Source organism: Rhizobium sp. 05L429 (assembly GCF_056397645.1).
The window spans coordinates 1-53,908 of sequence record NZ_JBFTNV010000011.1; the positions used below are offsets into that span (position 1 = coordinate 1).

60 protein-coding genes and 1 pseudogene (1 of these 61 cut by a window edge) are annotated in these 53,908 nt (G+C 60.3%); 34 read left to right on the plus strand and 27 right to left on the minus strand.

Annotated features, from left to right (window positions below; translation table 11 throughout):
* The 5 genes and pseudogenes from AC1DNW_RS13450 to AC1DNW_RS13470 form a co-directional block, all read left to right on the plus strand.
* Positions 1-129, plus strand: a pseudogene (locus tag AC1DNW_RS13450) (IS5/IS1182 family transposase); the annotation flags it as partial.
* 165 nt (positions 130-294) lie between these two features.
* Positions 295-2,220, plus strand: a complete 1,926-nt coding sequence (locus AC1DNW_RS13455) for an SGNH/GDSL hydrolase family protein (protein ID WP_113312208.1) — start codon at positions 295-297, stop codon at positions 2,218-2,220.
* 309 nt (positions 2,221-2,529) lie between these two features.
* Entirely contained in the window at positions 2,530-3,231 is a 702-nt protein-coding gene (locus AC1DNW_RS13460) for a class I SAM-dependent methyltransferase (protein WP_477853156.1), read from the plus strand.
* A gap of 215 nt (positions 3,232-3,446) precedes the next feature.
* On the plus strand, positions 3,447-5,384 hold the full coding sequence (locus AC1DNW_RS13465) for a hypothetical protein (RefSeq protein WP_113312207.1): 1,938 nt from the start codon (positions 3,447-3,449) through the stop codon (positions 5,382-5,384).
* Between the two features lie 248 nt (positions 5,385-5,632).
* Positions 5,633-5,842 (plus strand): hypothetical protein, encoded by a 210-nt coding sequence (locus AC1DNW_RS13470; protein WP_113335753.1) that lies wholly within the window; start codon positions 5,633-5,635, stop codon positions 5,840-5,842.
* A gap of 54 nt (positions 5,843-5,896) precedes the next feature.
* On the opposite strand, the gene AC1DNW_RS13475 is transcribed toward AC1DNW_RS13470, so the two are convergent.
* From AC1DNW_RS13475 to AC1DNW_RS13490, 4 genes are all read right to left on the minus strand, one after another.
* On the minus strand, positions 5,897-6,403 hold the full coding sequence (locus AC1DNW_RS13475; protein WP_113297107.1) for a hypothetical protein: 507 nt from the start codon (positions 6,401-6,403) through the stop codon (positions 5,897-5,899).
* 55 nt (positions 6,404-6,458) lie between these two features.
* Entirely contained in the window at positions 6,459-6,788 is a 330-nt protein-coding gene (locus tag AC1DNW_RS13480) for a hypothetical protein (protein WP_477853158.1), read from the minus strand.
* Positions 6,785-6,964, minus strand: coding sequence for a hypothetical protein (locus AC1DNW_RS13485; RefSeq protein ID WP_477853160.1), 180 nt, complete (start codon positions 6,962-6,964; stop codon positions 6,785-6,787). Before AC1DNW_RS13485 ends, AC1DNW_RS13480 begins: the two co-directional genes overlap by 4 nt.
* Positions 6,965-7,093: 129 nt before the next feature.
* Positions 7,094-7,354: a KTSC domain-containing protein gene (locus AC1DNW_RS13490; RefSeq protein ID WP_113312206.1), complete on the minus strand. Its 261-nt coding sequence runs from the start codon at positions 7,352-7,354 to the stop codon at positions 7,094-7,096.
* A gap of 350 nt (positions 7,355-7,704) precedes the next feature.
* On the opposite strand from AC1DNW_RS13490, the gene AC1DNW_RS13495 reads away from it, so the two are divergent.
* From AC1DNW_RS13495 to AC1DNW_RS13505, 3 genes are all read left to right on the plus strand, one after another.
* Entirely contained in the window at positions 7,705-8,835 is a 1,131-nt protein-coding gene (locus AC1DNW_RS13495; RefSeq protein WP_113312205.1) for an acyltransferase family protein, read from the plus strand.
* 168 nt (positions 8,836-9,003) lie between these two features.
* Complete coding sequence (locus AC1DNW_RS13500) at positions 9,004-9,705, plus strand: GntR family transcriptional regulator (RefSeq protein WP_113312204.1); 702 nt, start codon at positions 9,004-9,006, stop codon at positions 9,703-9,705.
* On the plus strand, positions 9,705-10,397 hold the full coding sequence (locus AC1DNW_RS13505) for a GntR family transcriptional regulator (RefSeq protein ID WP_113312203.1): 693 nt from the start codon (positions 9,705-9,707) through the stop codon (positions 10,395-10,397). The genes AC1DNW_RS13500 and AC1DNW_RS13505 overlap by 1 nt, the downstream gene beginning before the upstream one ends.
* 301 nt (positions 10,398-10,698) lie before the next feature.
* Here the strand turns inward: AC1DNW_RS13505 and AC1DNW_RS13510 are convergent, their stop codons facing one another.
* A complete protein-coding gene (locus tag AC1DNW_RS13510) occupies positions 10,699-12,606 on the minus strand; it encodes a bifunctional sugar phosphate isomerase/epimerase/4-hydroxyphenylpyruvate dioxygenase family protein (protein WP_477853162.1) in 1,908 nt (635 codons plus the stop codon).
* Positions 12,607-12,854: 248 nt separating this feature from the next.
* Between AC1DNW_RS13510 and AC1DNW_RS13515 the strand changes: the two genes are divergently transcribed.
* The 7 genes from AC1DNW_RS13515 to AC1DNW_RS13545 all read left to right on the plus strand — a co-directional run bounded on the left by AC1DNW_RS13515 (position 12,855) and on the right by AC1DNW_RS13545 (position 18,313).
* On the plus strand, positions 12,855-13,685 hold the full coding sequence (locus AC1DNW_RS13515) for a transporter substrate-binding domain-containing protein (protein ID WP_113296989.1): 831 nt from the start codon (positions 12,855-12,857) through the stop codon (positions 13,683-13,685).
* Positions 13,686-13,796: 111 nt separating this feature from the next.
* Positions 13,797-14,249, plus strand: coding sequence for a type II 3-dehydroquinate dehydratase (aroQ, locus tag AC1DNW_RS13520; protein WP_113310894.1), 453 nt, complete (start codon positions 13,797-13,799; stop codon positions 14,247-14,249).
* Positions 14,246-14,914 carry an amino acid ABC transporter permease gene (locus AC1DNW_RS13525; RefSeq protein ID WP_113310895.1) on the plus strand — a complete coding sequence of 223 codons (669 nt, stop codon included), beginning with the start codon at positions 14,246-14,248 and terminating at the stop codon, positions 14,912-14,914. The genes aroQ and AC1DNW_RS13525 overlap by 4 nt, the downstream gene beginning before the upstream one ends.
* A gap of 7 nt (positions 14,915-14,921) precedes the next feature.
* Positions 14,922-15,566 (plus strand): amino acid ABC transporter permease, encoded by a 645-nt coding sequence (locus AC1DNW_RS13530; RefSeq protein ID WP_113296992.1) that lies wholly within the window; start codon positions 14,922-14,924, stop codon positions 15,564-15,566.
* Between the two features lie 112 nt (positions 15,567-15,678).
* Entirely contained in the window at positions 15,679-16,407 is a 729-nt protein-coding gene (locus AC1DNW_RS13535; RefSeq protein ID WP_113297108.1) for an amino acid ABC transporter ATP-binding protein, read from the plus strand.
* A 29-nt stretch (positions 16,408-16,436) separates the two neighbouring features.
* Positions 16,437-17,489 (plus strand): Gfo/Idh/MocA family protein, encoded by a 1,053-nt coding sequence (locus AC1DNW_RS13540; RefSeq protein WP_113310896.1) that lies wholly within the window; start codon positions 16,437-16,439, stop codon positions 17,487-17,489.
* Entirely contained in the window at positions 17,486-18,313 is an 828-nt protein-coding gene (locus tag AC1DNW_RS13545) for a shikimate dehydrogenase (RefSeq protein ID WP_113310897.1), read from the plus strand. Before AC1DNW_RS13540 ends, AC1DNW_RS13545 begins: the two co-directional genes overlap by 4 nt.
* 38 nt (positions 18,314-18,351) lie before the next feature.
* Here the strand turns inward: AC1DNW_RS13545 and AC1DNW_RS13550 are convergent, their stop codons facing one another.
* Together AC1DNW_RS13550 and AC1DNW_RS13555 are read right to left on the minus strand one after the other, a co-directional pair.
* Positions 18,352-19,044, minus strand: coding sequence for a hypothetical protein (locus AC1DNW_RS13550; RefSeq protein ID WP_113310898.1), 693 nt, complete (start codon positions 19,042-19,044; stop codon positions 18,352-18,354).
* A 594-nt stretch (positions 19,045-19,638) separates the two neighbouring features.
* A complete protein-coding gene (locus AC1DNW_RS13555; RefSeq protein WP_162748589.1) occupies positions 19,639-20,196 on the minus strand; it encodes a hypothetical protein in 558 nt (185 codons plus the stop codon).
* 1,071 nt (positions 20,197-21,267) lie between these two features.
* Here AC1DNW_RS13555 and AC1DNW_RS13560 point away from each other — a divergent pair.
* A complete protein-coding gene (locus tag AC1DNW_RS13560) occupies positions 21,268-21,687 on the plus strand; it encodes a hypothetical protein (RefSeq protein WP_113310901.1) in 420 nt (139 codons plus the stop codon).
* Between the two features lie 424 nt (positions 21,688-22,111).
* Here AC1DNW_RS13560 and AC1DNW_RS13565 read toward each other — a convergent pair whose 3' ends face one another.
* The gene (locus AC1DNW_RS13565) at positions 22,112-22,447 is read right to left on the minus strand and encodes a hypothetical protein (RefSeq protein WP_007823108.1); all 336 of its coding nucleotides are present in this window, start codon (positions 22,445-22,447) and stop codon (positions 22,112-22,114) included.
* A gap of 1,158 nt (positions 22,448-23,605) precedes the next feature.
* Here AC1DNW_RS13565 and AC1DNW_RS13570 point away from each other — a divergent pair.
* A complete protein-coding gene (locus AC1DNW_RS13570; RefSeq protein ID WP_113310902.1) occupies positions 23,606-25,555 on the plus strand; it encodes an adenylate/guanylate cyclase domain-containing protein in 1,950 nt (649 codons plus the stop codon).
* A gap of 403 nt (positions 25,556-25,958) precedes the next feature.
* Here AC1DNW_RS13570 and AC1DNW_RS13575 read toward each other — a convergent pair whose 3' ends face one another.
* The 4 genes from AC1DNW_RS13575 to AC1DNW_RS13590 form a co-directional block, all read right to left on the minus strand.
* Positions 25,959-26,489: an AAA family ATPase gene (locus tag AC1DNW_RS13575; protein ID WP_113310903.1), complete on the minus strand. Its 531-nt coding sequence runs from the start codon at positions 26,487-26,489 to the stop codon at positions 25,959-25,961.
* A gap of 407 nt (positions 26,490-26,896) precedes the next feature.
* Positions 26,897-27,163 carry a hypothetical protein gene (locus AC1DNW_RS13580; protein ID WP_113310904.1) on the minus strand — a complete coding sequence of 89 codons (267 nt, stop codon included), beginning with the start codon at positions 27,161-27,163 and terminating at the stop codon, positions 26,897-26,899.
* Between the two features lie 133 nt (positions 27,164-27,296).
* Positions 27,297-27,695 carry a DUF1236 domain-containing protein gene (locus AC1DNW_RS13585; RefSeq protein WP_113310905.1) on the minus strand — a complete coding sequence of 133 codons (399 nt, stop codon included), beginning with the start codon at positions 27,693-27,695 and terminating at the stop codon, positions 27,297-27,299.
* 384 nt (positions 27,696-28,079) lie between these two features.
* Entirely contained in the window at positions 28,080-28,502 is a 423-nt protein-coding gene (locus AC1DNW_RS13590) for a DUF2314 domain-containing protein (protein WP_477853167.1), read from the minus strand.
* A gap of 47 nt (positions 28,503-28,549) precedes the next feature.
* Here AC1DNW_RS13590 and AC1DNW_RS13595 point away from each other — a divergent pair, with 47 nt between their 5' ends.
* Both AC1DNW_RS13595 and AC1DNW_RS13600 read left to right on the plus strand, forming a co-directional pair.
* Positions 28,550-28,870: a hypothetical protein gene (locus tag AC1DNW_RS13595; protein WP_113310907.1), complete on the plus strand. Its 321-nt coding sequence runs from the start codon at positions 28,550-28,552 to the stop codon at positions 28,868-28,870.
* A gap of 27 nt (positions 28,871-28,897) precedes the next feature.
* Positions 28,898-29,203 carry a hypothetical protein gene (locus AC1DNW_RS13600; protein WP_113310908.1) on the plus strand — a complete coding sequence of 102 codons (306 nt, stop codon included), beginning with the start codon at positions 28,898-28,900 and terminating at the stop codon, positions 29,201-29,203.
* Between the two features lie 130 nt (positions 29,204-29,333).
* On the opposite strand, the gene AC1DNW_RS13605 is transcribed toward AC1DNW_RS13600, so the two are convergent.
* Positions 29,334-30,740, minus strand: coding sequence for an adenylate/guanylate cyclase domain-containing protein (locus AC1DNW_RS13605; protein WP_113310909.1), 1,407 nt, complete (start codon positions 30,738-30,740; stop codon positions 29,334-29,336).
* 303 nt (positions 30,741-31,043) lie between these two features.
* Between AC1DNW_RS13605 and AC1DNW_RS13610 the strand changes: the two genes are divergently transcribed.
* The gene (locus AC1DNW_RS13610; protein WP_477853169.1) at positions 31,044-31,232 is read left to right on the plus strand and encodes a hypothetical protein; all 189 of its coding nucleotides are present in this window, start codon (positions 31,044-31,046) and stop codon (positions 31,230-31,232) included.
* A 31-nt stretch (positions 31,233-31,263) separates the two neighbouring features.
* Positions 31,264-31,770 carry a hypothetical protein gene (locus AC1DNW_RS13615; protein ID WP_113310911.1) on the plus strand — a complete coding sequence of 169 codons (507 nt, stop codon included), beginning with the start codon at positions 31,264-31,266 and terminating at the stop codon, positions 31,768-31,770.
* Between the two features lie 38 nt (positions 31,771-31,808).
* Here AC1DNW_RS13615 and AC1DNW_RS13620 read toward each other — a convergent pair whose 3' ends face one another.
* The 5 genes from AC1DNW_RS13620 to AC1DNW_RS13640 form a co-directional block, all read right to left on the minus strand.
* A complete protein-coding gene (locus tag AC1DNW_RS13620) occupies positions 31,809-32,264 on the minus strand; it encodes a DUF4952 domain-containing protein (protein WP_113310912.1) in 456 nt (151 codons plus the stop codon).
* Between the two features lie 87 nt (positions 32,265-32,351).
* Positions 32,352-32,873 carry a cytochrome P460 family protein gene (locus AC1DNW_RS13625; RefSeq protein ID WP_113310913.1) on the minus strand — a complete coding sequence of 174 codons (522 nt, stop codon included), beginning with the start codon at positions 32,871-32,873 and terminating at the stop codon, positions 32,352-32,354.
* A gap of 257 nt (positions 32,874-33,130) precedes the next feature.
* On the minus strand, positions 33,131-33,568 hold the full coding sequence (locus AC1DNW_RS13630; protein WP_113310914.1) for a VOC family protein: 438 nt from the start codon (positions 33,566-33,568) through the stop codon (positions 33,131-33,133).
* Positions 33,569-33,661: 93 nt separating this feature from the next.
* The gene (locus tag AC1DNW_RS13635) at positions 33,662-34,336 is read right to left on the minus strand and encodes a VIT1/CCC1 transporter family protein (protein WP_113310915.1); all 675 of its coding nucleotides are present in this window, start codon (positions 34,334-34,336) and stop codon (positions 33,662-33,664) included.
* A gap of 247 nt (positions 34,337-34,583) precedes the next feature.
* Positions 34,584-35,027, minus strand: a complete 444-nt coding sequence (locus tag AC1DNW_RS13640) for an SRPBCC family protein (RefSeq protein WP_477853172.1) — start codon at positions 35,025-35,027, stop codon at positions 34,584-34,586.
* A 231-nt stretch (positions 35,028-35,258) separates the two neighbouring features.
* Between AC1DNW_RS13640 and AC1DNW_RS13645 the strand changes: the two genes are divergently transcribed.
* Positions 35,259-35,462 carry a hypothetical protein gene (locus AC1DNW_RS13645; protein ID WP_477853174.1) on the plus strand — a complete coding sequence of 68 codons (204 nt, stop codon included), beginning with the start codon at positions 35,259-35,261 and terminating at the stop codon, positions 35,460-35,462.
* Between the two features lie 43 nt (positions 35,463-35,505).
* Positions 35,506-35,838: an HNH endonuclease signature motif containing protein gene (locus tag AC1DNW_RS13650; RefSeq protein ID WP_113310917.1), complete on the plus strand. Its 333-nt coding sequence runs from the start codon at positions 35,506-35,508 to the stop codon at positions 35,836-35,838.
* 125 nt (positions 35,839-35,963) lie between these two features.
* Here the strand turns inward: AC1DNW_RS13650 and AC1DNW_RS13655 are convergent, their stop codons facing one another.
* The 3 genes from AC1DNW_RS13655 to AC1DNW_RS13665 form a co-directional block, all read right to left on the minus strand.
* On the minus strand, positions 35,964-36,782 hold the full coding sequence (locus tag AC1DNW_RS13655; RefSeq protein WP_477853175.1) for an arginase family protein: 819 nt from the start codon (positions 36,780-36,782) through the stop codon (positions 35,964-35,966).
* A 339-nt stretch (positions 36,783-37,121) separates the two neighbouring features.
* A complete protein-coding gene (locus tag AC1DNW_RS13660; protein WP_113310920.1) occupies positions 37,122-37,448 on the minus strand; it encodes a hypothetical protein in 327 nt (108 codons plus the stop codon).
* 138 nt (positions 37,449-37,586) lie between these two features.
* A complete protein-coding gene (locus tag AC1DNW_RS13665) occupies positions 37,587-38,345 on the minus strand; it encodes an SDR family oxidoreductase (RefSeq protein WP_113297022.1) in 759 nt (252 codons plus the stop codon).
* 288 nt (positions 38,346-38,633) lie between these two features.
* On the opposite strand from AC1DNW_RS13665, the gene AC1DNW_RS13670 reads away from it, so the two are divergent.
* Positions 38,634-39,341, plus strand: coding sequence for a hypothetical protein (locus AC1DNW_RS13670; RefSeq protein WP_162748590.1), 708 nt, complete (start codon positions 38,634-38,636; stop codon positions 39,339-39,341).
* 215 nt (positions 39,342-39,556) lie between these two features.
* On the opposite strand, the gene AC1DNW_RS13675 is transcribed toward AC1DNW_RS13670, so the two are convergent.
* Positions 39,557-39,988, minus strand: coding sequence for a GNAT family N-acetyltransferase (locus AC1DNW_RS13675; RefSeq protein WP_113310923.1), 432 nt, complete (start codon positions 39,986-39,988; stop codon positions 39,557-39,559).
* A gap of 444 nt (positions 39,989-40,432) precedes the next feature.
* Here AC1DNW_RS13675 and AC1DNW_RS13680 point away from each other — a divergent pair, with 444 nt between their 5' ends.
* Positions 40,433-41,515 carry a MerR family transcriptional regulator gene (locus AC1DNW_RS13680; RefSeq protein WP_113310925.1) on the plus strand — a complete coding sequence of 361 codons (1,083 nt, stop codon included), beginning with the start codon at positions 40,433-40,435 and terminating at the stop codon, positions 41,513-41,515.
* A gap of 460 nt (positions 41,516-41,975) precedes the next feature.
* On the opposite strand, the gene AC1DNW_RS13685 is transcribed toward AC1DNW_RS13680, so the two are convergent.
* Together AC1DNW_RS13685 and AC1DNW_RS13690 are read right to left on the minus strand one after the other, a co-directional pair.
* Positions 41,976-42,146: a hypothetical protein gene (locus tag AC1DNW_RS13685; protein WP_477834813.1), complete on the minus strand. Its 171-nt coding sequence runs from the start codon at positions 42,144-42,146 to the stop codon at positions 41,976-41,978.
* Positions 42,147-42,268: 122 nt separating this feature from the next.
* A complete protein-coding gene (locus tag AC1DNW_RS13690) occupies positions 42,269-42,478 on the minus strand; it encodes a cold-shock protein (RefSeq protein ID WP_113297027.1) in 210 nt (69 codons plus the stop codon).
* A 305-nt stretch (positions 42,479-42,783) separates the two neighbouring features.
* Between AC1DNW_RS13690 and AC1DNW_RS13695 the strand changes: the two genes are divergently transcribed.
* From AC1DNW_RS13695 to AC1DNW_RS13705, 3 genes are all read left to right on the plus strand, one after another.
* A complete protein-coding gene (locus AC1DNW_RS13695) occupies positions 42,784-43,110 on the plus strand; it encodes a hypothetical protein (protein ID WP_113297028.1) in 327 nt (108 codons plus the stop codon).
* Complete coding sequence (locus AC1DNW_RS13700) at positions 43,107-43,385, plus strand: BON domain-containing protein (RefSeq protein ID WP_113310926.1); 279 nt, start codon at positions 43,107-43,109, stop codon at positions 43,383-43,385. Before AC1DNW_RS13695 ends, AC1DNW_RS13700 begins: the two co-directional genes overlap by 4 nt.
* Before the next feature lie 149 nt (positions 43,386-43,534).
* Positions 43,535-43,822: a hypothetical protein gene (locus AC1DNW_RS13705; RefSeq protein ID WP_113310927.1), complete on the plus strand. Its 288-nt coding sequence runs from the start codon at positions 43,535-43,537 to the stop codon at positions 43,820-43,822.
* 86 nt (positions 43,823-43,908) lie between these two features.
* Here the strand turns inward: AC1DNW_RS13705 and AC1DNW_RS13710 are convergent, their stop codons facing one another.
* A complete protein-coding gene (locus tag AC1DNW_RS13710) occupies positions 43,909-44,844 on the minus strand; it encodes an AraC family transcriptional regulator (protein WP_113310928.1) in 936 nt (311 codons plus the stop codon).
* 106 nt (positions 44,845-44,950) lie between these two features.
* On the opposite strand from AC1DNW_RS13710, the gene AC1DNW_RS13715 reads away from it, so the two are divergent.
* Positions 44,951-45,319, plus strand: a complete 369-nt coding sequence (locus AC1DNW_RS13715) for a nuclear transport factor 2 family protein (protein ID WP_113310929.1) — start codon at positions 44,951-44,953, stop codon at positions 45,317-45,319.
* Positions 45,320-45,694: 375 nt separating this feature from the next.
* Here the strand turns inward: AC1DNW_RS13715 and AC1DNW_RS13720 are convergent, their stop codons facing one another.
* Entirely contained in the window at positions 45,695-45,970 is a 276-nt protein-coding gene (locus AC1DNW_RS13720) for a DUF4242 domain-containing protein (RefSeq protein ID WP_113310930.1), read from the minus strand.
* A gap of 152 nt (positions 45,971-46,122) precedes the next feature.
* Between AC1DNW_RS13720 and AC1DNW_RS13725 the strand changes: the two genes are divergently transcribed.
* Positions 46,123-48,735: a helix-turn-helix transcriptional regulator gene (locus AC1DNW_RS13725; protein WP_113310931.1), complete on the plus strand. Its 2,613-nt coding sequence runs from the start codon at positions 46,123-46,125 to the stop codon at positions 48,733-48,735.
* Positions 48,736-49,069: 334 nt separating this feature from the next.
* Entirely contained in the window at positions 49,070-50,014 is a 945-nt protein-coding gene (locus AC1DNW_RS13730) for a DUF3616 domain-containing protein (protein ID WP_113310932.1), read from the plus strand.
* A 283-nt stretch (positions 50,015-50,297) separates the two neighbouring features.
* On the opposite strand, the gene AC1DNW_RS13735 is transcribed toward AC1DNW_RS13730, so the two are convergent.
* Positions 50,298-51,191, minus strand: coding sequence for a LysR family transcriptional regulator (locus tag AC1DNW_RS13735; RefSeq protein ID WP_113310933.1), 894 nt, complete (start codon positions 51,189-51,191; stop codon positions 50,298-50,300).
* Between the two features lie 124 nt (positions 51,192-51,315).
* Between AC1DNW_RS13735 and AC1DNW_RS13740 the strand changes: the two genes are divergently transcribed.
* The 3 genes from AC1DNW_RS13740 to AC1DNW_RS13750 form a co-directional block, all read left to right on the plus strand.
* Entirely contained in the window at positions 51,316-52,260 is a 945-nt protein-coding gene (locus AC1DNW_RS13740; protein ID WP_113310934.1) for an AEC family transporter, read from the plus strand.
* A gap of 297 nt (positions 52,261-52,557) precedes the next feature.
* Entirely contained in the window at positions 52,558-53,355 is a 798-nt protein-coding gene (locus AC1DNW_RS13745; protein WP_113310935.1) for a methyltransferase domain-containing protein, read from the plus strand.
* Positions 53,356-53,508: 153 nt separating this feature from the next.
* Positions 53,509-53,908: the 5' portion of a hypothetical protein gene (locus AC1DNW_RS13750; protein ID WP_113310936.1), read on the plus strand. Its footprint extends 164 nt past the window's final position; only the first 400 of its 564 coding nucleotides appear in the window; the start codon lies at positions 53,509-53,511; its stop codon lies off the right edge, out of view.

A 53,908-nucleotide genomic window follows, 5' to 3' on the forward strand; every position in this document is an offset into this window, starting at 1 on the left:
AGAAATATCATCGAACGTGCTTTCTGTCGCCTCAAGGACTGGAGGCGTGTCGCAACTCGATATGACAAGCTCATGCTCAACTTCGCGGCAACTTGCTACATCGCCGCCATCGTCATTTGGTGGGCCTGATTGAGTCTGGAGCCTAGAGCGCTGTGCGTCCATTCGGACGCACAAAGGACGCTCTAGCTTTTTGAATCTGCGCATCGGGCTTTCCGAAAATCGATTCAGATTTTCGGGCCGATGCTGTAGCGGCTTCGGCCGCTGTTTTTTCACGCGAGCGAGAAAGACGCGCCGATGGCGAAACTCTATAATATGCAGCGCGTCCAGGGCGTGGTGATCGTGCCCGACGGCACGCACATGTTCAACAACCGCCCTGTCATCGGCATCCGCGATGTCGGCGACACCACCCTGTTCGTCGACAACAAGCCAGTCCCGGGTGTCGAGATCGTCACCAATGGCGCGACCGTCTATAACGACCTGCCCGTGCTCGGCGCAGTCCGGATATCGGATGGGCGCAGCCTCTACGGCAATGCGCCTGTTATTTCGGTCAAGGGTGGTGGGGCACCGGGTTCCCTATCGGATGTTTTCCTGACCGGGACGCCGATGAACACGCTCGAGATCACCGTCCAGCCCGCCACCTATAATGTCGTCCCCGCGAGCATCAGCCGGCAGATGCAGGTTTCCGACGACGGATCGACCGGATGGGTGGATATCGGCAGTCCGTTCAGTGGAACAAAATTCACCTTGGGAACGCTGACGGGGAAATACCTGCGCGTGATCGAGACCGCGATGGCCGAGAGCACGGCGATTGCGACAACCAGCGCAGCCATGGGGCCGGTCGTGGCCTTTGTCGCGCTGCCAAGCATCCCGCTCGCAGCCGGCGCCCTGCTGGGCGCAACGGGTGATAGCTACATCGCCTACAACAACATCGATTTCAGCGCCAACATCCCCGACACCGCAGCCGGCCGCGCCGGCTTCAACATCGGTATCGGCCTGATCGAGTGGGTCAAACGTCTCGACCCCCGCTTCCGGGCCGATCAGTGGTTTGATCCGACGTCACCGCTGGCGCTGAACACCTCGGGCTTCAACAACGCGAAATCGGCCGATCATCTTGCCTTTTCAGGCGCCGGCTTTCTGGGCGGGATCGTCCCCCGTCTCGACGCCTTCCTGCTTGGCGATTTCAAGGCCATGATCTTCGAAGGCGGCTCGAATGCCATATCATCGGGCGATGACGGCCAGTCCTCGCTCCGGTATCTGATCACCAAGTTCGACGAGGGTCTGTCGAAAATCCGCAAGGCCGGCAAACTCGCCATCGTCGTAAAGGTGCCATATCGCGGGGATTGGCCTGCAGGCGACGACCGCCATGCCAGGCGTATCGCGTTCAACGCATGGATCGCCACCCAATCCACCCGCGATGGTATCGTGGCTGTCGTCGATCTCGACACGGTGCTCGCGCCTGGCGGCGTCCCCGATACGACCATGTATCTAGACGACAAGATACACCAGAGCCCGAAGGGCGCCCGCGCCATTGGCGAGGATATCCTCCTTCCGGTCATTCGAAGCCTCTTCTCTGCCGGAACCTTCATCGACCTCAACCCGGCCAACAATAACCTTGCTCCGACCGGCATATCGCAGCTCAATGGCGGCATTGCCGGGACATGGGCCAATACCAGCGCGAACCGAACCGGCACCGGACAGGTCGCAACCGGGGTCGCGATCAGCGTCCTGCGCAATGTCTCGGCCGTGGCTTCGCTCGTGGACATCGGTGGAGGCTATAAGGCCCAGCGCATCGACTACACCCCGCTTCAGGTCGATATCGGGGCCTACTTCGAGCTTCTCGCGCAGTCCATTTCCGTGCCGTTCACCCTCGATCAGACGAAATGGTATCGCGCAATGTGCGAGCTTCAGGCGTTCGACGGCACGCCGGCTTTCATCGAATTGCGGTCCATAACCCGCCAGGGCACGACAAACCGCTCAAGCGGTTTCAGTGGCTATCGGCTCTCCTCAGACACTTTCGTTCTCGGCAACGGGCGCCCCGGAACGTACAGGCTCATCTCCGAACCGTTCCGATGGGATGCGGCCTGGGGAACCGCCGACCGTGTCGGCATCGAGATCCGCATTACCGGCGACCGCACCGCACCGCCATCGGCCATTCAGTTTTCGAAGATCAAGGTCATGGAAGACGTCGATCCTGTTGCGCTATGGGGGTTCGGCGCATAGCACCACCTCTTCGTCTCTTGAACGGAAAAAGGCCTCGCTGACGCGCGAGGCCCCCCAATCCGGGCAGAATACTCATAGGCAATACCAGTATTGTTTGAAGTTGCGGTAGATCGCAACCTGCTAATTTTTACGTGTATGAAATGAGGATAAAAGCCGCCGCTGACGCGCCGCTATTCGCTGGCCGATCCAGGCGGATCGTGCCAGCTCGCGCGCGCAAACCGCGCAAAACCGATTGACCAGCAGCCTGCGGGTGCTACCGTGGCGTCCATCGGGTCGCTGGAGTGCATGAACGGATCGCTGGAGGATGTGATGAACTCTTCGAGAATCTGGCTTGGACGACACAACGAGGAATTCGCCAGGAGCTTGCCCGCAGGGTCGATCGTGCTTGATGCTGGAGCGGGAAGCCAGCCCTACAGGCACCTTTTCGGCCATTGCATCTACGAGGCCGCCGACTTCGAAATGGTCGACAAGGAATATGCGAAGTCCACCTATGTGTGCGACCTTTCAAATATTCCCGTAGCCGAAGCCAGATTCGATGCCATCGTGCTGAACCAGGTCCTGGAGCATCTGTCGGACCCGGTTGCCGTGCTTGAGGAGATGTACCGCGTCCTCAAGAATGGCGGGACGATGATTTGCTCTGCACCGCTTTTCTACGAGGAGCATGAGCAGCCTTACGACTTCTTCAGATACACGCAATTTGCGTGGCGCCATCTCCTCGCGAATGCGGGCTTTGAAATCATCAGCCTGGATTGGATGGAGGGATATCTGGGAACCGTCGCCTATCAGATGGAAACGGCTTCGAAGCATCTGCCGCGCGGCGCAAAGAACATCGCGCCGGGCGCGCTGGGGGTTGCAGCCGTTCCGCTGCTGGCATCCGTGCGTATGGCATGCAGGCATCTGGCCCGGGTATTCTATCGTCTCGATGCGCGGCAGAAATATACCCAGTCGGGTTTTCCGAAAAACTACATCGTCGTGGCAAAAAAGGCATTTGTCGCCAAGCAAGCCGCTTAGAGCGCCGCGTGTCCATCGGGACGCACCAGCGACGCTCTAACTTTTTGAATCTGTGCATCAGGCTTTCCGAAAATCGATTCCGCCCTTTCATCGAGCTGTGACGTGACGGCCCAACCATCGCCACCATTGCGTCCAATGTTGCATCCGGTCGCCTTATCGCGGCTATCCCGGAGCTGGCGACCAGCTCGATCACACCTGATGACGGAAGGCTCGCATTGGACAGCACACGCCGGAACCTGATCGTCGGCCTCTCGGCGATCTCAGTCGGCAGCATTGCCGCTTCCTTGACCGCGGGCGCCCGGCCGGCGCTCGCAACGCCGGTGACTGCTGCCGGGAATGCTGCCCGGAACGCTGGAGGGCAGACGGTGCGCCGCGCCGTCGCCTATGGCACGAATGCGGGTTATCAGAAGGATACATCCGGTTCGCCCCAGATGGCCTTCGTTCGGCGCAAGGAATATTTCCTGCCCTACAATGTCAAAGCGGGCGAGCTGATCGAGTTTTCCTTTCCGCTTTGGACGCTGGAGCGTCCGCCGCACAGTCCGGTCCTCGAGGTCGATCTCGCCGAAGCCTATGATTTCATGCTGTCGATGGAATATCCGTTCAACGACAATTCGGCATCCTCGCCTGACCTCGCCAATCGCTATCGCTGCCTGAACACCAGGGATGACAAGGCGATCTATTCCTATGTTCCGGGCCAGGCGGAACGCATGATGGTGTTTGCGGTGAAGGCCCCGGCCGACATTCCGGCCTTTACCGCAATCGGCGGCATCCTGCTGCACGAATGCGTCGCCGGGCGCTCCGGCGCGGTGAAGAACAAGGCCATCAACAGCGTCGTCAATGCCTCGACCTTTATCGGCCGCCGGGACGGTTCGTTCAATGCGACGACATCGCTGATTGCCGACGATCCGACGATGACCCGGACGACGTTCCACGCCGCCAATGCCGGTCAGACCGGCAATCCCGGCACCATGCTGGTCGGCGCCATCAGGATCGCCGTTCCCGCACATGCCGTTGCCATCATGTCGATGGGCAACTCGAAGCTTCAGGGTGCCAACGAGGGTACCGCCGGTTCCGGCACATTTGGCGATGGCGGCGGCGACCGCTGCGGCAATACCGGCTGGGGCACGCGCCTGGCATACAAGCTCCGTCTCGGTTGCGTCCAGATGTCCAGAGGTGCCGACAGCTATAACTATCAGCTCATATCAGGTGTCAGTCGCCGCATGGAGTTTGCCGCCTGGTGCAATCCGACGCATCTCCTTCCCTGCGATCCGCACAACGACACGTCGCAGACCTCGACACCGGCCTGGTCGAAAAAGACCTGGGCGGTCGACGACACCTGCAGGGTCAACGGCAATGCCTATATCGCCGATGCCGGCGGCGCCTCCGGCTCTGTTGCGCCGAGCGGCACGGGCAGGAACATCGTCGATGGCGACGTCCGATGGACCTTTATCGGGCCGGACGACATGGCTTCGACCGCCGGCATGTCGCTTGCCGGCAAGATGCGCAAGCTCTTCCGGCAATACAGGGCTGCGATGCCTGACGTGAAGATCATTCCGCCGACGCTCACGCCCGACACGACGTCAAGCGTCAACGCATCGGCCTATACCTATGACAGTGGCACCGGCGCCCTCACTCTCACCATCCCCGACGCTTCAAAACTCCTCCTGAAAAGCAACGTTCGCGTGGCCGGCCTCACCCCGAAAACCTTCAACACGAGCTGGAAGAACTACGCGCCGATCGCGGCCATCAACGGCAACCAGATTACCGTGAACCTGCCCATTGGCCTCAGCTCTCCCATCGGAAATGCGTCAGTCAACCTCACCTGGAGCGATCCGAGCTACCAGAGCCCAAGGTCCGGTTATGCCGCCCATGTCAGCTTCCGCTCCTGGATCAACCGGTTCCTGCGGACGAACCCGAACGGAGCGCTCGACATGGTCATCTGCGCGGATGCCGGCAAATGGGGCGAGGCCGGCAACCCGACGACTCCGGCGGCAGAAACCGGCGCATGGGCTGCCCTTCCAACCGACGGCGCCTCTCCCGGCGGCGCGTTCACCTCGGACGGGACACATGAGACATCACAGGGCAACGACTATATTGCCACCAGGCTCGCGGCCGACCCGGCTCTCGTGCAGGTATTGCAGAAGGCCGATTAGCAAATACGGGAGCATGCTTCGCCGGCATGCCCGCACAGTGTGACGCCCGTTATATCTTTTTATGGCGGTCCGGGTTAGGTGATGAACGAAGGATCAGAGGTCATACCGCAATTCTTCCCTGTCGCGTTTGCAGCATCGGCAGGGGATCAGTGAAGATGGACAACAGGAAAGTCCATCGGCGCTGACGAACCGCAACAGACTTGAGAAAGCCGCTGCTCAGGCGAACGCTCGCCTGACGACAAGATTCGATGAAACCATTGAATTATCTACTGATGATCTTCGTTGCACCGCCGCTCGTGGCGCTCGTGCTGGTGCTTCTTTTCATGATCGTCCCATGGCCCGGCGATCAGCGCGCGGACCCGCGCCCGACCGGAACGATCGGCGTCAGGAAAGGCGACAGGATCGGCAGCCCCGGCGACAGGTTTGCGCCTGCGCGATCCGGCGGTGACGTTCAATAGGATTGCCGGGCGCGCGACCGCCCCTCGCCCTCTTGCCCCCTTGTCCGTCTGCTCTCAGCGCTGCTTCAGCTCGAGCCGGACCCTGTAGAAATTCTGGGCGTCCGTCATCGCTTTCACGTCGCATTGCTTCGTGCCGACTGCCACGGTCGCGATCTCGCTGACATCGGTGCTCAACCAGATCGGCGCCGCGCGCGTGTAGGAACGGCCGGGAAGCGCGCGCCAGTTGGCAAAGAATATACCGACCTCCTGCCCCGCCGCATTGAGGAAGCTTGCGACGACGCAGACCTGATCGTCGTCATCGGGATCTTCGTTCCGCAGCGTGATGCGGGACATGATGGAATTGGTCTTTGGGTCCGGGCGAAAGGCGAAACTGTAATATTGCGGCCGCTTCCAATCCCACTTGTCCTGGACGACTTCGCAAAATCCATCCTCGACATGAAGGCATTGCTGCGCCGCCTGAACGCGCCAGACATAATTTTGCCACCCGTCCTGATCGGGAACGGGAGCATGATCGCTGGTGAGCAGGCCCAGGGCAATGGAGAGTTGCTTGAGAGTCGACATGCCCAATGCTGGCTAAATTTGCTGCAGCGCGCAAGCCATTCTCCCCTCGCTCCCGTCAGGATTTCCTCGCGAGTGGCGGCAAAGAAACAAAGGGATTGCTGGAATCGTAGCTCGCCTTCGGCTTGCCCTTGCCGGTCTTCAGCAATCCCGGCTCAAGCTGGCCCTTGGGGCCGAAGAGGTAAGCGCTTCCGGCGCAGAGATGGGCAAGCGCGCGGTAGTCGAAATACCGGAAGGTGCTGTCGGCAAGGAAGGCGGCTTCGTTATAGGCCTTGCCCTTGATGTCCGCAAAGCCGGTCTCGGTCATATAGGAAAAGAGAGCTTTCTTGTTCAGCTGCGCGCCGCTGCAGAGATTGCCGAGCGCATTGGCGAGCTTGACGACCCTCAATGTCTGGCATCCGGGTTGTCGAGCGGCTTCATCGCCTGCTTGACATAATAATTCGTCGCCGGATCGTTGGTCATGGATTTCTTCCAGAAAGCCGGCATTTCCTCAGCCGTGGCGAAGCCCGCCGAAACGGTCACGGCAATTGCGGCAAATAGGCAGGATCTGAAACTATGGGCCAAGCTATCCCCCGTCCGAGCAACCCAGACTGGCTTCGATTCGCCGCGTGACGCAAGGTCAAAAAACTTCGCCGGGAGACGCTTCCTCGATCGGCGACGCTGTGAGATTGCCGAACGCCGCCTGCGCCGCGATCAGGAAAACTGGCCGCGCCGGCCGAGAATCGCCTTGAATGCCCCGAGGCGGCCTTCCGCCCCTTCCGCCGAGCGCGGAAACGCATCGCGGATATGGCGCGTGTAATACCAGCCGGGCGACGTGGCGGTGATCAGGTTTTCATACACGACCGGGGGTACATTGAAATATCGGCGATGCCCCTTGAGGCGGATCTCGATATCGAGCACTCCGGTCGACGGGTCGTAGACAACGGATTTCACCAGCTTAGACGAGAGTTCCATTGTCGCTCCTGTGCTGCATCGCACAATGGAAACACTCTTAAGAAAATAGTCAAGCATTTGTATACCTTGTCGACGCGAAGGCCGTCGCCCCGTCCTCAAATTTCCGTACCCCGAATGCCTGGTGCATGATCCGCCGAGGACCCGGGGCGAGTGCATGTCATGGGGGTGACCGGCGATCTGATGGCGGTAAAAAGCGGCCCCAGCTGCGGCTTCAAGGGCTCTCCTTTTCTTGCCGCAGTGCAATAAAAACTTGTGCCGCCGCTCGAAAAATGGTCCATTTCGCTTACTTTGACGGGTGGATGCTGAAATTCCATAACCTTACGCAAACCTTAAGCAGAGGAAATTCACACATGACGAGTGTTGCCGGTGGTCGAGTCGATTGCCTCGATGGCCTGCGTGGCTTGGCGGCCCTATGGGTCCTGGTTGGCCATGCTCACCTCCTCACCCGCTTCTCGGTTCCCGTCATAGGCGATCCCGATCTCGGCGTTGATCTTTTCATCATGCTGTCCGGATTCCTGATGGTCTTCCACTATCAGCGCCGGCGCGACCGGGAGCCCTGGGAGGCCAACAGCACCTGGATCACCTTCTGGGTACGGCGCTATTTCCGGATTGCGCCGCTCTATTACGTCCTGCTTGTCGCCGCCCTGACGCTGGGACCCCTCATCTACAATGCCCGGATGGTGATCGATGGCTTCAATGGCGTGACGCCGCAGCTGGCCGAGCGCTATCTGGACAGCAGCCTGGCCAATTATCTTGCGCACCTGACCTTCCTCTTCGGTCTCAGCCCGCACTTCGCCTACAGGACGGCGCTGCCGGACTGGAGCATCGGCCTCGAAATGCAGTTTTATGCCGCCCTGCCCTTCGTCATGATCCTGGTCGGCCGTATCGGCTGGCTCAAGGGCCTTGTCGGCGCGGCCGTTGTTGGCATCGCGATAGCCTATGGGCTGGGCAAGATCGGCGTTCATTTTCCGATGCCGACCTTCCTTGCCTACAAGATGCACATCTTTGCGGCCGGCATGCTGCTCGCCGGCGCGCTGAGGGCGGACAGCGCGCGGGCCTATCAGTTTGCGGCAATCAGCGTCGTGCTGGTGCTTGCGCCCATTGGTGGCGAACACGACCTGAAGCATGAGATCGTGCGGGTGGTTCTGGTCCTGATCTTCTTCGCCTTCATCCATACGCACCGCCTGCCGGAACCAATGGCGAGAATATTCAGGCCGATCGGCGCCTGGCTGGGCAACGGCTTTTTCCATAGCCTCGGCGAGCTCTCCTTCGGTGCCTATCTCATTCACCTGATGGTCATGCAGCCGGTCATCGCCTATCTGATCCAGACAACTGACGTCTCCAATCCGGTGCGCTGGGCTCTGACCCTGGCCATCACCACGCCGATCGTCTACGGGCTGGCCTGGGTTGGCTATAACCTCATCGAAATGCCGGGCCAGAATATCGGCAAGGGCCTGACGAAGCCCCGCGCCTCCGCCTGACAGGCAACTGCGAAAGCGCCGGATAGCGCGGCCTCACGGCTGCGCCTCCTGCCTTGTCGGCGCGCAGGAGCGCGCCTTACTCGCCCTTTACCCCAAAATCCGTTTTCCGTTGAACGCACCCGAGTTCTCCCGCTATATAGGAGAAAACGCAAAATCTCGGAGACAAATATGCGGCAGGAAGATATCGAGGAGACCGTCGCCGAGAGTGGCTACAGGCAGATTCGGGCGGATATCATCTTTGGGCGGCTTTCGCCCGGGCAGAAACTGAAGCTTGAGAATCTGAAGGGCGCCTATGAGACCAGCGTCAGCACGCTGCGCGAAATCCTCAACCGGCTGACCTCGGAAGGGCTCGTCGTTGCCGAAGGGCAGCGGGGGTTTGAGGTCGCAGGCGTTTCCGTTGCCGACCTGCGCGAGATCGCCGCATTGCGGCTGCTGCTCGAAGAACATGCGCTGGAACAATCCTTCGAACAGGGGGATGTGGAATGGGAAGCGCAGCTGGTCTCGGCCCATTACAAGCTGGCGCGCATGGAAAAGGTGATGGCGACAGGCGATACCAGCCATGCCGAGGACTGGAAGCGTTATGACTGGGAATTCCACCAGGCGCTGATCGCCGCCTGCGGCTCGCGCCTGCTGATGGAAACCCATTCTTCCGTCTTCGACAAATATCTGCGCTATCAGATGGTGGCGCTCTCCTATCGCGGCAGCGTCGCCGAAGAGGAGCACAAGCAGCTTCTGGAGGCTGCCCTCAAGCGCGACAGCAAGACCGCCAAAGAGATCCTGCAGCGCCATATCCAGGCGGGCGTCGAACATGCGCTTGGCAAGGGGCTGCTATCGGCCCTGCCCGCGCAGGCCAAGCGGATGACAGCCTGATGCGCAGCGAAAGACCGGTGCCGAAGACGGCAGGCGATACCTCCGAGACGATCAGCGATGTCGTTTTCCGGCAGGTCCGGCAGGATATCATCTCGGGTGCGCTGGCGCCGGGCGCCAAGATCAAGCTCGAACAGGCCAGGGAGCATTATTCGATCAGCGTATCCTCGCTGCGCGAGATACTGAGCCGCCTTGCGATGGAAAACCTGGTGCTCGCCGAGGGCCAGCGCGGCTTCGAGGTCAGCCCGGCATCGATCAAGGAGCTGGAAGAGCTGGCGGATTTGCGCACCGTGCTCGAAACCCACGCGATCGGCCTCTCCTTCGCCGCCGGAAACCTGGAATGGGAAGGCCGCATCGTCGCCGCCCACCACAAGCTGGCAGCCGCCGAGAGGAAGCTCCTGGCAGGCGACGCCTCACGCACCGTCGACTGGGTGCGCTACGACTGGGAATTCCACCAGGCAATCGTCTCCGCCTGCAATTCGGCGACGCTGATGGCGACGCTGTCGTCGGTCTTCGACCGATTTCTGCGCTATCACATGCTGGCGCAGAGCTTTCGCGGCAAGGCGGTGGTGGATGATCACAAGCTGCTGTTCGAGCTGGCGCTGAAGCGGGATGTCGAGGGTGCAAGAGCGGTTATTCGGCGGCATGTGCAGAGTGGGGTGGCGCATGTGCTGACGAGTGGGCGGATTGGGTGAGAGTGGGAGCGCTCTGGCACGGAGACAGGGGTTACAGTTTGTTGCTGATCATAGCCTTGGTAGCGCCCGGAGCCCCCTCACCCTAGCCCTCTCCCCGATGGGGCGAGGGGACGTGCCGTGCGACGCCGTTGAGAAGGCCGAAACGGTGCGGCAATCCCTTCTCCCCTGGGGGAGAAGGTGGCCCGAAGGGTCGGATGAGGGGGCCATTGACGCGAATGGCCGATAGAAAACCCATTCTCCACAAAGGATAGGCTGACCACAATAACCCTCACCCCATCACTTTAAACAGACACCATACTTCTCACCCCGCATCCCTCGGAATCCCCTCCGGCCGCATCTGCTTCTTCAGCGCCGCAATCCGGAAAATCGCGTTCGGCGCCCCATAGCCGCGATAGCTCCGCCGCTCCACCAACTCGAAGAAGAAGCCCTCTCCATAGGTCCCGCTATAGAGCTGGAAATACTCGCCCTCCCCATCCCTGTCATAGAGAATGTTCTCCGCCTTCAGCCGCTCGGTCAGCTCCGGCTCCAGGCCAAATCGAGCCTCCACGTCGTCGTAATAGTTCGGCGAAATCGGCAGCGGCTTGAAGCCGTTGGTGCGCAAGGCTGCGGCGGTGGCGAAGATATCATCTGTCGAAAACGCCAGATGCTGGATACCGGAGCCGAATTTTTCGGCCATGAAGTGGCCGGCGAGCGTGCGGCGGTTTTCCGCGCCGTTCATGGTGATGCGCAGCGTCCCGGACTGGTTTTCGATCACCTGGCTGCGCACCACGCCGGAGGGATCGATGATATCGACCATGGGGGTTTTGCGGGTTTCGAAAATCGAGGTGTAGAAGAGCAGCCAGGTCAGCATTTCGTCATAGGCGACAGTCTGGGCGATATGATCGACGTGCAGGAGGCCGGCATCGCCGGCGTGCTTTGCATCCCCCTCCGCGCCCTCCTCTGCCACCGGCAAGAAATCGATCTCCGAAAAGCGGCCGAGCGGGCTTTTATCATCGATGAGATAGATCAGCCCGCCGCCGACGCCGCGGATCGCCGGCAGCTGCAGCTCACCCTCGACGACGGCCTGGGTGAAAGGCTCGGCATCGAGCGCCAGCGCGCGGGCATAGGCTTCGGTCGCATCCTCGACGACAAGCGCCACCGCATAGGCGAACGTGCCGTGCACGGCATAGGCGGCATTGGCAAAACCTTCGGGATCGACATTGATGAGGATGCGGATATCGCCCTGCTGGAAGAGCGTCACCTTCTTGGAGCGATGCACCGCCGCCTTGCGGAAGCCGAGCGCCTGCAGGATGCCAACCAGCTCCACCGCCTCCTCGTCATCGGTGGCGAATTCGATGAAGCCGACGCCCTTGACCTCGGCTCTGGCAGGCATCTCGATGCCGATCGGCGTCTCCACCTTGCGGCGGATCTGGTCGGCCAGATAGATCAGCGAACGGTGGCCATCTGCCGCGATCGCCCGTGTCGAGCCGCCGCGGAACTGGTCGTTGAAGATCTCCAGCGAGAAGAAACCGTCATAGCCGGTCGCCGCCACGGCCTCGGTGAATTCGGTGACCGGAAGATCGCCCTCGCCCGGCATGTTGCGGAAATGCCTGGACCAGTAGAGCAGGTCCATGTCGATCAGCGGCGCATCGGCCAGTTGCACGATGAAGATCTTTTCCTTCGGGATCGAGCGTATGGACGTGATGTCGATCTTGCGCGACAGCGAGTGGAAACTGTCGAGGATCAGCCCGACATTCTCGTGGTCGGCGCGGCGCACGATCTCCCAGGCATCGCGGTGGTCGTTGACATAGCGGCCCCAGGCGAGCGCCTCGTATCCCACCTTCAGCCCGCGTTTTGCCGCCCTCTCCCCCAGCTCGCGGAAATCGGCCGCCGCCCGGTCGAGGCCGCCAAGGGCTGCCTGCGAGACATTGGAGCAGACGAGAACCATGTCGGTGCCGAGCTCCTGCATGATGTCGAACTTGCGCTCGGCGCGGTCGAAGGTGCGGCTGCGCAACGTATCCGGCATGCCCTCGAAATCGCGGAAGGGCTGGAAGAGCGTGATGACAAGGCCGAGATCGCGCGCCATTCGGCCGACATCGGCGGGGCTGCCGTCAAAGGCCAGGAAGTCGTTTTCGAAAATCTCCACGCCGTCGAAGCCGGCGCGTGCAATCGCTTCGAGCTTTTCCGGCAGCTCGCCGCTGACCGATACTGTCGCAATCGAGGTCTTCATATCAAACAAATCCTCCTCGTTATCGGGCGCGATGGCTGAGGCCAGCGACCCTCCTCATGGCATTATGGCGAATGTCGTGAGGATTTCAATTCAATTGACCAAATGAAAAGTCTCATATGATTTTCAAAAACTATGTTGATTTATGGGTGACCCTCTGGCAAACATGATGGGGAACAGTCGGGAGAGGATGACTGTGAGGTCGCGTCTGAAGCAATTTGGCCGACCGCCAAAAAAGGAGGAGAATTCCAATGCTGAAATCGTTGCTGACGCGGCGTGGCGCCATGCTGGGTGCCGCCGCTCTCGTGGCCGCCATCGGGCTTGCAAACCCGGCCGCTGCCGTCACCCCGGATGAAATCAAGGCCCGCGGCAAGCTGATCGTCGGCATCCAGGGCGACAATCCGCCATGGGGCTTCGTCACCAGCGCCGGCAAGCAGGATGGCTTTGACGCCGATATGGCCACGGCCTACGCCAAGGAACTGGGCGTCGAGGTCGAATTCGTGCCGCTCGAAGTCAATAACCGCATCCCGGCGCTGACATCGGGCCGCGTCGATGTGCTCTTCGCCACCATGGCGATGCTGCCTGACCGAGCCAAGGCCGTGCAGTTCAGCCAGCCTTACAATGCCAATGCCATCGTCCTGATCGGCCCCAAGAACAAGTCGATCAAGACCAATGACGATATGGCCAACATGACGATCTCGGTCGCCAAGGGTGCCGCACAGGATACGCAGGTCACCAAGAATGCCCCGCCGACCGCCACCATCCGCCGCTTCGACGGCGATGCGGCAAGCGTCCAGGCGCTGGTGTCAGGCCAGGTCGAGGCGCTCGGCGGCAACATCTTCTACATGGACCGTGTGGAAAAGGCCCGTCCCGGCGAATTCGAAAACAAGCTCGAATTCCAGAAGCTCTATAACGGCGCCTGCACGCGGCTCGGCGAAAAGGAACTCAACGCCTCGATCAACGCCTTCATCGACAAGATCAAGGCCAATGGCGAGCTGAAGACGATCTACGACAAGTGGATGAAGGTGCCGGTTCCGGAATTCCCGAAGAGCCTCGAGGGCATTTCGTTCACGGCAGGCTGAGCGACAGGTTTCTGACAATCCGAGTACCAAGGCGGGCGTTCCGACGCCCGTCCACACCACCCTTATGCCCAAGACCAAGCAACTAGCATTGCCCCGTTCGAGGTGCGCGACATGACCAGAACCATCTTCGTCCTCAACGGACCGAACCTCAATCTGCTCGGCGAACGCGAGCCCGCCATCTACGGCTCCACGACGCTTGCCGACATCAGGCAGATGTGTCTCGCCAGGGCCAAGCCCCTCGGCTTTGCGATCGATTTCCGCCAGACGAATTTCGAGGGTGAACTGGTGGAAAGCATCCATCAGGCCCGCAAGGAGGCCTGCGGCATCATCATCAATCCCGCCGCCTACACCTTCACCTCGATTGCCCTGCTCGATGCCTTGAAAACCTTCGATCCGCCGAAGATCGAGCTGCATATTTCCAATGTCCATGCCCGCGAGGAGATCTATCATAAGTCCCTTGTCTCGCGCGTCGCCACCGCCATCATGATCGGCTTCGGCGCCCGCGGTTACGAACTGGCGATAGAGGCCATGGCAGGAATGGTGGGAGCGGCAAAAGCAGCATGAACTATCAGCTGGATTTCACCCCCGTCATCGATGGCCTGCCGAGCCTGCTGCTCGGCTGTCTCGGCACCTTCCTGCTCGCCATCTGCGGCATGGTGCTTGCCGTCATCATCGGCATCGGCGGCGTGGCGCTGAGGGATTCCCATATCAAGGCGGTGCGCTGGCTGGTGATCGGCTTTGTGGAGATCATCCGCAACACGCCCTTCCTGGTGCAGATCTTCTTTCTCTTCTTCGCCTTGCCGCTGATCGGCATCCGGCTGGACCCGACGCCGACGGCGATCATCGCGCTCGGCATCAATGGCGGCGCCTATGCGATCGAGATCATCAGGGGCGGCGTGCAATCCATTCCGGGCGGCCAGATGGAAGCGGGCCTGGCGCTCGGGCTGCACAAGGTGCAGGTCTTCCGGCTGATCATCCTCAAGCCGGCGTTGCGCGCCATCTACCCGTCGCTGACGAGCCAGTTCGTGCTTCTGACGCTCTCGACCAGCATCTGCTCGGCCATCTCTGCCTATGAGCTGACCTCCGTCGCCCAGCGCATCGAATCCGACAGCTTCCGCAGCTTCGAGGTCTATTTCACCATCACGATTTTCTACCTGATCATCTCCTGGCTGATGATGCGCCTCTTTGCGCTCTTCTCGGCCCGTTATTTCACCTATCCGGTCAAGTGAGGGCACCATGGGCAGCGAAGAATTCATCTTCCTTCTGATCGGCCTGAAATGGACCGTGTTACTCTCGGCCGTCGGCTTCGTCTGCGGCTGCATTGCCGGCCTCGGCGTGGCGCTCGCGCGCACCTGCGGCATGCCGTGGCTGGAGCGGCTGACCTCGGCCTATATCGCCGTCTTCCAGGGCACGCCGCTGCTCATGCAGCTCTTCGTCACCTATTACGGGCTGGCGCTCATCGGCTTCAGGCTCGATGCCTGGGAAGCGGTGGCGATCGGCCTCACGCTGCATGCCAGCGCCTATCTCGGCGAGATCTGGCGCGGCGCAATCGAGGCCGTGCCGCGCGGCCAGACGGAGGCGGCCAAGGCGCTCAGCCTCAAATATGTCTCGCGCATGAAGGATGTGATCCTGCCGCAGGCGCTGCGCATATCCCTGCCGGCGACGATCGGCTTCCTGGTGCAGCTCATCAAGGGCACGTCGCTCGCCTCCATCGTCGGCTTCACGGAGCTGACGCGCGCCGGCAACATCATCTCCAACCAGATCTTCCAGCCGCTCACCGTCTTCGGCGTCGTTGGCATCCTGTATTTCCTGATGTGCTGCCCGCTGACCATTTTCGGCGCCCGCCTGGAGCGGCGCTTCAACGCCGCGCACGCGCGCTGATGCCGCGATCTCACGAACTGGACCAAAGACCATGACAGCAGCACCCGCTCCATCCCCCAATCAGGTCACGCCCAATCTGGTCACGCCCAATCTGGTCACGACTGGCGAAACCATGATCACCATGAGCCATGTGGAGAAATGGTACGGCGCCTTCCAGGCCCTGCACGATATCAACATTACCGTCCACCGGGGGGAGCGCATCGTGCTCTGCGGCCCCTCCGGCAGCGGAAAATCGACACTGATCCGCTGCATCAACCATCTGGAGACCTACGAGAAGGGCGAGATCCGCGTCGGCGGCATATTGCTGGGCAATCAGGCCAAGGCGATCGACGCGATCAGGCGCGAGGTCGGCATGGTCTTCCAGCAGTTCAACCTCTTCCCGCATCTCACCGTGCTGCAGAACTGCATGCTGGCGCCGATGCGCGCACTCGGCATTTCCAAAGCCGAAGCCGAAGAACGCGCCCGCACGCTGCTGGCCCGCGTCAAGATCGGCGAACAGGCCGATAAATTCCCGGTGCAACTGTCGGGCGGCCAGCAGCAGCGCGTGGCGATAGCCCGAGCACTCTGCATGCGGCCCAAGGTGATGCTCTTCGACGAGCCGACCTCGGCACTAGACCCCGAGATGGTCAAGGAAGTGCTGGATACGATGATCGGCCTTGCCGAGGAAGGCATGACGATGATCTGCGTGACCCATGAAATGGGCTTCGCCCGCCAGGTCGCCAACCGGGTGATCTTCATGGCGAGCGGCGCAATCGTCGAGGAGGCGGCACCGGCAGAGTTCTTCACCAATCCACGCCATGAGCGCACCCGCAAATTCCTCGGCGAAATCCTGCGCAACTAGCCCGCCCCGCGGCTTCAGGGAGAAGCTCCATGTCAAAACGCCCCCTTGAGATAGCCGTCATGGGCGCCGGGCTGATCGGCAAGCGCCATATCGAAGGCGTGCTCGCAGAGCCGCGCACCGCCCTTGCCGCCATCATCGACCCCTCGTCCGCCGCCCGCGACGAAGCCCGCGAAAACGGGCTCCCCTGGTTTGCAAGCCTTGCCGAAGCACTGGCAAACACGCGGCCCGATGGCGTCATCGTCGCAACGCCCAACCAGCTGCATGTGGCAAACGCTGACGATGTGATGGCAGCAGGCATCCCCGTTCTCATCGAAAAACCTCTTGCTGACGATGCCAGGGCAGCCGCAGGCCTTGTGAGCCGTGCCGAACAGGCCGGCGTGCCCATCCTCGTCGGCCACCACCGCCGCCATAATCCCATTATCAGGCAGGCCAAACACCTCATCGAGAGCGGCCGGCTCGGCCGCATCCGCTCCGTGCACGGCAGCTTCTGGGTCGCCAAGCCCGATGACTATTTCGAAGTGACATGGCGCCGCGAACCGGGCGCCGGGCCGATCTTCATCAACCTCATCCATGATGTCGATCTCTTCCGCCATCTCTTCGGCGAAGTCGAAAGCGTGCATGCGATGGAATCCAATGCCGCCCGCGGCCATGCGGTCGAAGACACCGCCGTCGTGCTCCTGCGTTTCGAAAGCGGCGCGCTCGCCACCCTCAGCGCGTCGGATGCCGTGCCCTCGCCCTGGAGCTGGGAGCGGACCTCAGGCGAAAACCCCGGTTTCCCCCGGGAAGACCAGTTCTGCTACCAGATCGGCGGCACCGAAGGCGCGCTCGCCATCCCCGATCTCACGCTCTGGACCAATGCCGGCCGCCCCGACTGGCGCGAAAAACTCACCGAAGAGCGCCTGCCCGTCACTCCGGCCGATCCGCTGACTTTGCAGCTCCAGCATTTCTGCGATGTCATCGATGGGACTGCCGCGCCCCTCGTCAGCGGCCGTGAAGGGCTTGCGACCCTTGAGGTCATCGAGGCCATCAAGGCGTCCGCCGGCACGGGAAGGACTATATTCCTAAAAGGCGAAACCCCATGATTAGCGGCACCACACGGCTGATCGCCCATCTCGGCTACCCGACGGAAAGCTTCAAGGCGCCGCTGATCTACAATCCCTATTTCGAGGAACAGGGCATCGACGCCGTCGTCGTGCCGATGGGCTGCCGGCCGGAAGACTACCCCGCCTTCCTGAAGCTCGTCTTCCGCCTGTCCAACATCCACGGCGCCCTCATCACCATGCCGCACAAGATCCCGACCCTGGATCTGCTCGACGAAATCTCCACCAACGCCCGCGTGGCCGGCTCCTGCAACGCCATCAAGCTCGGCAAGGACGGCAAACTCATCGGCGACATGTTCGACGGCGAAGGTTTCGTGCGCGGCCTCAAGCGCAAGGGCCAGATCATCGCAGGCACCAAAGCCCTCCTCATCGGCGCCGGCGGCGTCGGCTCCGCCATCGCCGCCTCGCTCGCCTCCGCCGCCATCGGCCACCTCGCACTCCACGACGACAACGAGGCCGCACTCGAAGGCCTGAAAACCCGCCTCAACACCTACTACCCCGCAACCAGGGTCACCACAGGCTCCAACGACCCGGATGGATTCGACATCGTCATCAACGCCACGCCGCTCGGCATGCGCAAGGACGACCCGCTGCCGCTGGATGTGAACAGGCTTTCGCCCGAGATGTTCGTCGGCGAAGTGGTGATGAAGGAGGAGATTACGCCGTTTCTCGCAGCCGCAAAGGAGCGAGGATGCGGGTATCAGGTGGGGACGGATATGCTGTTTGAGCAGATACCGGCTTATTTGGAGTTTTTTGGGTTTGCCACGACGACTGCGGAGCATTTGCGGCGGGTGGCGCGGTTGTAGAGAAACTCGCCAATCAATAATGGGCTAGTCGTAGATGCTCACCCAGCATAGGCGAAATAAACTTTGCCCCGATCCGGATCTACAATCGTGACACTACCCCCCTTTCCATAAAAATAAAATGAACCAGTTGACCGGATCGACCGGTTGGCTTCGTTATCGCGCCCTCCTTTAATCGGGATCTCGAAGCCGTATTTTCCCAGGAATTCGAGTATTGTGGGAGGGTGGTGGTCAAAGGGCGGTACGGCCATCATCTGCGGATCGTCGTCGTAGGGATGCCATCGGTCTACTGCTGTCTGGTCGCTCGAGTCGTCAACGGGAGTTTCACGCCATGCTCCCTTTGCTCCCTGCAGCATATCGCCCAACCGGCTCCCCTGTTTCCGTGCCCAGTCTGCGCTGTCACCGGTCAGTCGATAGACAACGAAACCAGTCTCGTTGTCTCCGGGCATGAAACCGACGCCCCAGGTTTCTTCCAGGCGGTACTCGATCTCCGCCACTTCGAGCGGTTCGGGAACACGTGCGAGAATATAGTTTCGCTCGCTAATTTTGATGGCAACGTAGGGCAATACGATAGCGCCCAGACCAAAAGCAATAATGAGACCTCGCAGCGCGAACTGGTTCGGATGCGTCCATCGCCAAAGGCGGCGCAACCCAAGAAAGACGACTGCGATAGCGGCTATAACCGATAGAACGCCCAGGGCGAGCACGCCCAACATAGCACCAACTAACAGCATGCTTGCTCTTTTGTCGTCCAGGAGGTGATTGGAATTCTAGAAGCGCTGACGGCACAAAGCCGAGTATCCCTAACAACGTTCTGCGATGGAGGCAATGTCCGCTAATGGCGGCGCAAAGGGCCATACCCCACCGCCTCATCATCCAGAGTAAGTGCGGCGATGACTTGCAGCGAGAGTGCACTATTCTATCCGCCAAATGGGCATCGAATTTTTGAGCGCGGCCGCGACGTTGGACGGCTCAAGCATGACGGGGTGTTAAGAATATCAAATGACGACAGAGCGGGACGAGAATAACGAGCTACCGAGAAAAACGCAGAACCCACGAGACGATAGCGTTGGGCCCTGGGGAGTTAGGAGCAACGAAAGAGATCCGCCTGCACCTCCTTGGGACGTACCATATGACCAGTATCGACGCGTCTACTCCGAAATGCAGGTTCTTAGGGATTTCTATAAGATCATGAGATCGCTTTTTTCGCGGAAAAATGGCGCTTGAGATGAAGACTCGCTCGCTGTCTGATCCCCACCCCCCCTTCATCGGGCGTTGACGAATGCTCGCCGGGATTCGGTGAAAGCAGTCTGCAGTTTTTCAATCATCTACCAAGTCAGATCGCAGACGAACGAGCTTTTGTTTCCTTGCCGGAGAATGTGGCCAGCCAACCTTCTTACCGGATCCTCACCATTCTCGTCCAACCCAGGCTCGGGCATAACGTCAACTTCTTCGTCCAGAGCAATCTTTAGGTGAACGCCCGTCTTGGCAAAGATCGACGACCTGACGGTCTCAGCATCGTTTTCAAATTCGATCATATAGAGTCCGCAGGTGAAACAATCACAATGTCCGCCCAGTGGAATTTTTATTGATCGGTATTTGTTCCCGTAGAAGGTTCCCCTTGTCTCGAATGCTGCAGAAGTATCTTCTCGCTTTTTACATTCGTTACTGACCTTTGCTTTTTTGACATCAAGATATTTCCTAATGTCTACAGCGATCCCCTCGGTGACGAATTTTCTAGTCTCTCCGTCGATGAAGAGTTTTTGCGGCTCTGGAAGGCAGTCATTCAAACTCGGAAAAACCAGTTCGGTCCAGTCTGCTGCCCCAGCGCCAAACGGAAGCAAAATAGCGACCGCGGCTGCTTGCAATACTTTTCTCAAATGCATCTTTGTTAACCCCCGCGTCACGTCGGGCCGACGATTACGTTAAGTTGAAATCCGAAGCTAGTCCTACCACCCGATCATCATTTGCTTCGCAAACCGGCGATCGGCTATGAACCGCATAAGATAATCGGCCGATCGATTGCGAGGCGCTTGTGAACGGTTCTATCAAGCCACGGAATTTGCTGATTCCTCTGTCCTTAGTTATTTTTATTTGTTCCTGGTTTCTGCTCGGCGTTTCGTCGTCGATTGTGGTGGGCGTTTTCAATTTCGTTCCGTCTGCCGAGTGGGTGGCAGAGACAAATCTTCTGCGAACTATCGCGGGCTCCCTGTCTGCGGCGCTTTTTGTTTGGGTTTTTTGGAAAGGCGGCAGACAGCTTGGGGTGAGCAGACTGAAGCGCCTCGTCACCATCATAACCAGCCCGTTTGTCGGTTACTTTGTGGGAGGCAATATCCTGTTAATTTGGCCGATGCTGCTCCCACTATTCGTAGGCCATGAAGTTGCGCTTCCTTTTACTGTACAGAATGCAACCACTTACGGTGGAGGGATCTGCCGCGCTCCCGTCCACTTGGAAGACATGCCTTTTCTTATCGGCCGAGTGTGCAACGTTCCTCAGAGCATCAGATCAAGTTTGAGACCGGGCATTGGCATCGTCGTACGCGGCTGGGGAACGCATCTCGGGGTATATGCGCCTGACGTGAGCCTAACCCGGACGGACCTCTAATCGTCAAGGGCCTCTGTCCGCAACTCCCCACCACCCGATTATCGATCGACCTCAATTCGCGGTCGATGGCGGCTGCGGTTTCTCAGCCTCATCGCTGCAGAACGAGAGTTGAAGCCTTTTGCAACTGGCCAGCGGATCTTCATCCCGCGGTCCCATCGCATGACCAAGCGTTATCAGTGTCGCCAGAACGCATTTGAAAAGAATCATGGATGCTCCCTCGGCAACCGGTGAATTGTCGAGGTGTATCCAGGCTGTTGCAATGGAGCAATAACCCCACCGCCACCCCATCATCAAACGGTGATTGACTTCAAGATTGCAGCACGCAAATTGATATGATCGGGGGATTAGAAACATGTCTTTGAAAGTGCTTTTCCTTGCTGCGTTCGCGTTGTTCGCTTCAGCAGAGGTCATGCTGGCCTCAGGTGACTCAAGTAGTTCCGCGGTGGTGCAGGACCCTTCCTGCAGGGATGTGAATGGCGCCTATCTCAAAACACACGGCTCGGCTGCCTTTCATGTGCTTATGTACCGACGAGAGGATGAGAAACCGTTCATGGAAACGGTTGTCGATAAGCCATACGGTTATGAACGACAGATTCGCGGCGGTAAGTGGACCTCATTCAACCCGGAAGTCTATCCGATCGATGACATGGGACGAGGGCCGAAGTACACTGAGTGCCGCTTCGTCAGAAAGGTCATGCTGAACTCAATATCGGCGAAGCATTATAAGGCGCTGTGGCATCGTTTCCCGAATGAGGCTCGCTCCGACATATAGATTTCAAATGCTGATGGAAGAATCCTCAAGATAATCCGAAAATACCAGCGGTGGGAGTTTTCGTCCGATATAATCGTGGAAACCTACGATTACGACGCAGCGAACTTTAAGCTGCCAGAGCCAGAAGAAGTTCAGGAATGATTGGGGGTACCAGAACGGCCCCCTGCCTAGTGCCCACCACCCCATTATCATCTGATGGGCACTCCACATCGTAAAAGCCTCGGGTCCTGTCCGGCATCTGGCGGCGACTTTTGGGCTAGCGAACACCCCTCACCTCAGATGTGTCATTCACCGCGCAGACGCGCAGTGACTGGATCTCTGTGACGTCCCTGGCACTAGCACCAAGACACAGAGATGACGATGGAGAGGTAGCCAGCCGCTGCCCTTGCCGCCGACTTCCCACTCTTTACTCCTTACCCCTCACCTACAACTTACACCCCTTCGAAAGCGCCGCACTCTCCATCGCCGAAACCTTGCCCTTGGACACCGCAACCTCGCCTTCCTTGTCCCCACCGGCCACGCTGCCGATCGGCACTCCCACCAGGAACACACCAAACGCGTCGCCATTGGCCGCCGAGATCTGCTGCTTCGAGAGGCCGTCGAGCTTCACCTTTTCCTTGCTGTGTTCGCTAGCGATCTGCGGACAACTGAGATTGGTGTAGGCCTGCATCGGGATATCGGCCTGCACGATGGCGTCAGGTCTTTTCGCGCAGGACGTGAGCGCTGCGGCAAGTGCCGCGGCGAGAATGAGTTTTTTCATTGGACAACCCCAGTTGGCAGGCGATTCCTAGCATTGCCGCCCGCCTGGCGCGAGTAACGCGCAAGAACAACCACAGAAGAATTCTCAGGCGCGCCCGTTGGCCTGATATTGGCGAGGGCGATCTCCTCACCCAGTGATGGAGGGAGAGCGGCGGCTTTGAGCGGGCAAAATCATTGCACCTGTCACCCCTCGACAGGATGCCTATCGCAAGCCCCCATGAGCGCGCGTGACCGCGCCTCCACCTAACCCTTTTGGATGAATTGCGAATCGGCTGCGCCGCGACGAAAGTGCATGCGCGGCGGTAGTAGGATTACTAGGACCGAAACCGATGCGGGGGGCTCGCCGAGTATTGAGTGGGAGCCCTTCATTTGTTTCCAGGCCGTGCTTTGAACGGTGCGTATGGATGATCAATGCCGCTTCCGGCCGGAAGCGAACACACCTCATCATGAAGAGATAGCGAACGCCCCAAGCCGTTGGCCGCCTCAGCCGTGGGGCCTGTCAGCATCGCTGGTTATGGTCATGGTGATGTGGGATGCGGCCATCGAACAGGGCCGCCGTGCCGCGAGAAATCAGGACCGAAAGAGGCCGAAACCTCCTGATTTTGAGGCCAGTTACAAGGGCCGCCACTCAATACATATGCGAGCCCTTATACCTGCTCAGTCCGCCAAAAACGCGTTAGGCGCGTGAAATAATCATGGATGGGAGCAAGAGTCGCGTGAAAAGTGCGTGACACGCCGCTACGCCCCTATCCACCGGGGGGAAGGCGTCGCACGAGAACGCAAAGGAAGCCGCCGAGGGGCATCGGCGGCTAACAGGAGAAAGTTGAAAAGGGTGCGCCGGGTCAGGGTCAGACACCCTTTTCGCGCTGAATTTTTCAGGGTCAGCGGGAAAGTATGTAGCAGAGAGCGGATCGGCTTCAATCGGACCAAAGTCCGATGCCCGACCCTTTCCGGCAAGGCGCACTTTCGGGAAGCGCTATTCATCCCATCGATACCGTCTCCAGCCTGGCGGGCCCGAGCGGGCTCCTGCCGCCAGCGCCTTGTGCAACGCCTCAAAAAGCAGTTAGCTGCGCCAGTTGGGTACGCTCATTCCTGCACGGCCGGATAGTATCGAGACGATGCCCGTGCTGAAACGCGCCCGCATTTCGAGGGAAGTCTCGTGCGCTGGTCCAGACCCTTAAGACTGCATCTCGGCGTTCTGGTCGTCGCATCGCTGCTGTGCACGTCGATGCCGATCATCTGGCTGGCCTTCAGCCGCGGCAGCGATGCCGCGGTCAGCGCCGGCGTGCAGCAGATGCGCGAGATGAGCCTGCGGCTGATCGAAGGATACCGCAATACGCTGCAGGGCGGCATGGAGGCGGTGGCGCTGGCATCGACCCTGCCGCAGCTCGCCTCCCCGCCGCCTCGGGATATCGAGGCGAAACAGGAATTCCTTCTGGAAGTTCTGCGAAACATCCCCAATGCCACGAGCATCTATACCGGCTATCCCGATGGCTCCTACCTGCAGGTCATCAACGCGCAGAGGCAGGATGTTCGCCGCACACTTGCCGCACCTGACGGGACGGCTTTCGCGATCAGGACGATTGCCGGGCGGGAAACCGCCGATGTCATCTCGACGCTTCGCTTTCTCGACAGCGAGGCAAGAGAGATCAGCGGGCGGGACATCGACTATGCATCCTTCGATCCGCGCCAGCGCCCCTGGTATCAGGCCGTCATCCAGGATGGCGCGCCGGTTTCCGTCGGCCCCTATGTCGCCGGAACCCTGCAGGTGCCGACGCTGACGATCGCGGCACCCATGCGGGGCAACGGCCGGGTGGTCGTCGGCATCAACATCCATCTGCAGACCGTCAGCGCCCTCCTGAATGCGCAGGGAATTTCGCCGCGTGCGCGCGCCTACATCATCGATGCCGGCGATGATCTCGTCGCCCATTCCGACCCCGATATCATGAGCAGGATCATCGCAATATGGTCGAGAGCATCGGGTGCGTTCGATGCGACGGCCAACGGCTTCGACACCAGCGTCGAAACCGTGGCGAGGCTCAGGCGCGATCCGGCCTTTGCCAATGGCGGCCTGGCGCGGATCGAACTCGATGGCGAACGCCAGCTCGTGCAGATCGCCCCCGTCGGCGTCTCCGGTCTCTTCAAGGGAAGTGTGGCGGCCATCGTCGTGCCGATGGAGGACCTGGTGGCGGAGGCGAACCGTCTGCTCGTGCGCAATCTGCTGATTGCCGCCGCCTTCGTCATCGCGGGTGTCGCCGCATCCGTGCTGCTTTCGCGCATGGTCAGCCGCTCTCTCTATCGCCTCGCCGACGAGGCGCGCAGGATCGGCGATCTCGATGTCAGCGAGAAGGCCGTCTCGCATTCCTGGATATCGGAGATCAACACGCTGGCGAGCGCGCTGGCCGCCAGCCGCCACGCCATCAGCCAGTTTGCCCTCTATGTCCCGCGCGAAGTCGTCCGGCGCATCGTCAGTCCCGAGGGCCGAGCGGTCGTCAAGGCGACGCGGCAGGATGTGACCGCGCTCTTCACCGACATCAGGGACTTCACCACCATATCCGAGCGGAATTCACCCGAAGACGTGGTCGATACGCTATCGGCCTATTTCGAACTCCTGAACACCATCGCCGAGCGCAATGGCGGCACCGTCGTGCAATATCTCGGCGACTCCATCTTCGTCATGTGGAATGCACCCGTGCAGGATGACAGCCACGCCGAACACGGCTGCCGCTGCGCGCTCGCCATGAAAGCGGCGATCGACACCCTGAACGAGGAGAACCGCCGGAACGGCCGCCCAGAACTCTTCACCCGCTTCGGCCTCCACACCGGCCCCGCCGTCGTGGGCAGCTTCGGCGCCATTTCGCGCCAGCAGTACACGGCCATGGGCGATACGATCAATGTCGCGTCACGGCTGGAAGGGCTGAACAAGGACTTCGGCACGTCGATCCTGGTGAGTGCGGCTATTCATGACGCGGTGGGAGATCGCTTCGAGTTTCGGCCGCTGGGTCTGTCACAGGTCAAGGGGCGCGCCGAGAGGGTGGATTTGTGGGAGCTCGTCGGGGAGAGTGACGGCCAGGTTAGCCGGCGCAATGAAAGACAGAACCTAAAGTGACTTGGTAACCCTGACTGGCTTGCCCCGCCTGCGCATCGGGCCTTGGACGGAGGGAAGCATTAAGGTCCAGGTTTTCCACGGGAGACGCCACTGTTCTGCTTCGTGCACGATGGGAGGCCAGAACCCACACCGCCCGATCATCATTTGATGGGGGTCAATGGCCGCTATCGAGGCTCACACATTCAACAGCCTCAAACGAGCTTCTTCAGGACGGCCAGCGTGATCTCGCGGCAGCGACGTGACGTCAATCGGTCGCCCGACCCCGTTCTAAAGATAACGGCAGTCGCGTCCTCCGGCGCTTGTGGCAGATCGAAGACAATTCGTCCAATCCAAATCGCGTGGCCTGGCATCGCGCGATTGCAGACACCCGAGAAGCCGGAGTACCTGAAAGATCACGACACGTTTAGCCGACCACTCCGCATCGCGACAGAATATCGTCGACAACGGAGGCAAGCGGCAGGGTGGCGTCAATGGTCGTGGCATTCTCCGGATTGTCTTCTCTCGTTGCATGCAGTCGCAGAACAACGTCCCGTTCGGCCGGTTTCCCGCCGAACTCGTCTTCCGGTCTGCTGGCAAGCCGGTTCTTCAACGTCTCCAGGTCGACATCGAGAACGAAAACTCCGTCAAACAAGTCGATAAAGTGATGAGAATTCCTTGAGCCGCCGCAGAAGAAGGAGACCGGATGGCTTTTATCGGCCGCCAGCGACCGGACCCTGCCGACATCCCAAAGGTGGTGCTTGTGCGCGAAGGTCACGTCGAGAATGTTCTGCTCCAGCGCAGCACGATCTAGCGGTTCGCCCGTCTGCGGATCGCCTTTGTAAGCCAGCGCACGGTCGCCGTGGATAACGTCGTAGCCGCGCCGCTGCAATTCGGTGGCGACTGTGGTCTTGCCGGTCCCGGAAACGCCTTCGATCAGATAGTTCCTGACACCCATTTCGCTCTCGTTCGATCAACCGGACGCTCTCGGCAATCGCCAAATACCCTTGGCGCCGAGCACCCTCGGGTCAACTACCCCTAGCGCCTTATGCGCAGAATTGTAATGGATTTCCGACCCTTCAATTCTAACGGTTTGCCAAGATCGACCGTCCAGAAACTGCGTGGGAACTGGCGGCTTAATCCGTCCCGCAATCGAGCTGCCGGAAGCACGGGAAAACGGAAAGAAGATGCCGAGGGACGTGGGCGGCTTTTTAGAGGAAGAAGTTGAAAAGGGTGCTCGGGGCCAGGAAGAGACACCCTTTTCGTGCTGATTCTGGAGGCATCAGCGGAACAGAAATTAGCGGGCGGATCGTGGACTTCAATCGGACTAAAGTCCCAACCTCCCCGCCATTGTCGAACGATGTTTCAAGCCCGGCTTCTCACCGGTCGCCGGGTCGTCTGCACCTGCTCGCATTCAATGAGCTCGCCGCTGTCGCGGAGTTGCAGGATCCCGAGCTGGACGACTTTGATCAGATCCGCCATCCGCTCGCCGCGGCTATTCTGGTACTCGTCCAGGGTAGGCGTACTGAGCGTGACATCGGTCAGCCCGGAAATGCGGTTGTCTTTCACTGCTTTGGCGCCGAGAGCCCAAATCCGGGCAAACAGCACCCGGTCTGATTCCGTGTTTGACATGATAATCCACTAGCTGGTCCCCGACCGTGAAATCCGGCGGGAGAAAGGTGACGCCGCCGTTGCTGCAGATGTGCGGCGGACGTCGTTTTTGTCGAGGATGGGCCTACGCGGCTCAAGCCGCATACGGACCCGGTCAGTTGATGATCTGGATCACCTTTCGCGACGACGGTTCGACGATGACGCGCTCGTTGTTGACGATTGCATATGAATATTTCGAATTTTCCGGAACCGGTGTCACGACGACGGCTTGCGGAAGCGGCTGACCGACGACGACCTTCTCCTTGACCACGACGCGGGTCGACGGTGCAGGTGCCTCACGGACATAGGTGACGACCTTTTCCGGCGGCGGATCGATCACCGTGCCGACAATGGCACCAGCAACACCACCGACGGCAGCACCAACAGGGCCGCCGACGATCGCACCGGTGACTGCGCCGCCTGCAGCGCCGTTAACCGTCGAAGACTGCGCGAACGCAACGCCCGACATCAGGGCCGCGGCCGCGGCTGCACCTACGATAAGTTTGGAATGCATCTGATCCTCCTTTTGTTCAAGCGGCCTTTTTGACCGCTGCCCAACCAACGACAGGAATCCTTCGCTGTTCCCGCCATGCGACCTCAGTCCGGGGGTGACCCAGACTAAGGTCGGAGGTTGGGAGGGGCGCTCTGAGATGGCGATATCTGGGAGTTGGTTGGGGTGGCGGCTAGGCTAGCCGGCGGGACGAAAGCGAGACGCAATGAATCCGGTCCCGCAGGCTGAGGGAAGCGAAATCGATTTCGAAGCAATAGATACCGCCAGACTTCCACCGCCCATAGCGACAGCTGGACCGGCGGCTCCTCCAAAGTGGCACGAACGTCTCAAGCACTTTCAGGGAGCGTGCCCTGAGCGTTCGCCCTCATTGACTGAGCGATATCGCGATCAATCGCAAACAATGCCGTAATTGACGCGATATTCTTCCAAGGGCTCTTTCGGACCGGCCAGTAGCAATAGGCAAGCGGTATAATTTCCCCTCACCTTCCCACCCTCGATATAGAGCCAGTCGAAAATATCGGACTTCTCAAACTCGACGCGATCACCGGGCTTGATGTTGTGGATATATTCCGGCGTATCACCAAGAATAGCGGTAAAATGGTCGTCTGATCGCTGTATTTGATCGACCCACATGAATTCGACCTTCTGCGCCGTCTGATCATCCGTCGTCAGTGCCACACCCTCAGCCTTGTCTGCGCTCATCGCAGAGTTGACGGAAGCCGCTCCCTGACAACCCGCCGCATCATCATCCCCACCCCCACGCCGCCCAACCATCCTTGAGTGGGGTGTGCTTTCATTGAAAAAAAACATGGTAGTCACATAGCATCTGGGGCGTTCTTAAAGTATCGGGAGGGGATATGACGGTAAGGTTTTCGCTGTTTTTGATCGTGGGGCTATTCGCTACAAGCGCGTCCGCACAGTACGTGTGGCTCGACGAAATAAAGGCTGTCGACCCAGTGCTTCATGCGGTCCTTAAAGACCATGCGCCCGAAGCGGGAAGCATTGATCGATTGTTGCAGGCCGGGGACGAAGAGGCCGCGCAAAAAGAAATGGCCGAAGTCCTCTGGAAGTTTCGAAATATCGCATTCTCACAGACGAGTTCCGCAGCGGCGGTCGCGGTGGTGAAGAGTATAAACGAGGTGATCGACGCCCTCAGCGAGAGCTATCCGCAGGGTTGACTTGAAGCTGCTCATCAACATCTGTCCTTGAAAACGGAGTCAATTCTCGACGAGAAGCACGTCTATTCGCAGTACATGGAGTCCCAGCGCCTTGCCTATGAGGACGGTAAGAATCGTGAGCCAAAAGCCAGGATGGACATCGCCGAGATGTATGAAGTGGTGACGAACGATTTAGGACTAAGCGAAGCTGAGATTCACAGCTTGAATGACCTGGAAAGTATGCCGGCCCCACAGGTATGCTCGTTGCTGAAGAAGTTTCTCAATATTGAAGCCGTCCGAGAAGACCAGCGTGGCCAGTATGCGAGAGCCAATATCTCATCAAAGAGAAAGTGACGTTCGCGTCGTAGGTCATCTGCTTACCACCGGAGACCCATCACCCCATCGTTAAGTGATAGGCATCCAACGCCCGCCCCCGCCAGCGAAAACCACCCGAACTCACACGACATCAACGAGCACCCGCCCCTCACGACAGCGCAAATATCCTCACCTCCCGCGCGATCCCCTGAAGCTCCTCCATCCGCGACACCGAGGTGATGCCGCTGTCCCGCAATATTTCCGAAACCTGCTCGTTGCCGACAACGGCCTCCGTTGTCAGGATCACCTGCGGTTCGGCAAGTCCCTGGACGCGGGAGGCGATATTGACGGTCTGGCCGAAATAGTCCTGCCGGTCGTTCATGCTGACGGCAAGGCATGGTCCCTCATGGATGCCGATCTTGAGGAGGAGATCCTCGCTGCCGCGTTCGGCGTTCAGCCGCAGCATTGCTTCGCGCATCCGGAGCGCCGCCGACACCGCCCGGTCCGGGCTCGGGAAGGTCGCCATCACGGCATCGCCGATCGTCTTGACCACCGCCCCGGCCTCGGTGGCGACGATCTCGTGCAGGACCCGGAAATGCGTGCGCACCAGATCGAAAGCGGCGAGATCTCCGACGCGCTCGTAAAGAGCGGTCGAGCCCCTGAGATCGGTGAAGAGGAAGGTCAGGCTGGTGATCTTCAGGCGCTGGTCGACGTCGAGCGTGTCGGTCCGGTAGATGTCGCGGAAGCTCTGGTTCGTCAACAGCCGCTTGGCCGTCAGGAACGGTCGCCTGTGGCCGAGTATATCGTGCAGCTCGTCGCCGGCGATGCAGACATTCGGCAGCACGCGGCGATCGGTATGGTTTTCCAACGTCAGCCGCAGCAGGCCGGGGCGAAGCGTCAGCGTTTCGTTCGGTGCATGGCCCTGGCTGAGGACCATCGACAGGGTCTGGCGCTCCTCGGTCGGCTCGCCCTGCACATCGATGAACTGCGCCGAATGCGTCACCGCATCGAAGATGATGACGAATTGCGCCGGCAATTGCAGCGAGACGAAAGCCTTCTCGCCGGGATCCAGCTCGATCATTTCAAGCTGAATGCGCGAAAACCGCGCCTCGAGATCATCGGGCAGATCGACGCCGGAGCTGAAGAAGACCTGCCGGTAATATTCGAGCGAGGACAGCCGGTCGGGATCGTGGCCGGCAATCCTGCGCACGCGCGGGCTGACCGTGAAGGTGACCTCGACCATCTCGTCGAGCGTCGGCTCGTATCCGGCCGCACACAGCGCGCAATGATAGGCCTCCCGGTCGACTGCTTTGAGGCTGGCGCCGGTGTCGAGCACGCCGCCGCATCCCGGGCAGAGCACATTCCAGGTCATCTCGAAGGCGCCGATGCGGGCCGCATGCAGAAACGCCGCGATCACCTTCTCCTCGTCGAGATGATGCGCCTCGGCGAAGGCCAGCGCATTGATGCGGTTGAGTTCGCGATCCGAACCACGCCTGACCGCATTTTCGATGCACTCGACCGCCTGCGGGTCGGCCGCCTGTCGCAGGGCTGTAAAAAGCACGTCCACTTCGCTCATCAGACAGGTCTCCGTGCACGGAACGCCACGGATGATAACGCCGCCGGCAGGGCGGAATTATATCACGGAATCTCATGATAGAAATCGGAACGCCTGGATGCGGCGCGGCGCCGGATCGGTCGCTTCGGAGCGTGCTGAACTGATCCTTTGCCGATCGGGAGCGCGTGCCTGACCGGCAACAATTATGCCGATTTTTTTCAAGGTGGAGTTGATATCAGTCACTCGCCGTACAATTGATACGGCAATATCAGGGGGCACTTTATTGGCCGGCTTATTGGTTGCTGGGCACCCGATCCGGGAGGGATGATGCGGAAACTCAAGCTTCCACAGGCTGTAAGCCTTGCGATCTGGCTGATCCTCGTTCCGGCGCTCCTTTTCAGCCTCGGTCTATGGCAGGCAGAGCGCGCTGCCGAGACCCTGGCACAGTCGCAGGGGTCGTCGGAAGGGCTCAAGACGACACTCGCTCAGCGGCAGCAGCCACTCCCAACCTGATCACGCCGGACCCAAAAAGAGGATAACAAAATTGCAGCAGCGAAAGTTACTTAGGATCGCATCCACCCTGGCGGTCGTCGCATCCCTGTGGTGCGCGCCGTCCCTGCAGGCGCAGGAGCCGGCGGGCGGTGTGACATGGTCCAAGGATCCGGCCAGCCATTGCGAATTCGTGTCTCCCGTGTCCCTGACGACAGGTCCAACATACTGGACCGGCGCGTGTGCTGATAACAAGGCGTCCGGACCTGGAATGCTGCGACGCCGCGACGGCGATCGCGCCGGGCCCGCTTTTTATGGGGACATGCAGGCCGGAATGCCCGTCATCGGCGTGATCGACGACGAAGGCTATCGTGTCGGCCAGTTCAAGAATGGCGATATCGGCGGCGATGCGGAACTGGAATCGCAGGTCAGGCTCGACGCTTTCCGCGCGGCCGCAAAGGCAGCCCGGGAAGTCGCCGCGCTATATGCCAAACAGGGGAATGCAGCCTCGTCCCGCCACTACGAAACCGTTGCGCAGCAACTGGACATGCAGATCGAATGATTGTCCGGCACATCGGTTCCGCGGATTGAGGCTGCTCGTCAGATCTCCTCGGTAAACGTCTCCACCGTGATCGCGAACACGCCGATCCGGTGCCACTCACTGCGGCTGGAAACAAAGGTTTCCTCCGAGCCCATGGAGATCTGAAAATCGCGGCCGATTGAATCGCGGAACTGGCGGGCGGGCGAATCCCATATGCAACAGGAGCGCTTGAGACGGTTCAAACCCACGGTCCTGGCGAGATAGGCTTCGGTGGCAGCCGCGTACCGGCCGGACAGGCGGTATGTCGCCTGAAGCGGTTTGCCCTGCCGATCCGGCGCATAGCTGCACCCGACATATGACACATGAGCGGGCTTCTTCTGCATCTGCGCCAGGAAATCGCCGCAATCCCGCGCCGTCACCTTGGCTTCCGGGATGCGGGCGGACGCCGCCATAAGCGGCGTCGCGACGGCGCTACCCAAAGAGCATATGGCAAAAAGACAAGCGGCGAGCTTCATATCCAACCTCGACTGCGCCGCCCGGACGCCCTTATAGATGGCATGGGCCTTTATAGCGGATAATCGATTTCGGGACAGATAAGCCGGTCAGGGTGCGTACCGGCTGAACACGAAGTCGCGGTTCTTGACGATCGAATGACAGGCAAAACAGGCCTCGGGCATTGCCGTGGCGGAGGGCTTGCCATTGTCGAATTCGACATATCCCCAGCCGCCGGTCGACGCATATTTTTTGGCGTCCTTGATCATGAACTGCACGCCGTTCTTGGGCGATCCGGCGACGAAGGATTGGGGAGCGCCAAAGGCTTGCCTGCTTTCTTCCAGCGGGTGATAATCCCAGGCCAGGCGCGCAATGATCGTACCGTCAGGGTAGGTAGCGGCCCCTGCCCGAAAGGCTTTCATCGCGACATCGTTGCCGAGGATGGCTCTGATATCGTTGAGCTTGCCCTCTTCATGTGCCACGGCGATAACAGGCCAGTCGCGGTAACCGCCAGGCATTTCAGCCAGGGCCGGCATGCGCGCGGCATCGGCCTCTCCGGCTGCGGTGGCATTGTAACCGATCAGACCGGTCACCAGACCAACCGCCAACGACACCACGATAATCTGCTTCATCGAAATACTCTCCTGCCATCAAGCGACGAAGCGATCCTGGCAGATATTCCGGCAGGCGAAATCATACTTTGATCTAGGAGATCACGGATGAGCGAATGCGCTTATCGTGTTGGCGATGAAAAGCTGTTGGCAGCCGGCAGGCCATCAAATGGGAATGGCCAATGCCGCAGCGACGGATATCCGCCAAGGGCCCCTTGCCGGCTATGGACGCGCTCGCTGTCATTGCCCCCTCTTCGCCATGTGTCTTCGTATTGCCCTCAGCCGAGTTCCTGGGCAAGTCCGATGAGAAGCCCTTCAGGCCCACGGATGTAGCAGAGCCGATACGCGTCCTCATACCGGACGACTTCGCCGACGAGCTCGGCGCCGCGCGCGCGCAGCCTTTCAAGCGTGTCGTCGATGTCATCAACGGTGAACATGACGCGGAGGTAGCCGAGCGCGTTGACCGGGGCATTCCGGTGATCCGCGATGACACGGGGCGCGAGGAAGCGGGAGAGTTCGAGCCGGCTATTGCCATCAGGCGTGCGCATCATGGCAATCTCGACATGCTGATTGCCGAGCCCGGTGACACGCCCGGCCCATTCTCCTTCGATCGTCGCCCGCCCTTCGAGCGTGAGGCCGAGTTCGGCAAAGAAATCGATCGCCACGCCGAGATCTTCGACGACGATTCCTACATTGTCCATTCGCTTGAGCGCCATGTTTCCAATCTCCAGGATGTTGTTTCAATCAAGGAAATGACGGATGAAGCTCCCGAAAACCGACATTGCCCTGCGGTTTTTTTCAGACGGCGCTCAGCCGCCCAGAGCGACCGCGATTGCAACCAGAAACAATCCGAGGCAGGTCATCGTGATTCCTGCATAGAACGGCCGGCCACCTGAAAAACGTGCCCATGCATAGCCCGTCACAAACAGCAATACGATCAGAAACAGGTTGCTCGCTCTCAAGGCACGGTGGGCATCGTCGATCAGAAAGAAGGGGATGACGGCAGGAAGGGCGGTGGCCGAGACCAGCAGAAAGATGGCAATTGCCGCAGACAGATCGTCTTTCGTCAAGGGCACCTTCACCGGCTCGGCGCGACCTGTGAGCGCAAGCAGCGACCGGTAAAGCGCCTCCGCGTCGGCGGGTTTTGCGGAGAGAGACGTCCCTTCGACTGGAAATTCTTTCGCGAGTACTGCGAGTGCGGCGCCCTCGTCCCTGGCCGCCCTGACCTGCCGAAACAGGCGCAGACGTCTGCTCCTGAAAAATGTCGTACCGAGCGTGAACAATACGGCGTCGATAATTCCCCAGGCAACGTTGCATCCGATTGTCGCAACCACCAGGTCGCGCACGACAAGTCCTTCCTCGCGCAGGACAAGCCTTGAACCGATGGTCCAGGTCAGCGCCATGATCAGCCCGAAAAGCACCTCGCCGAGCGCATCGCCGGGATCGAGATTTTCGAAGATAGAAAAGATCCCCTTCGGTTTCATCGAACGGTTCCCGCACCATAGAGATCATCGTCTGCTGTTCCGGCAGCCCTCCGGTCGCATCGGATAGCGCTTCGGCACGGGCCAGGTCGCAACCGGAGAACTATGATCGAAGTGGCGGATCTCTTCATTGCTTTGAATCAAGACCCAGACAATGAGCGCTTGTCGCCGATCCGATTGGAAGGGGATAACAAAGAAAAGGCCGGGCCTGAAACAGATTCCAGACCCGGCCTTTCCCTGGCTTGGATGCTTATTGCTGGATATCGGGCTCGACGAGACGGGCGAGATTGCGCAGCGATTCCTGCCAGCCGAGATAGCAGGCCTCCGGCGGGATCAGATCGGGGATGCCGGCCTGCACCACATTGATTTCGGTCCCGACCGAGACCTTCGTCAGTGTCACCGTCACTTCCATTTCGCCGGGCAGATTGGCGTCGTCGAATCTGTCGGTGTAGCGAAGCTTCTGGCCGGAAACGAGTTCCACATACTCCCCTCCGAAGGAATTGCTGTGGCCGGTCGTGAAGTTGCGGAAAGACATCCTGTGTGTTCCGCCCACGATCGGTTCCAGATGGTGGACCGTGCAGGTAAAGCCGTTCGGCGGAAGCCACTTGGCCACGGCATCGGCTTCCAGGAAGGCGCGATAGACCTTGTCCGGGGTGGTCGCCAGGACGCGGTGAAGTTTGATTGTGCTCGGCATGATGATTCTCCCTTTGTATGAACTTTGGCAATGCCTCCAGGACGAACTGCGTCTCGCCGATCCGACACTGCGATTAATTTTTTTGCTCCCGCCCTATCGGCGATCATAGACCAACCTTTCGAAAATCACGACGATGACCAAGGTCGTGAACGACCGGGAGCGCCTTCCCGCCACTCCTCACCCTCCAACCTCCCGCTACGTCATTGCCCTGTCTCCAACCCGTCCTATCTCTTGCGCGGGACGGTCAGCGAGAGAGGATGCGACGACCAGCTGCTGATCGGCTCGAATGGCGGGCCGACGGCCTATAGCTTCGTCAGAGGCGATTATATCTCCATTCCCTTCGTCTTTGCCGGAGACTGGCTGAATGAAGTCCGCGTTCTCGGCCGCTCTTTCGAGGCGTTCATCGAGGCGATCGAGCACGGCGACGGCTGGTAATGGCCGGTTGCCTGCCGGTCCGGCTTGCGGCTAATCTTGCCTGATGGCGCGAAAGAGAAACCAAGACGTCATCTCCTGGTATCAGGCACCGCCGCCCGATATCTGCCCGCTCTGCGGCCGCATCGTGCCGACCGAGCAGCGGGACGAGCATCATCTCGTGCCCAAGAGCCGCGGCGGACGCGAAACGCAGATCCTGCACCGCATCTGCCACCGCCAGATCCATGCGCAGTTCAGCGAGGCGGAGCTGGAACAGTCCTATCCGACCGTCGAGGCCCTCCTCGCCCATCCCACCATCCAGACCTTCGTCGCCTGGGTGAGGAAGAAGCCGCCGGGCTTTTATGACGGCACGCGGCGCAGCAACCGTCGGCGGGAGTGAGGGAAATGGTATTGCCACTGATCATCGACCGCGCGGAAAGCCCTACTGTGTGATTTCCCGGGATTATGTGGCCGATGCCTGCCGCACGGCGGCTATCGGCCCATTACGGCCGTTGTTCCCCAGGACTAGCGCTGTGCCAGAAGAGGGCGCAATGCGTCGAGCAGTGCATTCGGGGAGACGGGCGGGCCGTCAGTCTCCCATGCGTTTTGAAACTCGGCGATTTCGATGCCTACAAATTCATGTTCTGCAATGACTTCGCAGCAGGACTGAAGATCATCGAGCGACAGGCCGCCTTCACATCTGTAGTCAGTTGGCACGATGCCCGGTTCCAACACGTCGCAATCAAGATGGACGTAGACGGGACGACCGGCGATTGCTTTCCTAAGCTCATTCGCCAGGTCGTCTTCGGGCTTGATGTGCGGAATGCGGTGTTGCGTGATTAAGTTCAGCTCATAAGGATCGAGGTCACGCTGGCCCACCAAAACGATCTGATCCAAACGCAAACCGGCTCCCAGACCTGAATCCCAGAGGCCGACGGGTCCTGCAAGTGCAAGGCCACCGAGATAGCCTGAAATACTGGCTTCCGGTGGGTTCAGATCGCCGTGGGAATCGAACCAAATTATGCAAGCGGAAGGATAATGCCTTGCCACTGCTGGAAGTGTTGCGAGCGAGACCGCACATCGACTCGTGGCGGCGATGGAAATACCGCCGCGGGCAAAGACATCGTCCAATCGCAATTGCATTTCCTTGAGCGTAGGCAGGGCTGCGTCCAGCTCTTCGCGCCAACCCATGTTCGACGCAGGCTCCGGTCTTCCGATGACATCAGGGGAAACGCCGCAGCGACGCGCCAGCTCTTCGCCTATCGCCCACGCGCCGGGTATTGCCAGATCATTGTGATCGCCTGCCCGCCCTTGAAACACAGTATATTCAGTCAGTTTTGCCAAAGCCAACACCTCCGAACATATCTCGTGGTCTTCTAGCTGGTTCTCTGGCGCAAAGCGAGGAGGCCTTCTTTTGGCGCAAAGCAGCCTTTGTGGGTTGGTGGAATTTGCTACCGGGTTTCGCGATTTCTTCGGCATCCGATCGAACGCAACCGGAGGCGCGCGATTTGCCGGCCCTGACGACCATGTCCACCGAATTCGTCATCGAGACGACCTTCCTGCCGCAGATCAAGTTCGGACTGACCACACATGCCGATGTCGTCCAGCGAGGCATCGACAGTTCAGCAAGCCCTATCGCTTCAAATGGATCCATTGCGGTCGTATTGGGTCACGCAGGGCAACTCAGGAAAATACGGTAAGACAGACGGCCGTCCAGATTAACGCCGTCCCCAATGCCATCGCTCGCCTGGCGACGGCGACTTTGTCTGCCTCGTCCTCGGCGACAGGTGTGGTCACAATCCAGGGCACGCAACCAAGTGCCGCAAACCCGATGATAGCGACAATCATCACAAGATAATCGATTGGATTCCAGCGCCCCTGATCATACACCCCCCAGTAACTCAGAAAGGCCATTCCTACTGCAAACATGGTGGCGGACGCAGAGCAAAGCCCTGTAACGGACCCGGTCGGTGCGCGCATCTTGCTTTTTTCAGGTGTTTGCGAGTTCATGAGGCAATATCCACGACGTTGGCTGTCTCTCTGGAAATATGTCAGGAATCGAGCGCGGCGTGAAGCGCTGGTGACCCCCTGGGACACCAGCGAAATTCCCCGCCTCGGGCGGTGCAACACCGCCCGAGGCCACGTCTGCTAAAGCAGCCGAACCGACATGCCGCCGTCGACGATCATCGGGCTGCCGGTCATGAAGCTTGATTGGTCCGACAGCAGGAAGAGCGCTGCCTGCGCGATCTCCTTGGCGGCGGCCATCCGCTTCATCGGATGCAGGCCGGAGATATAGTCGAGGAATTCGGGGTTATTCTCGCCGCCGGCGGGTGTGATTGTACCGCCCGGCAGCAGGCTGTTGATCCTGATACCATCGGCCGCGTAATCGGCGGCGACTGATTGCACGAGGCCGATCAGGCCCGCCTTCGACGCCGCATAAGCCCCCATCCCCGGCAAGCCGCCATTGCTGTAGCCAACGAAGGACGAGGTGAACACGATCGAACCGCTGCGCTGCGCTTTCATCACGGGTAGCTGCGCCTTGAGTGCCCAGAAGGCGCTCGTCAGGTTGGTGGAAATCACGGCGTCCCAGTTTGTCGCACTCATCTCCGAAAACGCGCCCATTTCGCCGACGATGCCGGCATTGTTGAAAGCGCCGTCGAGCCTGCCGAAGGCATCGAGCGTCCGGTCGACCAGCGCCTGCGCGTAGGTCTCGTCGCGCACATCACCGACCAGTGACACGGCCATGCCGCCCATTTCGATGATCTCGGAAACGAGCTCCGCGAGGTTCTGCGCCCGCCGTGCGCCGAGCACGAGCTTTGCGCCCCTCCCCGCAAACAGCCGGGCAGCGGCCGCTCCGATGCCGCTGCTTGCGCCCGAGATGATGATGACCTTGTCGTTGAGTTCCATGTCCAAACCTCCTGTTTTGATGGTCATGGAGGGGTAGGAAATAAGGGAACCGGCAGCCACCCGATTCCGGATCGGCACCCGCCGGCCGGCGGCACCCGACGAACGGCCCGGCGGCGAAACCTGTTAACCATCTGTCGTTCTCTAGGACCATGGTCCGGCGGATACCGGACCTCGGTCCGATGCACGCTCCGCAATTCGCACCTAACATCGTCACCATCCTGATGGTCGCCTTCCCGGGTCGGCGATCCCATGAGTTTCTGTGAAACCTGCCCTGCGAAGGAGAGACGGATGCGTATCGCAACTTTTGCGTCCATAGCTGCACTTTCGATGATCATGGCTTCCAGCCCGCTGACGACCACCGGCTTCGATATCGCCGCCATGGCAAAGGGCGGTGGAAACGGTGGCGGCAACGGCGGCGGTAATGGCGGAGGCAACGGCGGCGGTAGCGGCAGCAGCAATGGTGGCGGTAACGGCGGCGGACAAAGCGGCAGTCACGAAAATCGCGGCCACCAGAGCGGAAGTTCCCAGCCTGGCAGTTCCCAGACTGGCAAATCATCGCGCGACGGTTCGAAGTCAGGAAGCAGAGCGAAGGGCAAATCCGGCGAGGCGAAGGTGAAATCGCTGTCCGCGAAAAACGCCGCAGCCGATATCAGGCAAAGGAACCCGGCCTCGCAGCTTGCGGGCCTGAACTCCCTCAACCGCAGCTATAAGGCCTATATGCACACGTCCGATCCGCGGATGACCGCGATCGCCGCCTACGCCATGGCCTATGCCCGGTTTGAACTCGATAACGGTATCGAGCCCGCAATCGACGATCCGGTACTCGGCGACGCGGCATTGGAGGATGCGCTGGCCGCAGCAACGCGGAGCGGCGAGGTCAGCCCGGCAGCCTTCGATGAAGCCAAGACCATCCTCGGCGTCGGAGAGGCCGACGGCAAAATCGACCAGATCCGTGAATCCCTGTCCTACTCCGCCCCGACCTCGACAGGGAATTAACGGCCACTCGATCCGCCGGGCTGCATACCCGGCGGATCGATTGCACCTGTCGTGGGTTTCCCATGGGCAGGATAATCTCTTTCCCCTTGCAATTCCCGTTCGCCGCGCCGACGCGCGCCAGAGCGCCGTGCGTCCATTCGGGTGGTGCCACCGATATACGACTCGAATCTCTTTCGCCTTGCTTTGCGAAGGGCGGCTCCGGCGCAGATGCCGCTTCAGGAAATCTGCTTTGTAAGGAGCGGAACAGCTCTGTCCGCATCGACGACCAGCCAACCAAGCTTTTCGTAGAAGGCCACCGCATCCGGTGCGGCGTGAACTTCCAACCGCGTGATGCCTTTGTCGGCGGCGAGCCGTTCAAGCGCGTGCATCATGGCTCTGCCAATTCCCTGCCGCTGATACTGCGGAATGATTGCGACGAGGCGCACGGTTCCGGGGTCGGTACCCACGAGCCCGATATCCAGCCTGACAGTGCCAACGGGGACATCGTCGTAGATGAACAGCAGAGGAAGATGATTTTCCCGATGCTCGTCCGGGTGACCCTCATCATAGTCAGCCTGGCCACGCAGTTCGAAGAGAACGTGACGTCTGATCGCGTGATACACCTGCCACTGGTTTCTGTCCTGCACCTGCAGCAGCTGCATTTTCATCGCCCGCTTGCCTCCGCCATTTTGATCGCAACCTCATTTACGCATGGATTTGCCGTAGCGTACTTACCCCACCCTGTCCTGCAACAGACTCCTCTGGCCAACATCGGTCAGCGACCCATGAACCGATATTTTCTCGTCACGATCACCTGAGCCTTGCCCGTCCCGCAACACTACCGGCAACCTCTCCGAAGGAAACCTGGCCGCTGGCGCCCGCGATATTGTCCGCTTCAATTTCCGACGCGCGCCAGAGCGCCGTGCGTCTTGAAACTGTGCATTCAGGTTTTTCCGAAGATTTTCGGACCGATGCTGTTGACCCGCTTCCAGCGGCATCCCCAGTACCCTCTGGCAGGCATCAAGCCGAAACCGAAAAAACCCGCGAAAAACCTCTTGAGCCGGACCCAGCGTCATAGCTTAGAAGGGTTCCGAGACATCGCGGGAGGCTTGATGGACGCCAAGGGACGGGAAGAGAACTTGCTGACGGCGGCGCAATGCGCCGCGCGCATCGGCATGACGGTGCGTGCGCTGAGACTCTACGAGCAGACCGGCCTCATCCGGCCGCCGCGGACGGGAAAGAACTGGCGGCTCTATGGCGCCAGGGAAATTGCGCGGCTGAACGAGATCCTGGCGCTGAAGCGGCTGGGGCTCAGCCTGCAGGACATCGCCCGGCTGCTCGCCGGCCACGCGACCGATCTCGACCGCGTGCTCGCCATGCAGAACCTCGCCTTGCAGGACCATTTGACCCGCACGCAGCGCAGCCTCGCCATCGTCGACGCACTGCGGGCGAAGATGGCCGCAGGCGACATTCTGTCGATCGATGAACTGCTGAAGCTCGCAAAGGATACCAACATGACCGATACCTCAGCCGATGCCATCGCCTGGCGCCGCTATGAGCAGGCACGGCCGCGCACCGAACAGAAGATCGACCCGGCGCTCTACGCCGACTATGCCGGACACTACCATCTGGGTTCGTCGGCCTATGCGGTAAGCCTGCGCGACGGGCGGATCTTCACGCGGCTGACCGGCCAGCCGGAACTCGAGATCTTCGCCGAAGATATCGACCGCTTCTTCTACAGGGCGGTGCAGGCGCAGATCACCTTTACCCGCAATGAAAGCGGCACTGTCACCGGCCTCGTGCTGCACCAGAACGGCTATGAACAGGCAGCATCCCGTATCGATGAACGCGCCGCGACCGATCTGGAAGAGGCGATTGCCGCGCGCATCCGCGACAAGCAGCCGGTGGAAAACAGCAAGGCGCTGCTGGAGCAGGTCATCGAACAGCACCAGCGCGGCGAACCCGACTATGAGCGGATGAGCCCGCCGCTCGCCGCCCTCGCACGCGAACAAGCTGCAATGATCAAGGCCGATCTCGATCGCATGGGGTCGCTCAAGGACATATCCTTCAAGGGCGTCACCGCGGAAGGCTGGGATGTTTACGACGTGAGCTTCGACAACGGCCATCTGGAATGGAGTTTCGCGCTGGCTGCAGACGGAAAATTCGGCGGCATCTTCATTCGACCGATGATGTGACGGGTGCCGCTCTCGCCTGAAAACCCCTTCCCACAACGGCGAGGGACTAACCTCGGGCAACGCCTCAACTCCTCCCCCAAGCGTCGAAGATACGGAATGCGGGCGCGTCAAATCAAGTTCCTCCCCCTTGTGGGGAGGCGTTTGGGGCGGGGTCTTTATTTGCGAACGACAGTCGACATACGCTTCCGACTGCGGCCTCACGCCTGCTCCTCGATTTGCACCTGCTCTGCATCCGCCACCGCTCCGATGCAGGCACGACGGAGGCAGCCATTGATGAAGGCCCTGACCCGTCCCACCATTTCGTGCTGAGCAGGCCGGTGACGAGCGAGCCCGTGACATTGGCGCCCTGGCAAGGGCGAGAGACGGGATGACCTCGTCAAAAAACACCCATAAAAAAAGCGCCCAATCACCTCGTATGATTGAGCGCCTTCGACTGGACGGGTTCTCACCCGCCAAGCTGTTATTTGCCGCGTGGCGGCCTGCGAGCCTTGTCGCTCTTGCCGCTGGCGGAAGATGTCTTTGCGTCAAGCGCCTGACCGAAATTGGTGCCGCCCAAGTGTCCGCCGCCGCTGGTGTTTGCCACCTGGCGCATGGCACGTCTGAGAAGCATCGTAGCATCTGTTTTCGTCATTGTTTTTCTCCTGAACAAGCCGGCTTGAAAACAAAAAGGCCGGGACTGGCCCGACCTTTCCAGGGTTCGCATGTCCGCAGTGCCAGTACATCCGTGGTCAAAGCGGGGGTGCGAGCCGATTGTTATGCAGAAGCGAGGTTCTGCGCTGCGTTCTTGCCGCTCCGGGCGTCGCGCACCAGTTCGAACGTCACCGACTGGCCTTCGCGCAGGTCGGACATGCCGGACTGCTCGATAGCCGAAATGTGAACGAACACATCCGGCGAGCCGTCTGTCGGCGAGATGAAACCAAAGCCCTTGGCCGAGTTAAAGAACTTTACAATACCAGTATTCATAACGATTTCCTTTCAATCGCAAAAGAATTACCATCCCCGCGACGTGCAGGTGATAAATGGTCGAGCTTGAGAGGAAAGATTAGCCAATGCGCATCTTACGCAGAAACGAAGCTGACGAAGCAAATTCGATAGCCTGAACATAGGGAGTGTTTGTGTTCAGAACAAGGTATATTTTATTTTTATTAATTTTGTCGACTATTGTAGCAGCAGTAAAAAGGGCGCATCTTGGCCCTGTCAGCAGCATTTTCACGGGCGCTGTTGGTTAAGGGCGTTCACACCCTGGCCCCGACCGAAAGGAGGACTGAATGTCTTCCGCGATCCCGCCGCATCCAGTCTTGGCGTCCCCAGTCTTGGTGTCTTCACCGAGCGAAATCGTCCTTGATAGCGACGATATGAACCTGCTGACCCGCGTGCTCGATCGAGCCGGATATGACCAGGCAGTCGAACCGAAGCTGTTCGTGCACGCTGCAGCACAGATCCTTTCGCTGTTGAAAAGCGGCATCCGCCATGAAACGATCCTCATGGCAGCGCTTCAGAACGCCGGCGATTATTCCGGCGCGGCCGATCCCTATGTGAAGGGCCGCTTTGCCATTCAGGGCCTGCCGCAGGCAGGCATCGCGACGGCAGTATGATGCGCAAGAGAACAGATACGCCCGTGCGGGAACGGCATCTGCATCTCGTGCATTCGAGACCGGCCAATGCGGCCGATCTGGAATCCGAGGTGTCGGCATCCCTTCACCGCGCAGGCGGTATAGACGCGACCTATATTTTCGTATCCGCGCAGGATGGTGACGTCACCCTCGCAGGATGGGTGCCGCTCTACGCTGAGATCGACCGGGCGGCCGATGTGGCGCGGGGCGTCGACGGCGTGAGGCACGTTCTCAACGAGCTGTCCTGTTCGCTCTGACCTGACTTGGCCTTGCCTGGACTGCCCCGGCAGGGTCGCAACCGTAATTGCCTGATATCGGCGATGTCACGGGGTGAGTGTTCGTCGCCGGCTCGCACATCTTTTCTCTGGATAGCGCCTCTGGAGAAGGCCCTCCATAAGGTTGTGACATGCCGATAGAATTCGAATCCATGCCGCAGGAAGAACGCCTCGCCGTCATCGAGCTGCTGGTCGTCCATCTTGACACGGCCTCATCCGACGCGGCGGCTGCCGGCAATACTTCGCTGCATGCCGAAATCGGCGAGGTTTCGGGACGGCTGAAGACCTGCCGCCAACAGATCTCCGCCGCCGATCCGGCATCCGCCAGGTTCGCCGTCTCCGCAGCGCTGCGCCTGCTCTCCCGCCTGCAATCCAGATCTCCCGGCGCCACGGCATCTGCCCGTACGGGTTCCTGCTGACATTGGCACCGCCGGGCCGTCAGCGCGGAGCGCAACAGCGGTTGCTTTGAGCGAGGGCGCCCACCGAAATCTTCCGGACGACTTCGCTATGACCGCTTAGGGCCGAGTTTCGCCGCAACACCGATGAAACGCTTGGGCGAACATCCCACCTCCCGCGTGAATGCAGTGCTGAACGCACTCGAAGACTGGAAGCCGATAGCCAATCCGATCTCGCCGATCCCACGTGCTCCGCGGGCCAGTTGATCCTTGGCGAGCGCCATCCGCCAATGCATCAGATACTCGATCGGTCCAGTTCCCACGACCTGGCGAAACCGGGTGGCAAACGTAGACCTCGATACACCGCATAGCTTCGCCAGTCCGGCGACGGTCCAGCCGTAGGCAACGTCCCTATGTATCGCCGACAGCGCCTGCATCGTGATCGGATCGCTCAGTCCAGCAAGAAGGCCAGCCTGGTCTTCGTCCACATGCAGCGGTTTCGCCCGCAGTATTTCGACCAGAATGAGTTCAACCAGCCGCGTGACGATGAATTCGCTGGCGGGACCCGGTTGTCGCGCCTCGTTCTCGTTCATCGTCAGAAGTACTCGCACTCGATCCAGGGATTTGTCCTCCTCGGCTATGTGGACGAAGGTTGGAAGCAGGCCGGCAAGGAGGTCCTCATTGACTGTGTCGAACACAAACTTGCCCGCGTGCAGCGTCACAGGTCGGTCCACGCCTTCCCCCAGCGTCAGGCGCTTGCTCCCCGCAGTCGCCACCGCCGTTTCGCTGTCGATAGGATGGATGGATGGGTCCGATGTCATCGTGAACGGGGTGAAGGTCCGGATCAGGAAAAAGTCTCCCTGCCTGATGTGAACGGGCGCGTCGTCAGGGCGTATCAGTTGGAACTCGCCGCGCTCGACCCAGCAGAACAGAAGATCGTCCCGTTTGCGAAAGGAAAGGCTCCATCGTCCAAAGGCATCAAGACCGCCGCCCAATAAGGTGGCGCGAGGTCGTAACAGCCCTATCAGTTCAAGAAACGGGTCCATTTTGTACTATAGGTAAACTCTTCCGGGGTCTGAATTATCGACCGTGTAAAATTGGCACGTTACAAATGTGATCCATGCCGCGTCAACGCGGTGAACGAGAGATTGAATGACGAAGGAATCTATTATGACCACGCAAAGGCTCGAACAACATTGGCACGCATATCTGGCCGCATATGCTCCAATGGCTGACGAAGAACGCGAGCGGCTTCTCAAGCTGAGCGTTGCCGATGATCTGGTGTTTACGAACCCCGGCGGAGAAGGCAAGACCCGCGCTGGGCTGATAGCGCATATCGACGGTTTTCAGCAAAAGATGCCAGGAACGTATTTCAATACGGACAAGCTCTTCGTCCACCATGGCGAACTCATGGCGATCTGGTCGATGCATAGGAAGGACGGAACGAAGGTGGCTACCGGGTATAATTTCGTGCGCGCAGACAGTGACGGAAGGTTCGTCTATATGGCAGGCTTCTTTTGAAGATTGAGATGGGGTCGCCGGACTGACGCAACCTTTTTTGTTTCAGGTTGGCAAGCCTCATCGCCATTTGCGTCGGCGATCCAGGAAGGTCTGCAAAGGGCCCTGTAGCTGCCATTGGTGGCATCTGGGACATCACACCGAAATCTTCGTCATCAACAGGGTCTTTAGAGCAATTCCAGCAAAAGTGTGTAGCGGTTTTGCGTACGGAATTGCGTGAAAACAAAGAGATAGAGTATTTTCGTGATTCGAAGAAAAACGGATATGCTCTAGCGGGTTGTGCTCCCTTCCTCCCCCATCCCCTCCCCGAGCCGAACCCGAGGAGGGAACGAGGTAAGCGCCGGCCGCTGCCCCTCGCAAAACGACCGGCGCGGGTGATCAGGCGCGTGCGGTCTGGGGGCCGATCTCGGAGGCGATCTCGGTGACGAGATCAGCCGGGAAGCCGCCTTCGCGGGCGTGGCGGTAGACGGTTTCGGCGCTGTCGGCCTCGTGCACGCAATAGATCTTGTCGCCGGCGACATAGCTGGTGATCCAGTTATAGGGGCGGTCGAGGCCGGCAACGACCTTGTTGGACGTGGCGGAAATCTCCTTCAGCTGCTCGGGTGTGAGCTTGGCTGCACCGGGAACGTTCCGCTCGATGAGATATTTCGGCATGGCGACCTCCTGTTCGCGTGGTAGTGACGGGACGGACGCTATGCCGCGCGACAGAGCGCCGCATCGGGATATCTCCCCATTTTCTGCGCCTCCCTGCCCTATTTTGACACGCTGCTATTTCCAGCCGGCAGCGATGCTGGCAATAATCCGCCATGCGGCTAATCGAGCGCGCCCCCAATCTCGATCATTTGCAGTCGTTGTTGCGCGATGCCGCCGACGGCCATGGCAGGGTCGTCCTCCTGGAAGGGGAAGCCGGTGCCGGCAAGTCCTCTCTCGCCGCAGCCTTCGCCCGTGCCGTTCCCGAGGGCACGCGGGTTCTTTCCGGCGCCTGCGAGAATTTCGGCACGGCCGAGCCGCTCGGCCCCTGGCGGGATATTGCGCGGGAAGCGCGCTGGACTCTGACGCGGGTTTCAGGCGGCAACTGGATTTCCCTCTTCTCCGAAGTGCTCGACCTGCTGACGGCGGAGCGCCAGCCGACATTGCTCGTCATCGAGGATATTCACTGGGCCGATGACGCCACGCTGAACTTGATCCGCTATATCGGCCGGCGTATCCGCAACACTTGTCTGCTGTCAGTCCTGACGGCGAGAAACGACGACACGCCCGGCCAGACGCGGCTGCGGCGGCTGCTGGCCGACATCCCGCCGGCCCATTGGCTGCGCATCGCCGTGCCGCCGCTGTCGAAAGCCGCCGTACTGGAGCTTGCGGATCCGAAGGGGCTCGATGGCGAGGCGATCTTTTCCGCCACCGGCGGCAACGCCTATTTCGTCAGTGAACTCGTGGATTGCGCGGGCAGCGATTGCCTGCCGCCTCTCAGCCGCGACCACCTGCCGACAACGATCCGCGATGCCGTGCTGGCGCGTGCCGATATACTTGACGAGGCCCACAGAGAGGCGCTCTGGGCAGCCTCCACCTCGCCCGATGCCTTTGCCCCCGAACTGATCGAGGCGATCTGCGGCACCTCTGCGCGATCGGCACTGGAGGCCTGTACGGCCTGCGGGCTTCTGGTGCCGGCAGGCGGCCTCTTCATGTTCCGTCATGAGATTGCACGTCAGGCGATCGAGCAATCGCTGCCGCCGCTTCGCCGCCGCGCGCTGAATGAAAAGGCGCTCGCCTATTTCCGCCAGAGCGGCGATGCGTCCGTGGCGCGCATGGTCCACCATGCCAACGAGGCGCAGGACGCAGCCGCGATCTCTGAACTTGCGCCGAAGGCGGCAAGCGAGGCCGGAAGGCTCGGAGCCCACCGTCAGGCCGTGCGCCACTACGAACTGGCGCTCGCCCATGCAGGCGCCCTCAGCGATGCCGAGCGCGCCTGCCTCTATGAGGGTTATGCCTTCGAATGCCACCTGATCGGCCAGATGGAACGGGCTATCGCGGCGCAGACCAGCGCGCTGGCGCTCTATCGGACCCTGGGGGATATCAGGCATATCGGCGACAACCTGCGCTGGCTGTCTCGGCTGAGCTATCTCGCCGGAGATCGCAAGGGCGCCGATGCCTTCGGGCGCGAGGCCGTCGAAGCGCTGGAAGAGGCAGCAGCGCCTGCCGAGCTTGCCATGGCCTATTCCAACCTCTCGCAGCTCGGCATGCTGGCGGGCGACGCCGAGACGGCGACGCTTTACGGCGAGCGCGCCATCGCGCTCGTGACATCGGACGATATCGCCAGGCCCGAGGTGCTCTGCCACGCGTTGAACAATGTCGGCACCGCAATCTGCTGGCGCGAGCCCGATCGCGCCCGGCAGACGCTGGAAGAGGCACTGGCAATCGCCCTCGACCATGGCTTCCAGGAACATGCGGCGCGCGCCTTCACCAACCGCGCCTGGGTGGAAATCCAGCTCCATGCCACGACTGCGGCCGAAGATGTGCTGACGCGCGGTATTGCCTATTGCATCGAGCATGATCTCGATACCTGGCGCGACTATATGCGCGGTGAGCTTGCGGAATTGCTGACCTTCCTCGGCCGCTGGGAGGAAGCAGGAGCGGCGGCGCAGGCCGTCGTCGACAACCAGAATGCGCCGGCCCTTTCCCGCTATCCCTCGCTCGTGGCGCTGGCGACACTCAGAACGCGGCGCGGCGAAACAACGGACGAGCTGCTGCAGGAAATGACGAAATTCCTCGAAAACACCTTCGAATTCCAGCGCCTGTCGGCCTATGCCGCGCTGATGGCCGAGCGCGCCTGGCTCGGCCTCTGCGACCGGGACGAGGCACTCGCCGGTCTTCGACAGGCCGCCGCACTCTGCAGCGACGATGCGGCAGGTTCGATGATCGGCTTCTGGGCGCATATTCTGGGCGTTACCGGCCTTGCGCCTGACACTATGGAGGGCGACGCTGCCGTGATTGCCATGCTCAAGGGCAGATGGCAGGAAGCCGCCGATATCTGGACAGACCGCCGCGCGCCCTATCTCGCAGCACTTGCCCTGCTCGACGGCGACAATGATGCGCTCTACCGTGCCCTGACGTTACTGGAAGCACTCAACGCCACCGCCGTGGTTGCCCATGTGAAGGACATGATCCGCAAGCGCAACGGTCGGCTTGCGACCCGCGGCCCGAGGGCCAGCACCCAGGCCAACGCCGCCGGCCTCACGACAAGGGAAATGGACGTGTTGCGGCTGATCGACGAGGGCCGCTCGAATGCCGAAATCGGCGCGCGCCTGTTCGTCTCGGCCAAAACCATCGATCACCACATCTCCTCGATCCTCGCCAAACTGAACGCGAAATCCAGGGGCCAGGCGGCGGCCGAAGGGCGGAAGCTGGGGTTGCTGCAATAGGTCACGCGTTCCGGCCACCTGCCCGCACCGGCACTTCAGAGGAAGCTCCCACAATGTTCTCAAGAATAAATATACTTCATCTTGAAAATTGGCGGGCCATGCAAAGCTATTCTGATCGTGACGCATGCAGAACAGAACTCGTTAAGATGAATGTTATTTATGAAAATCAAACCGGTCTATAATTGAAAAGGCAGAACTGAATTTTGCAGCAACCACAACAGTCGATCCGTGATTAATTATTAAAGATTATCTTGACATGCACCTTCCGAGAGAGTTTATTTTCCGACTTGCCACCTAACCGGGAGGCTAGGCGTCGAGACGGGGGGCTTGTCGCATGAGCAATAGCAGCCGCGTGATCCTTTTGGCCGTACTTTCTTCGCTCGCCGGCCCGCTGGCGGTCAATGCAGGAAACCACACATATCGTGGCATCTGCGAGGCCTCGGCCGCAGCCTTGGTCGATGCGTCGCATGTAGCGGTCGCAAGCGACGATTTCTCTGCAATCATGATCTATCAGCAGGGAAAGCCGGAACCGGTCTCCAAGTTCGCGGTCGATGACGTGACGGACATTGAAGGCAGCGCCCGTATCGGCGACACCATATTCTGGCTCACATCCCATTCGCTGAACAGCAGCGGGGAAGACAAGAAAAAGCGCAAGGAATTATTTGCCACCAGCGTGTCGGCCGATGGGACATTGTCCAACTCGGGCGAGGTCTATCGCAATCTTCGTGCGGACATGGCCAAGGCGCTCGGCAGCAGCGAAGACAGTTTGAAAACCCGCGTCAACATCGAAGGTCTGGCAGCAACGCCCGACGGGCATCTTCTGATCGGCTTGCGGGGGCCGGTGCCCGATGACCGCGCCATCCTGCTCGAGCTCGCCAATCCACTGCAGCTGGTCAAGCTGGGACCTGGCGACACGGGATCTGCGCAAATTACCCGTGTCGTCACGATGGACCTTTCCGATGGAGCGGGAACGACCGGCCGTGGCGTGCGCGACATTGCGCGGGTCGGCAGCCGATATCTCGTCCTGGCAGGCTCCGAGCCCGATGGCGGCAAACCTGCGCCAAAACTTTTCTGGTGGGATGGAAATGCCGAAGGCAAGGTGACGCCCGGTCCCGACGCTGATTTCTCGGGAATGACGCCGGAGGCAATCGTGGTCTGGAGCGATCACGAGGGCGAAATCCTGAGCGATAGCGGCGGTGCGCTGGTGAATGGCGCGGAATGCGCCGACAAGGATCCGCCCAAGGACGCCTTCTTTCCCGCCGTCGAAGTGAAATTCTGAGCGCTTCGGCAACGCGAAATCGAGAGGCGAGGCGGCGGCCAGAACCTTTTCCCCTCATCAAGCCGGTTTACGAGGACACGTGGAGTCAAAAACACCGCCCCAACCTTCCCAAAAAGGGGAGAGACCAGGGGCGGCACCGCCTCGCCTATCCTGAAACGGTGAAGAGCGCAGGAGCGGCGCGGCAGGTTAGGCCCCTCCCCTGTATGGGGAGGGGTTTGGGGCGGATCCTTCAATCGCAGGGGCCCAATCCCGAAAAATCGAAAGGGCGCCCCTGCCGAAAACATCATCCCTCTCCTCGACGCCCGCCCGCGCCAGCCGCCACCTCGAACAGTTGCGGCACGGCCGGGTTCCTGGCAGCCCGCGAGGCGCAGAGCACGACATCGAATTCCGGCGCAGCGTCGAGCGCTCTCGACACCACCCCCTCCACAAGGTCACTGCAAAGCGATTGCGGGATCAGCGCCACACCGAGCCCCTCCTGCACCAGCCGGATGATCGTGTGCTGCAGGCGCGGCTCGAAGGCGTAATGCGGGATGACGCCGCCACCGGCGCAGTAGAGGGAAATTGCCGAACGCAGCGTCGGCGCCACGGTTGCCGGCGCGGCGATCAGCTTTTCGCCCGACAGCGACTGCGGGCCGATGCTATCGGCCTCGGCTAGCCGATGGCCTGACGGTGCAATCAGGCACAACCGGTCGCGGGCAAGCAGCAATGTTCTCAGATGCGGCGCGGCGCCACCGCCGAAGGTGACGGCGGCATCGAGTTTCCCTTCGGCCAGCATGTCCTCGATATCGGTGGGTATGCGCTCTTCGAGGATCAGCCGTACATCCGGTCGCGCCTCGGAGTAGAGCCGCACCAGCGCCGGGATGACGCTATGGGCGGCATGCATCATGAAGCCGAGTTTCAGCTCGCCCTTCATGCCGCTGGCGACCAGTTGCACATCCCGGCAGGCGGCATCGAAACCTTCGAGCACGACGCGGCAATCGGCAAGGAAATGCTGGCCGGCGGGTGTCAGCGCCACATTGCGCGAATTGCGCTCGAAGAGCGTCACACCGAGCGTCTTTTCGATCGCCGATATCTGCCGGCTGAAGGGCGGCTGGCTCATGTTCATGCGTGCGGCCGCATGGCCGAAATGCAGCGTTTCGGCCAGCGCCACGAAAATGCGCATGTGGCGAGTGTCCATTCGATACCCCAGAAGTATCAATCAGTGCTCAAGATGACATTGGATTATCTTGATCCGGGACGTTAGGCAATGATCACGCCAGGCATCGATCGCCCCAGCCAAGAATCGCGCCGAGTTACCTTAAATGCTGACAAATCTCTCGATTGTCCTGCCGATCTTTGCCCTCATCCTCGCCGGCTGGATCGCCCGCAAGACCGGGGCGCTCGGCGAACATGCCACGCGGGAAGTGAACCGACTGGTCGTCTACCTCGCCTTGCCCGCTCTGCTCTTCGACATCATGGCCAATGCCAGGCCCGCCGAGATCTGGCAGCCGGGCTTCATTATCGCGTTTACATCAGGCTGCGCCGTCATCTTCGGCGCCACACTCTGCTGGCGCGTCGCCAAGGGCCGGCATCTCGCCGATGCCGCGATCGACGGGCTGAACGCGAGTTATGCCAATACCGGCTTCATCGGATTTCCGCTCGTCCTGTCGCTCGTCGGCGACACCGGCATGGCGCCGACGCTGATCTCGACCATCCTCACCGTCTGCGTGCTCTTCGCCGTCGCCATCATCCTCATCGAAGGCGGCCTGCAATCCGAAACCCGGCGGCGCGATATCGCCATCAAGACCGCCCGGTCGCTGGCGAAAAACCCGCTACTCGTCGCCCCCGCCCTCGGCGCGCTGGTCATGCTCTCGGGTGTCTCGCTCCCCGCTCCCATGGATGCCTTCCTGAAGCTTCTGGGCGGGGCAGCCTCACCCTGCGCGCTGATCGCGCTCGGCCTGTTTCTGGCCGGCAACAGGGCCGGCGAAGCAAGCGCCCGGGCGACGACTGCGAGCATTCTCGTCGGCCTGAAGCTGGTCGCCCAGCCCGTCGTCACCTGGCTGATCGCCGCACCGCTGCTCAACCTGCCGCCGGCCGCCACCCATACCGCCGTGCTGCTCGCAGCGCTGCCGACCGGCACCGGCCCGTTCATGCTGGCGGAATTCTACGGCCGCGAAGCAAGCCTCACCGGCCGCGTCGTGCTCGCCTCGACGGTGCTTTCGGTGTTGACGATCTCGGCCTATCTGGCGCTTGCGGGGAAGGTCTAGACGCAGCCGCTCCCTGTCACTGCTCAGCCGAACAGGCCGATCAGCCGCGCCGAGCTGATCGCAAGGCCGGCGATCGCCACCAGAATGAAGAGGCTCGCGATGACGAGAAAGATGGGGTTCTTCACTGTTTCTCCTTCGAGGCCGGCGATGGCTGAGGGGTGAGGTAGCAGGTGCGGTTGAGCGCGGCAACCGCCCGCCCGTCAAAGGCCAGATATCGCAATTGCCCCACTCGCGGCAAAGATGCAGGATCAGCCGCCGGATTCATTCCATCTGACATTGAGGGAAGCAGGGCCAGCCATGTCATCCATCACCACAGGCAATAACGAGCAATATAGCGACAGCCGCAAGCTTGCCGCGCGCGGGCGCCTGAACCGCGAATATACGATCGCCGAAACCGGCTGGTTTCCCTGGGTGGCAAGACAGCTTCCCCTCAAGTCAGGCGATCAGGTGCTGGATATCGGCTGCGGCCCCGCCTGGTTCTGGGCTTCCGTGGCAACCGAACTGCCCGACGATCTGCATCTCACGCTTGCCGATCTCTCCCCCGGCATGCTGCAGGAAGGACTCGATCGCTGCCGCTCGCTCGCCTTCGCGGAAGTCACCGGAAAGCAGGCCGACGCCACCGCCCTGCCCTTCGACGACGGGACGTTCGACACCGTCGTCGCCATGCACATGCTCTACCACGTCGCCGATCAGGCGCAGGCGATTGCCGAAATGCACCGCGTGCTGAAACCGGGCGGTCACCTTGCAGTGACCACCAATGGTGCCAACAACATGCGGGGCATGTACGAGCTGACGACGGTGTTCGGCAGCCCGCCCTACGACCCCGCGGGTGCCGCCTTCGGCTATGAGACGGCGGGACGGCTGATGCAGGCGCAGTTCGGCAATGTGACGATGACCGAGCACCCGGCCCATATGCGGATAACGGAGCCGGAGGATGTGTTCCTGGCGCTGACATCCTATCCGCCGGGGGACAGGGCGAGCGAGGAAGAGCTTGCGGCTTTTCGGGCGGCGATCTCGGAGGCGTTTCGCACGGGCGGCGGTGTACTGGAGGTGGGTAAGGAGACGGGGTTGTTTGTGAGCCGCAATGCGGGGTGAGTGGCTTGTCTCTCCTTCATTGCCAGGTCAGCCACCCGACAAGTTTGGAGCACCATCGCAGCGGAAATCAGTTGCCGAGATTTTGCAGGAAAATCCATGTTGAAAATTCGCGCCTGCCATGCAACCTGCATGTGGGGTTAGGGGCGAATATAGATGTTGTCATTGCTTTTCAATTTTCACGGCATGTCAGTTGCAATGCTTTTCTCGACGACTGTTCTTCTTCCGACGTCAAGAATTGCCGTAGACAAATGGGCGGAAACACTCTTTCCCGACCCTGTCAATTGCGCCTTTGCCGAGGGCGGACTTTCCTACAATGCCGACGACAAGGAAATGCTCATCAACAACCTCGCCCTGCCCGACGCGACCAGGCAAAGCCTGAAGGCCATGGAAAGCGGGATATCGGCGACCTGCATCTCGAACGAAGGACCAGCGGTGGTGGTCAACACGGTCGGGGAATATTTCGGAAGCCGGTTCAACCAGTTCAGCCTGCCGATCTACGCCCTGAATGCCGGCGGCGGCTGCATGTCGGATTTCTATTACAGCTTCTCCTTTC

What these genes read in the sequence shown, in the direction of transcription:
- AC1DNW_RS13680 (WP_113310925.1), top strand. Translation starts at nt 40,433, where the DNA reads ATGGACGCCAAGGGACGGGAAGAGAACTTGCTGACGGCGGCGCAATGC.
- AC1DNW_RS13580 (WP_113310904.1), bottom strand. Translation starts at nt 27,163, where the DNA reads ATGTCAAACACGGAATCAGACCGGGTGCTGTTTGCCCGGATTTGGGCT.
- AC1DNW_RS13525 (WP_113310895.1), top strand. Translation starts at nt 14,246, where the DNA reads ATGAACTATCAGCTGGATTTCACCCCCGTCATCGATGGCCTGCCGAGC.
- AC1DNW_RS13745 (WP_113310935.1), top strand. Translation starts at nt 52,558, where the DNA reads ATGTCATCCATCACCACAGGCAATAACGAGCAATATAGCGACAGCCGC.
- AC1DNW_RS13625 (WP_113310913.1), bottom strand. Translation starts at nt 32,873, where the DNA reads ATGAAGCAGATTATCGTGGTGTCGTTGGCGGTTGGTCTGGTGACCGGT.
- AC1DNW_RS13715 (WP_113310929.1), top strand. Translation starts at nt 44,951, where the DNA reads ATGACGAAGGAATCTATTATGACCACGCAAAGGCTCGAACAACATTGG.
- AC1DNW_RS13535 (WP_113297108.1), top strand. Translation starts at nt 15,679, where the DNA reads ATGATCACCATGAGCCATGTGGAGAAATGGTACGGCGCCTTCCAGGCC.
- AC1DNW_RS13590 (WP_477853167.1), bottom strand. Translation starts at nt 28,502, where the DNA reads ATGTTTTTTTTCAATGAAAGCACACCCCACTCAAGGATGGTTGGGCGG.
- AC1DNW_RS13515 (WP_113296989.1), top strand. Translation starts at nt 12,855, where the DNA reads ATGCTGAAATCGTTGCTGACGCGGCGTGGCGCCATGCTGGGTGCCGCC.
- AC1DNW_RS13630 (WP_113310914.1), bottom strand. Translation starts at nt 33,568, where the DNA reads ATGGCGCTCAAGCGAATGGACAATGTAGGAATCGTCGTCGAAGATCTC.
- AC1DNW_RS13565 (WP_007823108.1), bottom strand. Translation starts at nt 22,447, where the DNA reads ATGAAAAAACTCATTCTCGCCGCGGCACTTGCCGCAGCGCTCACGTCC.
- AC1DNW_RS13640 (WP_477853172.1), bottom strand. Translation starts at nt 35,027, where the DNA reads ATGCCGAGCACAATCAAACTTCACCGCGTCCTGGCGACCACCCCGGAC.
- AC1DNW_RS13595 (WP_113310907.1), top strand. Translation starts at nt 28,550, where the DNA reads ATGACGGTAAGGTTTTCGCTGTTTTTGATCGTGGGGCTATTCGCTACA.
- AC1DNW_RS13725 (WP_113310931.1), top strand. Translation starts at nt 46,123, where the DNA reads ATGCGGCTAATCGAGCGCGCCCCCAATCTCGATCATTTGCAGTCGTTG.
- AC1DNW_RS13740 (WP_113310934.1), top strand. Translation starts at nt 51,316, where the DNA reads ATGCTGACAAATCTCTCGATTGTCCTGCCGATCTTTGCCCTCATCCTC.
- AC1DNW_RS13735 (WP_113310933.1), bottom strand. Translation starts at nt 51,191, where the DNA reads ATGGACACTCGCCACATGCGCATTTTCGTGGCGCTGGCCGAAACGCTG.
- AC1DNW_RS13455 (WP_113312208.1), top strand. Translation starts at nt 295, where the DNA reads ATGGCGAAACTCTATAATATGCAGCGCGTCCAGGGCGTGGTGATCGTG.
- AC1DNW_RS13510 (WP_477853162.1), bottom strand. Translation starts at nt 12,606, where the DNA reads ATGAAGACCTCGATTGCGACAGTATCGGTCAGCGGCGAGCTGCCGGAA.
- AC1DNW_RS13575 (WP_113310903.1), bottom strand. Translation starts at nt 26,489, where the DNA reads ATGGGTGTCAGGAACTATCTGATCGAAGGCGTTTCCGGGACCGGCAAG.
- AC1DNW_RS13685 (WP_477834813.1), bottom strand. Translation starts at nt 42,146, where the DNA reads ATGACGAAAACAGATGCTACGATGCTTCTCAGACGTGCCATGCGCCAG.
- AC1DNW_RS13620 (WP_113310912.1), bottom strand. Translation starts at nt 32,264, where the DNA reads ATGAAGCTCGCCGCTTGTCTTTTTGCCATATGCTCTTTGGGTAGCGCC.
- AC1DNW_RS13500 (WP_113312204.1), top strand. Translation starts at nt 9,004, where the DNA reads ATGCGGCAGGAAGATATCGAGGAGACCGTCGCCGAGAGTGGCTACAGG.
- AC1DNW_RS13545 (WP_113310897.1), top strand. Translation starts at nt 17,486, where the DNA reads ATGATTAGCGGCACCACACGGCTGATCGCCCATCTCGGCTACCCGACG.
- AC1DNW_RS13690 (WP_113297027.1), bottom strand. Translation starts at nt 42,478, where the DNA reads ATGAATACTGGTATTGTAAAGTTCTTTAACTCGGCCAAGGGCTTTGGT.
- AC1DNW_RS13675 (WP_113310923.1), bottom strand. Translation starts at nt 39,988, where the DNA reads ATGAAAATGCAGCTGCTGCAGGTGCAGGACAGAAACCAGTGGCAGGTG.
- AC1DNW_RS13705 (WP_113310927.1), top strand. Translation starts at nt 43,535, where the DNA reads ATGCCGATAGAATTCGAATCCATGCCGCAGGAAGAACGCCTCGCCGTC.
- AC1DNW_RS13585 (WP_113310905.1), bottom strand. Translation starts at nt 27,695, where the DNA reads ATGCATTCCAAACTTATCGTAGGTGCAGCCGCGGCCGCGGCCCTGATG.
- AC1DNW_RS13475 (WP_113297107.1), bottom strand. Translation starts at nt 6,403, where the DNA reads ATGTCGACTCTCAAGCAACTCTCCATTGCCCTGGGCCTGCTCACCAGC.
- AC1DNW_RS13720 (WP_113310930.1), bottom strand. Translation starts at nt 45,970, where the DNA reads ATGCCGAAATATCTCATCGAGCGGAACGTTCCCGGTGCAGCCAAGCTC.
- AC1DNW_RS13560 (WP_113310901.1), top strand. Translation starts at nt 21,268, where the DNA reads ATGTCTTTGAAAGTGCTTTTCCTTGCTGCGTTCGCGTTGTTCGCTTCA.
- AC1DNW_RS13710 (WP_113310928.1), bottom strand. Translation starts at nt 44,844, where the DNA reads ATGGACCCGTTTCTTGAACTGATAGGGCTGTTACGACCTCGCGCCACC.
- AC1DNW_RS13540 (WP_113310896.1), top strand. Translation starts at nt 16,437, where the DNA reads ATGTCAAAACGCCCCCTTGAGATAGCCGTCATGGGCGCCGGGCTGATC.
- AC1DNW_RS13505 (WP_113312203.1), top strand. Translation starts at nt 9,705, where the DNA reads ATGCGCAGCGAAAGACCGGTGCCGAAGACGGCAGGCGATACCTCCGAG.
- AC1DNW_RS13550 (WP_113310898.1), bottom strand. Translation starts at nt 19,044, where the DNA reads ATGCTGTTAGTTGGTGCTATGTTGGGCGTGCTCGCCCTGGGCGTTCTA.
- AC1DNW_RS13665 (WP_113297022.1), bottom strand. Translation starts at nt 38,345, where the DNA reads ATGGAACTCAACGACAAGGTCATCATCATCTCGGGCGCAAGCAGCGGC.
- AC1DNW_RS13660 (WP_113310920.1), bottom strand. Translation starts at nt 37,448, where the DNA reads ATGAACTCGCAAACACCTGAAAAAAGCAAGATGCGCGCACCGACCGGG.
- AC1DNW_RS13730 (WP_113310932.1), top strand. Translation starts at nt 49,070, where the DNA reads ATGAGCAATAGCAGCCGCGTGATCCTTTTGGCCGTACTTTCTTCGCTC.
- AC1DNW_RS13460 (WP_477853156.1), top strand. Translation starts at nt 2,530, where the DNA reads ATGAACTCTTCGAGAATCTGGCTTGGACGACACAACGAGGAATTCGCC.
- AC1DNW_RS13495 (WP_113312205.1), top strand. Translation starts at nt 7,705, where the DNA reads ATGACGAGTGTTGCCGGTGGTCGAGTCGATTGCCTCGATGGCCTGCGT.
- AC1DNW_RS13670 (WP_162748590.1), top strand. Translation starts at nt 38,634, where the DNA reads ATGCGTATCGCAACTTTTGCGTCCATAGCTGCACTTTCGATGATCATG.
- AC1DNW_RS13470 (WP_113335753.1), top strand. Translation starts at nt 5,633, where the DNA reads ATGAAACCATTGAATTATCTACTGATGATCTTCGTTGCACCGCCGCTC.
- AC1DNW_RS13700 (WP_113310926.1), top strand. Translation starts at nt 43,107, where the DNA reads ATGATGCGCAAGAGAACAGATACGCCCGTGCGGGAACGGCATCTGCAT.
- aroQ (WP_113310894.1), top strand. Translation starts at nt 13,797, where the DNA reads ATGACCAGAACCATCTTCGTCCTCAACGGACCGAACCTCAATCTGCTC.
- AC1DNW_RS13555 (WP_162748589.1), bottom strand. Translation starts at nt 20,196, where the DNA reads ATGCATTTGAGAAAAGTATTGCAAGCAGCCGCGGTCGCTATTTTGCTT.
- AC1DNW_RS13530 (WP_113296992.1), top strand. Translation starts at nt 14,922, where the DNA reads ATGGGCAGCGAAGAATTCATCTTCCTTCTGATCGGCCTGAAATGGACC.
- AC1DNW_RS13635 (WP_113310915.1), bottom strand. Translation starts at nt 34,336, where the DNA reads ATGAAACCGAAGGGGATCTTTTCTATCTTCGAAAATCTCGATCCCGGC.
- AC1DNW_RS13610 (WP_477853169.1), top strand. Translation starts at nt 31,044, where the DNA reads ATGATGCGGAAACTCAAGCTTCCACAGGCTGTAAGCCTTGCGATCTGG.
- AC1DNW_RS13695 (WP_113297028.1), top strand. Translation starts at nt 42,784, where the DNA reads ATGTCTTCCGCGATCCCGCCGCATCCAGTCTTGGCGTCCCCAGTCTTG.
- AC1DNW_RS13490 (WP_113312206.1), bottom strand. Translation starts at nt 7,354, where the DNA reads ATGGAACTCTCGTCTAAGCTGGTGAAATCCGTTGTCTACGACCCGTCG.
- AC1DNW_RS13650 (WP_113310917.1), top strand. Translation starts at nt 35,506, where the DNA reads ATGGCGCGAAAGAGAAACCAAGACGTCATCTCCTGGTATCAGGCACCG.
- AC1DNW_RS13605 (WP_113310909.1), bottom strand. Translation starts at nt 30,740, where the DNA reads ATGAGCGAAGTGGACGTGCTTTTTACAGCCCTGCGACAGGCGGCCGAC.